This is a genomic window from Pseudomonas sp. NFPP24 (assembly GCF_900112095.1).
Taxonomy (GTDB): Bacteria; Pseudomonadota; Gammaproteobacteria; order Pseudomonadales; family Pseudomonadaceae; genus Aquipseudomonas; species Aquipseudomonas extremorientalis.
Genome location: NZ_FOKD01000003.1, coordinates 506,724 through 563,537, shown reverse-complemented (window position 1 = coordinate 563,537; position 56,814 = coordinate 506,724). Strand labels below are relative to the sequence as shown.

Genomic DNA, 56,814 nt, shown 5'->3' with positions numbered 1-56,814 from the left:
TGGCCCTGGACGCTACCGTGCACTTTGGCCAGAACTACAACAATGCGTTCTGGAACTCGACCCAGATGGTGTTCGGGGATGGGGACGGCGAGCTGTTCAACCGCTTCACGGTCGCCCTCGACGTGATTGGCCATGAGCTGGCCCACGGTGTGACCGAGGATGAGGCCAAGCTGATGTATTTCAATCAGTCCGGCGCGTTGAACGAGTCGCTGTCGGACGTGTTCGGTTCGTTGATCAAGCAATATTCGTTGAAACAAAAGGCCGAGGACGCCGATTGGCTGATCGGCAAAGGGTTGTTTACCAAGAAGATCAAAGGCACCGCGCTGCGCTCGATGAAAGCCCCCGGCACCGCGTTTGACGACAAGCTGCTGGGCAAGGACCCTCAGCCCGGGCACATGGATGATTTTGTGCAGACCTACGAGGACAATGGCGGGGTGCATATCAATTCCGGTATTCCCAACCATGCGTTTTACCAGGTGGCGACGAAAATCGGCGGGTTTGCCTGGGAACGTGCCGGGCGCATCTGGTACGACGCGTTGCGTGATGCGCGGTTGCGGCCGAACTCAGGGTTTTTGCGCTTTGCACGCATTACCTACGATGTTGCCGGTCGCCTCTACGGCGCGAACAAGGATGAGCAGAAGGCGGTCAAGGAGGGCTGGAAGGCGGTCGGTATTTCAGTCTGACGTGAGGAGCAACCATGCAAATTTCGCTGAAGGAAAACGGCGGGCCTGCTTTTTTTCCGGGCCTGGCCAAGCCGCGTACGGTTGAGCTGGACAGCCTGCCCGAGCAGGACCAGCAGGAGTTGCGGCAGTTGGTCGAGGCGTGCGACTTCTTTCAACTGCCGCAAAGCAGTGAACCCGCGCCCGGTAACCCGGGCCAGGTGCATTACACCCTGACGGTGAAGGAGGACCAGCGCGAACACACGGTCTGTGTGCTCGCGCCAGTGAAGTCGCAGGCGCTGGAGGGGTTGGTGCAGTGTGTGCGGCGGCATATTCGTGCATAAACAATTTCAGGCCACCGCATGCCTGTGGTGAGCCACAGGTCAGGCGCTGCTCTGATTTATGTGCGATCCAGCCACACGGTCTGCGCGTTGCAGAACTCGCGGACACCGAAGTGCGACAACTCGCGGCCGAACCCGCTTTTCTTGATCCCGCCAAACGCCACCCGAGGGTCGGAGACGCTGAAGGCATTGACGAAGATGCCGCCGGTTTCCAGCTGATTGGCGATGTCCCGCGCCTTCGCCGGGTCGCTGGTGAAGATGCTCGCGGTAAGGCCGAACTCGCTGTCATTCGCCAGGGCCACGGCGTGGTCGGCGTCGCGGGCGGTGATGATCGAGGCCACGGGGCCGAACAGTTCCTGTTTGAACGAGGTCATCTGGTCGGTGACGTTGGCCAGTACGGTCGGCGCATAGTAATTGCCGGCGCCGGGTATTTTATGGCCGCCCAGCAGCAGGGTGGCACCTTCTTCCAGAGTCGCCTGGACCTGGCCATGCAGCTCGTCGCGCAGGTCGAAGCGGGCCATCGGGCCGATGTAGGTGGCGGCTGAAGTCGGGTCGCCCATCACCAGGGCGCGGCTGGCTTCGAGGAATCTGGCGGTGAAGGCTTGCACCACACCTTTTTCGATGATCAGGCGCTTGGCGGCGGCGCAGACCTGGCCGCTGTTCTGGAAGCGGCCGATCAGGGCGGCTTGTACGGCGGCATCGAGGTCGGCGTCGTTGAGCACGATGAACGGGTCGGAGCCGCCCAGTTCCAGCACGCATTTTTTCAATGCGGCACCGGCCTGGGAGCCGATGGCGATACCGGCGCGCACGCTGCCGGTGAGGGTGACGGCGGCGATGCGTGGGTCGGCGATGGCTTGGGAGACGCCGTCGTTGGTCACGTTGACCACTTCAAACAGGCCTTTGGCAAAACCGGCGGTGTGGAACGCCTGCTGGATGAGGTAAGCGCTGCCCATCACGTTGGGTGCGTGTTTGAGCACGTAGGTGTTGCCGGCCAGCATGGTCGGCACGGCGCCGCGCAGCACTTGCCACACCGGGAAGTTCCACGGCATCACCGCGAAGATCGGACCCAGTGGGCGGTATTCGATCTGGGCGCTGCCGTTGTCCACCTGCGTCGGTTCCGGGGCGAGCATGGTCGGGCCGTGGGCGGCATACCACTCGCTGAGCTGCGCGCATTTTTCGATTTCGGCACGGGCCTGGGCGATGGGTTTGCCCATTTCCAGGGTGATCATCTGCGCCATATCTTCGGCTTGTTCGCGCAGGGCGCTGGCCAGGCTCAGCAGCAACTCGGCGCGCTGGCTGACCGGCTGGCGGCGCCAGGTGCGGAAGGCGAGGGTGGCGCGCTCGAGGGCGGCGTCCAGTTGCTGCGCGGTTTCATACGGGTAGCTGCCGACCGTTTCGCCGTTGGCCGGGTTGATCGAGAGGGCGTGGGTAGTCGCGTTCATGGCACCGTCCTGCTGAATGATGAGGTTGGGTTCAGCCTACGGGGGTATATATTTTCTGGAAACTGAATAATATTAAGCAATACATTCACGATTGGAGAATGACTTGGACCTGGTGCAGCTGGAAATCTTCAAGGCCGTTGCCGAGCAAGGCAGCATCAGCGCCGCCGCGCAGTTGATTCACCGCGTGCCGTCGAACCTGACCACGCGCATCAAGCAACTGGAGCAAGACCTGGGCGTGGAATTGTTTATCCGCGAGAAAAGCCGCTTGCGTCTATCGCCGGCGGGCTGGAATTTCCTCGGTTATGCGCGGCGCATCCTCGACCTGGTGCAGGAGGCCCGTGCGACAGTGGCGGGGGAGGAGCCCCAGGGTGCGTTTGCCCTCGGTTCGCTGGAGAGCACGGCGGCGGTGCGTATCCCGGCGTTGCTCGCGGCGTACAACCAGAAACACACCAAGGTCGAGCTGGACCTGAGCACCGGGCCGTCGGGCACGATGATCGAAGGCGTGTTGTCGGGGCGGTTGGCGGCGGCGTTTGTCGACGGGCCGGTGCTGCATGCCACCTTGGAAGGCGTGGCGGTATTCGAGGAAGAGATGGTAGTGATCGCGCCGCTGCAACACGCGCCGATCACCCGGGGGCAGGATGTGAATGGCGAGAACATCTACACCTTCCGCTCCAACTGCTCGTATCGGCACCACTTTGAGCGCTGGTTTTCACAGGATGGCGCGGTGCCGGGCAAGATCTTCGAGATTGAGTCGTACCACGGCATGCTCGCCTGCGTCAGTGCCGGCGCCGGGCTGGCGCTGATGCCGCGCAGCATGCTGGAGAGCATGCCGGGGTCGGCGGCGGTGAGCGTGTGGCCGCTGACGGATAACTTCCGGATTTTGAATACCTGGCTGATCTGGCGGCGCGGGACGGTGTCGCAGAGCCTCAACAGCTTTGTAAAGCTGTTGGAGGAACGCGATCTGGTTGCTTCCTAGATTGTGATGGGTATCAGCCGCCGAATTGCAGGGTGCCCATGGCCAGTTTTGCCATGACTGCAGTTGCGCCCAACTGCACCAGCCACAGTGCCAGGCCGCCAAGGAATACACCGAGCGCCACTTGCAGTACCAGGCTCTTCTGGCGCTTTGCTTGCGGTGCACGCGGGGGGAAGTGGTCCAGCTCGTCGCGGTCGGCACGCAGGTCCAGGTCGTCGTTTCTCATAAGGTACTCACAGCAAAGGGGCGGTCGAGGTTCAGTCTAGGGGCTGGAGACGAAAAAGGGGAAGCCATCGGCTTCCCCTTCTGGTGCAACGGCTACAGGTTTACAGCACCTGAACGATTGCCTTTGTGACTGTATCAATGTTCGACTGGTTCAACGCCGCCACACAGATACGCCCGGTATCCAGTGCGTAGATGCCGAATTCGCTGCGCAGGCGGGTAACTTGCTCAACGGTCAGGCCGGAGTAGGAGAACATCCCGCGCTGGCGGCCGACGAAGCTGAAGTCGTGCTCCGGAGCAGCCTTGGCCAGGGTGGCGACCATCTGCTCACGCATGCCACGGATGCGCAGGCGCATTTCAGCCAGTTCGGTTTCCCACTGGGCGCGCAGCTCAGGGCTGTTCAGCACCGCTGCCACGATGGCCGCACCGTGGGTTGGCGGGTTGGAGTAGTTGGTGCGGATCACACGCTTGACCTGGGACAGGATGCGCGCGCTTTCTTCCTTGGACTCGCCGACGACGGACAGTGCGCCCACGCGTTCGCCGTACAGGGAGAACGACTTGGAGAACGAGCTGGACACAAAGAAGGTCAGGCCCGATTCAGCGAACAGGCGCACAGCGGCGGCGTCTTCGTGGATGCCGTCGCCAAAGCCCTGGTAGGCCATGTCGAGGAACGGCACCAGGTTCTTGGCCTTGACCACGTCCAGCACGTTCTGCCAGTCGGCCGGGCTCAGGTCGACGCCGGTCGGGTTGTGGCAGCAGGCGTGCAGCACCACGATGGATTGCGGCGGCAGGGCGTTGAGGTCTTCGAGCAGGCCGGCGCGGTTCACGTCATGGGTGGCGGCGTCGTAGTAGCGGTAGTTCTGCACCGGGAAGCCGGCGGTTTCGAACAGCGCGCGGTGGTTTTCCCAGCTCGGGTCGCTGATGGCGACGACGGCGTTGGGCAGCAGTTGCTTGAGGAAGTCAGCCCCCAGCTTCAGCGCGCCAGTGCCGCCGACCGCTTGTACGGTGGTGACGCGGCCAGCGCTGAGCAGTGGCGATTCAGCGCCGAACAGCAGGGTTTGCACAGCCTTATCGTAGGCTGCGATGCCATCGATCGGCAGGTAGCCACGGGCGGCGTGTTGCGCCACGCGAATGGCTTCCGCTTCGGCAACGGCACGCAAGAGTGGAATCTTCCCCTCCTCGTTGCAGTAAACGCCCACGCCAAGGTTGACCTTGGTGGTTCGTGTATCGGCGTTGAATGCTTCGTTGAGGCCCAGGATAGGGTCGCGTGGTGCCATTTCGACAGCGGAGAACAGGCTCATTTTTGCGGCAGCTCTATGGGGGGTAGGAGGGACGTGTCGCGCTCCAGCCGAATGCACTAGAGCGGTGCACAAACGGGGAGCTAGTATAGAGGCCATCACCGCCGAGGGCGACAGCCGAAATGGCTTTTCGGCCAAGTTTTTCGGTTTATTTGCTGACCGTTAGTCTTATTGCAACATTGATCCGGCACGGCACGTAGGACGATGGTCTTGAAACCCGTCACATTCGGCACCACTTCTACAGCTATCATGGTTTTTTCCTGCAACCTGCGATGATCATTCGCGGGTTGCCGAGCTATTTCGTCCCTGGCGGTTTCGAGTCTGGGGTGACTTCACGAGGTACGTTATGTCGGATTTCCAACTCGTCACCCGTTTTGAACCCGCCGGCGATCAGCCGGAAGCCATTCGCCAGATGGTCGAAGGCATCGAGGCCGGCCTGGCTCACCAGACGCTGCTCGGGGTGACCGGTTCGGGCAAGACCTTCAGCATCGCCAACGTGATCGCGCAGATCAATCGTCCTACCCTGGTGCTGGCGCCAAACAAGACCCTGGCCGCGCAGCTCTATGGTGAGTTCAAGGCGTTCTTCCCGAACAACGCGGTGGAGTACTTCGTTTCCTACTACGACTACTACCAGCCCGAAGCCTACGTGCCGTCCTCCGATACCTTTATCGAGAAGGATGCGTCGATCAACGACCACATCGAGCAGATGCGATTGTCGGCGACCAAGGCGCTGCTGGAGCGCAAGGACGCGATCATCGTCACCACGGTGTCGTGCATCTACGGCTTGGGCAGCCCGGAAACCTATTTGAAGATGGTGCTGCACGTCGACCGCGGCGACAAACTCGACCAGCGCGAACTGTTGCGTCGCCTGGCCAGCCTGCAATACACGCGCAACGACATGGACTTTGCCCGCGCCACCTTCCGGGTGCGCGGCGATGTGATCGACATCTACCCGGCCGAATCCGACCTGGAAGCGATCCGCATCGAGCTGTTCGACGATGAGGTCGAGAGCCTGTCGGCCTTCGACCCGTTGACCGGCGAGGTGATCCGCAAGCTGCCGCGCTTCACGTTCTATCCGAAAAGCCACTACGTGACCCCGCGTGAAACCCTGATGGGCGCTATCGAAGGCATCAAGACCGAGTTGGCCGAGCGCCTGGAGTACCTGCGTTCCAACAACAAGCTGGTGGAAGCCCAGCGCCTGGAACAGCGCACCCGTTTCGACCTGGAGATGATCCTGGAGCTGGGCTACTGCAACGGCATCGAAAACTACTCGCGCTACCTGTCGGGGCGCGAGTCCGGGGCGCCGCCGCCGACGCTCTACGATTACCTGCCGCCGGATGCATTGCTGGTGATCGACGAATCCCACGTCAGCGTGCCGCAGGTCGGCGCGATGTATAAGGGCGACCGGTCGCGTAAGGAAACCTTGGTGGAATACGGTTTCCGCCTGCCGTCGGCGCTGGATAACCGGCCGATGCGCTTTGATGAGTGGGAAGCCATCAGCCCGCAGACTATTTTTGTGTCCGCCACGCCGGGCAACTATGAGGCCGAGCATGCCGGCCGTGTGATCGAGCAATTGGTGCGGCCGACCGGCCTGGTCGATCCGGAAATCGAAATCCGCCCGGCGTTGACCCAGGTCGACGACTTGCTGTCGGAAATCACCAAGCGCGTGGCCCTGGATGAGCGGGTGCTGGTCACCACGCTGACCAAGCGCATGTCCGAAGACTTGACCGACTACCTGGCCGACCACGGCGTGCGCGTGCGCTACCTGCACTCGGACATCGACACCGTGGAACGCGTGGAAATCATCCGCGACCTGCGCCTGGGCACCTTCGATGTGCTGGTGGGGATCAACCTGCTGCGCGAAGGCCTGGACATGCCGGAAGTGTCGCTGGTGGCGATCCTCGATGCGGACAAGGAGGGCTTCCTGCGTTCGGAGCGCTCGCTGATCCAGACCATCGGCCGTGCCGCGCGTAACCTCAATGGCCGGGCGATCCTGTACGCGGACCGCATCACCGGTTCCATGGAGCGGGCGATTGGCGAGACCCAGCGCCGTCGCGACAAGCAGATCGCGTTCAACCTGGAAAATGGCATCACGCCCAAGGGCGTGTTCAAGGACGTCGCCGACATCATGGAAGGCGCCACCGTGCCAGGCTCGCGCAGCAAGAAGCGCAAGGGCATGGCCAAGGCTGCCGAGGAGAGCGCCAAGTACGAGAACGAACTGCGCTCGCCGAGTGAGATCACCAAGCGGATTCGGCAACTGGAAGAGAAGATGTACCAGCTGGCGCGTGACCTGGAGTTCGAGGCGGCGGCGCAGACGCGGGATGAGATTGGCAAGTTGCGCGAGCGCTTGCTGGCCGTCTGATTGGTGGTGGTTTCATCGGGGGCAAGCCCCCTCCCACATTTGACGGTGTTCACATATCGACTGTGGGAGGGGGCTTGCCCCGATAGCCGCGCCTCGGTTTTCCAGAAATCCCCCAGGCTGTTACCATTCGCCCCTTGTTTCAATTTTCAGTTTTATCGCCCATTCGAGACCTGCCATGACCACCGTCCGCACGCGCATCGCGCCATCGCCTACTGGGGATCCCCACGTCGGCACTGCTTACATCGCCTTGTTCAACTACTGCTTTGCCAAGCAGCACGGCGGTGAATTCATCCTGCGGATCGAAGACACCGACCAACTGCGCTCCACCCGTGAGTCGGAACAGCAGATTTTCGATGCCTTGCGCTGGCTGGGCATTACCTGGGCGGAAGGTCCGGACGTTGGCGGACCGCATGGCCCGTATCGCCAGAGCGAGCGTAGCGATATCTACAAGCAGTACACCCAGCAACTGGTCGACATGGGCCATGCGTTCCCGTGCTTCTGCACCGCAGAAGAACTGGACCAGATGCGCGCCGAGCAACAGGCCCGCGGCGAAACCCCGCGCTACGATGGCCGCGCGCTGCTGCTGTCGAAAGAAGAAGTGGCCCGTCGCCTGGCCGCTGGCGAGCCTCACGTGATCCGCATGAAGGTGCCGAGCGAAGGCGTGTGCGTGGTGCCGGACATGCTGCGCGGTGACGTCGAGATCCCGTGGGACCGCATGGACATGCAGGTGCTGATGAAGACCGACGGCCTGCCGACGTACTTCCTGGCCAACGTGGTCGATGACCACCTGATGGGCATCACCCACGTATTGCGCGGCGAAGAATGGCTGCCGTCGGCGCCGAAGCTGATCCTGCTGTACGAGTACTTCGGGTGGGAACAACCGCAGCTGTGCTACATGCCGCTGTTGCGTAATCCGGACAAGAGCAAGCTGTCCAAGCGCAAGAACCCGACCTCGGTGACCTTCTACGAGCGCATGGGTTTCATGCCGGAAGCGATGCTCAACTACCTGGGCCGCATGGGCTGGTCGATGCCGGACGAGCGCGAGAAGTTCTCGCTGCAGGAAATGGTCGATAATTTCGACCTGTCCCGCGTGTCACTGGGCGGGCCGATCTTCGACATCGAGAAGCTGTCGTGGCTCAACGGCCAGTGGCTGCGTGATCTGCAGGTGGAAGAGTTCGCCAGCCGTGTGCAGCAGTGGGCGTTGAACCCCGAGTACATGATGAAGATCGCGCCGCTGGTGCAGGGCAGGGTGGAGACGTTCAGCCAGGTCGCACCGTTGGCCAGCTTCTTCTTTGCCGGGGGCGTGAACCCGGATGCCAAGCTGTTTGAATCCAAGAAACTCTCGGGCGACCAGGTTCGCCAACTGATGCAGTTGATCCTGTGGAAGCTCGAAAGCCTGCGCCAGTGGGAGAAGGATGCGATCACCGCGACGATCCAGGCGGTGGTGGAATCCCTGGAATTGAAATTGCGTGATGCCATGCCGCTGATGTTTGCCGCGATCACCGGGCAGGCCAGTTCGGTGTCGGTGCTTGATGCGATGGAAATCCTCGGCCCGGACCTGACCCGCTTCCGTCTGCGCCAAGCCCTTGATTTGCTTGGTGGTGTATCGAAGAAAGAAAACAAAGAGTGGGAAAAGTTGCTGGGCGCTATCGCTTAAGCACGCGGTTGAAACGGCGAAACCCCGGTTTTCCGGGGTTTCGCTGGTAAGTGATTGTTATCCCGGCAAAAAATTTTGGAAATTGTTGAAAATAAATTTGACACGTTTCCAAACCGCCATTAAGATTCGCCCCGTCCTCACCGATGAGGGGCTATAGCTCAGCTGGGAGAGCGCTTGCATGGCATGCAAGAGGTCAACGGTTCGATCCCGTTTAGCTCCACCAATTTACAGGTTCAAGGTCTGGCCACACCGTCCTTGAATCGATCAGTTCTCAGCGCTGATCAGATGTACAGAAGGTTTTGTCCCCTTCGTCTAGTGGCCTAGGACACCGCCCTTTCACGGCGGTAACAGGGGTTCGAGTCCCCTAGGGGACGCCAGTTTCACCAAGCAGTTCGAAAGATCTGCTGCGTCGCGAGACGAAAAATCCGGGGCTATAGCTCAGCTGGGAGAGCGCTTGCATGGCATGCAAGAGGTCAACGGTTCGATCCCGTTTAGCTCCACCAATTTACAGTTCCAAGGTTCCGGCCACACCGTCCTTGGATCGATCAGTCTCAGCCTGATCAGTGTACAGAAGGTTTGTGTCCCCTTCGTCTAGTGGCCTAGGACACCGCCCTTTCACGGCGGTAACAGGGGTTCGAGTCCCCTAGGGGACGCCACGATTACCCGCTCTGCGGGATTTTTAAGGGTCATTCAATTATTGAATGGCCCTTTTGTTTGTCTGCCGTTTGGCCAATTCTTTTTCCTTTCCTACTTTTCTTCTGACCAGCGGTCATGCCCGTCGCTTGCCAAATATTATTATGGTAATAATATTCAACCCATGAACATCGGAGGCGATGATGAGCGATAAAAAAGCGCAAACCCGCGAACGCATTTTGCAGGCCGCCAGCGCCGCGCTGATCCAGCGTGGCCCGGCTGAACCGAGTGTGGGCGAAGTGATGGGCGCGGCGGGGCTGACCGTCGGTGGTTTCTACGCGCACTTCGAAAGCAAGGACGCGCTGATGCTGGAGGCCTTCACCCAGTTGCTGGCCAAGCGTCGAGCGTCGATTGATGACATGGACTCGCAGCTGACCGGAGAGGAGCGCAGAAGCCTGGTGGCGGCGTTCTACCTGTCGCGCAAGCACCGCGACTCCACTGCCCAGGCTTGCCCGATTCCCGCCACGGTCGGCGAGATGAGCCGCCTGCCGGATGAGTTCCGCCAGGCGTTGAACGAGCACTGTGAGCTGATGGCTGCGCAGTTGGCTGCCAGCCCCGAGGACACCGACAAAGCCCTGGCTGACATGGCGCTGATGATCGGTGGCCTGGCCCTGGCCCGCGCCTTGGGGCCGGGTGAGTTGTCTGACCGTGTGCTGCGCGCCGCCAAGTCGGCCGTGCGCTAGAAGAGGGCTGCATGATGGGCACGCTTACCTGGGTTCGTCGCTTCAACAGCACGCTGGGCCACCTGGTGCCGCAAACGGTGGCCAACCGCATGCGTCGTGCCTTCATGACGCCCCGCGAGCTGCCGCCGCGTGACTGGGAACTGCCGCTGCTGGCGCAATCGGAGCGCATCACCCTGCGTTTCGGCTTGTCCGCGTTGCGCTGGGGCCAGGGGCCGGCGGTGTTGCTGATGCACGGTTGGGAAGGGCGTCCTACCCAATTTGCCAGCTTGATCAGCGCATTGGTCGACAACGGTTATTCCGTGATTGCCCTTGATGGCCCCGCCCATGGCCGTTCGCCGGGTCGTGAAGCCCATGTGCTGCTGTTTGCCCGCGCCATGCTTGAAGCTGCCGCCGAGTTGCCACCGCTGCACGCCGTGATCGGCCATTCCATGGGCGGCGCCAGTGCGATGCTGGCGGTGCAGTTGGGGCTGCGCACCGAGGCATTGGTGAGTATCGCCGCGCCGTCGCGTTTTCTGGATGTGCTGCGCGGCTTTACCAGGATGGTCGGTTTGCCGGCGCGGGCGCGTTCGGCGTTTATCCAGGAGGTCGAGTTGACTTTCGGAATGCCGCTCAAACACCTGGACGTGGCGCATTACCAGATGAATATTCCCGGCCTGATCGTGCACGCCGAAGACGACACCTTCGTTCCGGTCAAAGCCTCGCAAGCCATCCACGAAGCCTGGTTCGACAGCCGCTTGCTACGCCTGGAGCAGGGCGGTCACCAGAAAGTCCTGGCCGATCCGCGTGTGATCGACGCTGTACTGGCGTTGCTGGCCGGCCGTTGTCTACAGGAGCGGCAAAGCGCCTGATACACTCTCCCCGCCGACATTAATCGACTGGGAGCAAGGCATGGGCTGGGATTTGGCAACGCCGTTCATCATCGATCTGCAGGTCGCGCCTGAAGACATCGACGGCCTGGGGCACGCCAATAACGCGGTGTACGTGTCCTGGCTGGAGCGCTGCGCCTGGCGCCACTCCCAGCGCCTGGGCCTGGACCTGACCGAATATCGTCGCCTGGACCGCGCGATGGCCGTGGTGCGTCATGAGATCGACTACCTGGCCGCCGGTTATGAAGGCGACGAGCTGCAACTGGCCACCTGGATCGTCGACTGGGACCAGCGCCTGAAGATGACCCGGCGCTTCCAACTGGTCCGCCCCCGTGACGGCGCGACCCTGCTACGTGCGCAAACCACCTTCGTCTGCATTGAACTGTCCACCGGCAAGCCCAAGCGCATGCCGGCCGAATTCCTCGACGGTTATGGCCCCGCCCTGACAGGGGGTTAACGGTTGCTGTGGGAAACCCAGTAAACTGCGCCACGATTTTTGTTGAGTGTTTTCCATGCAAATTGCTTTGGCGCCCATGGAGGGGTTGGTCGACAACATCCTGCGGGACGTGCTGACCCGTGTCGGTGGTATCGACTGGTGCGTGACCGAGTTCATCCGCGTCAACGACCGCCTGCTCACCCCGGCGTATTTCCACAAACTCGCCCCGGAATTGCTGCAGGGTGCCCACACCGCTGCCGGTGTGCCGCTGCGCGTGCAATTGCTCGGCTCTGATCCGGTGTGCCTGGCGGAAAACGCTGCGCTGGCGTGTGAGCTCGGTTCGCAGGTCATCGACCTCAACTTCGGCTGCCCGGCCAAGACCGTCAACAAGTCCCGTGGCGGTGCGGTGCTGCTCAAGGAGCCGGAGTTGCTCAACCAGATCGTCGAGCACGTGCGCCGTGCTGTGCCGGCGCACATCCCGGTGACTGCCAAGATGCGCCTGGGTTTCGACAGCCCGGACGGCGCCCTGGTGTGCGCTACGGCCCTGGCCGAAGGCGGCGCGGCGCATATCGTGGTGCATGCGCGTACCAAGACCGACGGCTACAAGCCACCGGCGCACTGGGAGTGGATCCCGCGTGTGCAGGATGTGGTCAAGGTGCCGGTGTTCGCCAATGGCGATATCTGGAGTGTCGAAGACTGGAGGCGTTGCCGTGAAATCACCGGTGCCGAAGACATCATGCTGGGTCGGGGCCTGGTGGCGCGCCCGGACCTGGCGCGGCAGATCGCTGCGGCGCGGGCGGGTGAGGAGGTGGTCGAAATGACCTGGGCGCAGATGCAGCCCCTGCTCCAGGACTTCTGGACCCAGTCGGTGGCGCAACTGACCGAGCGACAGGCGCCAGGTCGATTGAAGCAGTGGCTGGCGATGCTCACGCGCAACTATCCGGAAGCGGTGGAGCTGTTTACGGCGCTGCGTCGGGAAACCGAGCTGGCCCAAGTGAGCCGTTTGCTCGGTATGGTGCCGGTAGACAGTCAATGAGTGACGGCGCTGAAAAATAGCGTTGATATTTAATAAGTTTTCAAACGCATCGATAAATGGGCGCCCTTGGCGCCCTTTTTTTTGGCGGTGTTTAAGTGAAAGTTCCGGATTTTCAGGGGGGCAGCATTAATGTTTATCGAGGGTGATAGCGTGTTCTGAATGTATGCAGTTATTTGATTGATACCTTAATTTTTCAGGAAAAATACAGTTTTATTGACTTTTGATACGCGCTTGTGCGCAATTAACATACGTGTGAAATCTTGCTGGAGTAAATGGTTTCATTATTTTAGATTTGGGCTTGGTTGTTACCTTGTTTGTCCATGAAATACTCGCTGGCGCAGTGGATTTAGAGCGGTTTCTTGAATAGCCATAGGCTGAAATCTGATTTTTAATTTTGTTTGCCTTTTGTGAGGTCGGATTGTTGGAACTTGATTGCGTTTCGGTCCACGAAAATAGGGACTGCGAGATGATGATTGTTTCCAGTTTTACATTAATTGCTGTCCGGATTTTCAAATGCTTCGAGGCAGCACATAACTAATCATGAGGTTACAAGATGTCCAATGTATCGCTTGGCACTCCTAAGGTTTTTGTTCCGGAACTCCAGTCGGTGAGCCAAAGTTCGACCGGTGCTGTGAAAGATGTTGAACGCGCTAGCACGCTTGCTACGGATAGCGGTATTAAAGGGGCTGCACGAGACGTTAATCAGACTGCAACGGGGGCGAAGGAGATTTCCGTTAACTCTGATGCGCTGGAAAAATTATTTGAGATGTTTGATCTGGTCTTCAAAGCCATGCGCAGCCTGTTGTCCGGCAGGGGATTCAATTCTCACGCCGCGACAGTAGTACCGCATGCAGCCAAGGCGGAGAGTGGTATTGAAGTGTCTGTGGAGGGCGGGGTGAATTCCAAAGGGGAGCCGTTACCTTTTGCCAAGAACAGTGAACGTGTCTCCGCCGGTATTAAGAATGTGAGTACCAATGCAGATGGCTCCACGGATGTGAAGACTGCTGGCGGCAATAATAACTCGACAGTCACTGCGGGTAAGGGCGCTAAAGTCAATGTTGGTGCTGATGGCTCCGTGCAAGTGAAGACTGCTGGTGATAATACATTGAAAACGGTCATCGCGACTAAGGACAGTAAGGTAAATGCTGATGCGGATGCCTCCACGCAAGTGAAGACTGCTGGTGATAATACATCGAGAACGGTCATTGCGACTAAGGACAGCAAAGTAAATGTTGATGCGGATGCCTCCACGCAAGTGAAGACTGCTGGTGATCATACATCGAGATCGGTCATCGCGGCTAAGGACCGTAACGTAAATGCTTACGCGGATGCCTCCACGCAAGTAAAGGCTACGGGTAATAGTAATAAAACGGTAACAGTCGCTGTGGGTGAGGACGCTCAAGTAAATCCTGATGGCAACACCGGCGCAGAAGTCAACGCGGCAGGCGATACTAAATCGACCAGCGTGACTACCGGCAATAAGGGTAACGTTAATGCCGGCGCGCAGATGAAAATCACTGGTTTTAGTAATAGTTCGTCGGCGGAGACTGTCGGAAAGAGCGTTCAGGGCAAAGTTGGCAGTGAAGCGCAGGTGAGTACGTCGGGTAGTGATGCCCAAGTGCAGGTCATGCCAGATGGCAGTACGCAAGTGAGCGTTACACCTCAGGACGGCAAACAGTTCAGGGTGCGTGTGGAGGCCGGTGTCAACGTGCGGATCAGTTCGGAGGGGTGGGGGGAGAACCAGCCAGTATCAATCCGTGACATCACCCCGAAGCAGTCGACGCGTGTGACGGTGGATTCGCAGCCGGAGGCGGAAGTAAAGACCATTTCTCAGTCGACGGCAGAGACGAGAGTGGGTACTGAACCCAAGGTGAATAGCGAGTCGAAGGGGGAGCAAAAGGCTGAGGTAGCGGTCGGTGCAGAGCCGAAGGTCCAGACGCCGCCCCCCCCAGAGCACAAGGTCGAGGTGAAGGTCGAGGCTGAACCGAAGGTACAGGTGCCGCCTGCCCCAGAGCATAAGGTCGAGGTAAAGGTCGAAACTGAGCCGAAGGTTCAGGTGCCGCTCACTCCAGAGCCACAAACTTCGGACAAGGTTGATGCAGAGCCAACTGTAGAAGTGAAAAACCCCACCGCCCCTCGCAGGGTCATGAATCCTCGATTGGAAGGGATAAGGGCCTGAGGTGCAGACGAGTCTTGATGTCCCCCGGCTCGTCTTAAACGCTTGATGAGGGATCCAGCCTCCCCGATCACAGGTGCGATTGGGGAGGGCTGGTTGGGGGCAGCGTTTTTTCACTCATTCAATTTGGTTTCGGAGGGTTTATGACCTTTGCTGTCTTTGCTCCTCCTGTCGGCTGGGGGAATTCACCGGACTACAGGCACGTTACCCACGCTACGGAGCAGGCGGTTGCCAAACCGACCGCAAAGGGCGTCGGCTTTGAGGCTTCTCGGCGTCATTTTGGCGAGAACTTTGATACCAGCACCCTTGCGGCGGTCATCAAGGTGATGATGGCAACCTTTGGGCCAAGACCTGAAGACATGTTTGCCCGGTTCACACCGGCTGCCGGGGGGTATGCCTTCACCATGAAGGATGAGTTCAAGGGAAAGATTTCCCACCACGAACTCGAACAGACAAGGCGCGCCTCCCGTTTCACCGGCGCAGACAGCGACGCAGTCGACAGCGCCAACGTCGCGCTCGCCGCCTATGTTAAACGCAAGCAGGTGATGGGCGGCTATCCCCGCTTTGAGGAGGCTCTGGCTGACACTCTGCAGGGTGAGACGACGCTGCGAGGGCTGCAGGGCATGGGTGTGTACGGGCTGTCGCAATATGTTCCGGCACATCAGATGGTGGGTGATGGGGGGGCGGGTGTACTCGAGACGCATAGCCGAGGCAGTGCGTTTGTTCTCGATGGCGTCAGGCACGACTACAACGATAGACGCCGTGTTGACCGCGGGTACGGCTACCGTTTGTTCAACGACAAAACCCAACCCGATACGGCTTCGCCGAATGGCAGTAACACGGTTGTTTCACAGATGCCGGTGGGCATGAAACCCAAGAATATATGGAGCGGCTTTTATCAAGGTGCCGCAGGTAATTGTGTCACGGTGTCGGCGATCAAAGTCGCGATGATGAGGTTTGGTCAGAATCCCGCGGGCATTTACAAAAGTATCAGCGCTGTACCCGGTGGTTTTGAGGTGATCATGCGTGATGGCTACAAGGTGTTTCTGAGCCATGAAGAGCGGCGCAAGGCCGAGCATGGGTCAAAACTGGAAGGTTCTGACCAGGCGCTCAAGGATGATGCCAATTTCTTGTATGCCGTCAGCGCCAAGCGTGCGCAAATGGAGAACAACGACATGCGTGCTGGCCGCAGTTTCGAGGACGCCATGCACTCGTTGAACGATGGAGAAGCGCCAGGCCAGGCGTTGCGCAGGTTGGGGTTGTCTGCCTACGTGCGGCAGAGCACTGCGCAAGAGTTGGCCAAAGGCGCCATTGGCACGCTCGCTGACAATACCCATTCGGTGGTGGCAGTCAGCGGATCGGTGGATAACCACGGCCAAAAGCTCGGCTTGACCTCATCGGGGTGGTCCGATAGAGCAATGTGGGCATTGAAGCTGGTGTGAGGGGCTACTTCAACAGTTGCCGGAATCCCTCGATCGGCAAGGGTCGGCTATGCAAATAACCCTGGAACAAATGGCAGCCCAGTTTTTGCAGGAATGCCAGTTGCTCCGGGGTTTCCACGCCTTCGGCGATCACTTCCAGGTTCAGGCTGCGGGCCATTGCCACAATCGCACGGATGATTTCAGCGTCGTTGGGGTCATGGGTCGCGTCGCGCACAAAGGACTGGTCGATCTTCAGCGCATCCACCGGCAGCCGCTTGAGGTAAGTGAGCGATGAATAGCCGGTGCCGAAGTCGTCCATGGCAAAACTCACGCCGAGTTTTTTCAGGCGGCGCATTTTGCTGATGGTGTCGTCCAGGTTCTGGATCACGATGCCTTCGGTGATCTCCAGTTTCAAAAGGCTGAACGGCAACTGATGTTGCTTGAGGCTGCGCTCCACCCGCTCCACGAAGTCGTTCTGGCGAAACTGCCGGGGGCTGATATTCACGCACAGGCTGAAATTCAGTGGGTCTACCAAGCCTTCGTGGATCAGTTGTTGAAAGGCCGCGCAGGCCTCATCCAGGATCCAGGTGCCCACTTCAAGGATCAGGCCGCTGTCTTCCAGCACCTTGATGAATTCGGAAGGTGACTGAGCGCCCAACTGCGGGTGTTGCCAGCGTACCAGGGCCTCGGCGCCGACGATCTTGTTGCCCCGCGCGTCCACCTGGGGTTGGTAATGCACGCTGAACTCGCCACGTGATAAGGCCAGGCGCAAGTCTGTCTCCATGCGCAGGCGTTCGCTGGCGGTTTTTTGCATACTGTTGTGGAACATCTGCGTGGTGTTGCGCCCTGAATCCTTGGCGCGATACAGGGCGATGTCGGCACGCTTGAGCAAGTCCGCTGGCGTGGAGCCGTGATCGGGAATCAATGCCACGCCAATGCTTGGCGTGACCTGCAGGCGATGACCGTCCAGGAACATCGGCTCCGAGAGCAACTCACGCAGGGTGTCGGCCAACTCCTGCACCTGGCCACTGACTTCCATGCGCGAGCCTTCCAGGCCGCTGAGCAGCACCACGAACTCATCTCCCCCCAGGCGCGCCACGGTGTCTTCCATGCGCACGCTGGCTTCCAGGCGCGCGGTGACAATCTTCAACACGGTGTCGCCCACCGGGTGGCCGAGGGAATCATTGATGTGCTTGAAGTGGTCGAGGTCGAGGAACAGCAGTGCGCCGCGCAAATTGTGGCGCTTGAGCAAGGCGATCTGCTGGCTCAGGCGGTCCATCAACAGGGCGCGGTTGGGCAGGTTGGTCAGCGGGTCGTGATAGGCCAGGTGGCGGATCTGCGCCTGGGCGTTTTTCAGCAGGCTCACATCGCGGGCGGTCAGCAACAGGCACGGGGTTTCATTCAGCGTGATGGGCTCCACCGAGACTTCCACCGCCAGCAACTCGCCGCGCTTGTTGTGCCAGAGCATTTCCAGGTGATGAATGCGGCCCTTGATCTGCAACTCGGCCAGCAGCGCGGCGCGCTGGTTTTCATCGGCCCAGATGCCGATCTGATACAGCGTCAGGCCAATGGCTTCCTCGGCGCGGTAGCCGGTCAGGCGGCAGAAGCCGTCGTTGACCTCCACATATCGACCGGTGTCGCGCTCAGTGATGGAAATGGCGTCTGGGCTGGAATGGAAGGCCTTGGCGAACTTCTCTTCGCTGGCCTTGAGCGCCGCTTCCGAGCGCTGCTGCTGGGTGATATCGCGCAGCGTGGTGACGATGCACGACTGGTCGCCCACCTTGATCAGGCGGCTGGATATCACGCAGGTCAGGCTTTGGCCGCTCTTGTGATGCACCACGATCGCCACATTGTTCAATGCCTGCTCGCGGATCACCCGCTCGATACGCTGCAGGCGCTTGCTCGACTCGTCCCACAGGCCGATCTCTTCGGCGCTTTTGTCGATGACCTCGGCGGCCGTCCAGCCGAAGGTCTGGGTAAACGCGGGGTTGATCTCGATAAACGCGCCGCCCTCCAGGCAGGTGACGCAGATCGGGTCCGGGCTGGCCTGGAACAGGCTGGCAAATTTTTCTTCGGAAGCGGTCAGGCGTTGTTCGCGTTCCACCTGGTCGGTGATATCCAGCAGAGTGCCGGCCATACGCAGGGGCGCGCCGTGCTCATCGCGGTACAGGCGGGCGCGGCTTTCGAGGTAGCGTGAGCTGCCGTCTTCCATGGGCACGCGATACGTCAGCTGATAGTTGCCGGCCGGGCCTTCGCGCAGGGTGCGATAAGCGTTGCGCATGCTCTCGCGCTCGTCATTGGGCATTCCGTCAAAGAAGGCGTCGAAGAACTCATGGAACGGCTCCGGCGGCAGGCCGTGCAATTGGGCGGCGCGGGCCGAGCCGTAGAGCATGCCGGTGGGGATGTGCCAGTCCCAGGTGCCCAGTTGCGCCGAGTCCAGGGCCAGGTCGAGGCGTTCCTGGCTGTCCTTGAGGGCCTGCTCGGCTAATTTGCGTTCGGTGGTGTCCAGAAACGTGCTGATCAGATAGGCCTCGCCCTCCAGCTCGACCCTTTGTGCGCTGAGGGTGCCGTCGTGGATCTGGCCGTTGCTGGCGCAGAACTGCACCTCCATGGTGATGGTCAGGCCCTTGCGCTGGGTGGCCTTGACCAGTTGTGCACGCTGTTCGGGATGACGCCACAGGCCCAGGTCCAGGGTGGTGCGGCCGATGGCATCGGCGACCGGCCAGCCGAAGAGCATTTCGAAGTACTGGTTGGCCTCGCTGATCAACCCGTCGGACTGGCGGGTCAGCAGAACCATGTTCGGGCACAGGTGAAACAGCGTGGCGAAGCGCTTTTCGGAGTGGCTGAGGGCGCTTTCCCGCTCGCGTTGGTGGGTGATTTCGCGGATCACGCCGATCATGCGTCGGCGTCCGGACTTGTCCGGTAACAGGCTGCCGTTGATTTCCAGCCAGTGGAAGCTGCCGTCAGGCCATTGGATACGGTGGTGCATGGCCTGCTCGAACGGCTCGCCCGCCAGCACCGCATGAAAGGCCCGTACCACCCTGGCGCGATCCGCCGGTGCCAGCAGGTCCAGATAGTCCAGGTCCTTGGGCAGTGGCTGGCGCGGGTCAAAGCCGAACAGCGCCTGGGTGCCCCGCGACCAGCTTATCCTGCCGGTGTCGATTTCCCAGCACCAGGCGCCCAGCCGGGCAGCATTGAGCGCGGCCAGCAGTTGCGGGGCACTGTCCCAGCTTTGTTCCGCCTCTTGGGGGTCCAGGGCGTAAATGCGGGGCAGGGGTGGCACGGAGTCGACGGGGTTGCGCATTATCAAAGGGCCTTGGCTCGATGGGCGTATGGCGCGGTACAGTTCAGACCTTGAGGCCGCACGGTTTCATGCCGGTATCCCTGGCAGATCGACCTGTGCATCCAATAGGCTCATGAAGGCCCGCGCAGCATTCGACAGCGTCCTTTCGGTGTGCACGATATAGCCTAGCTGGCGACTGAGCTGTATGCCCGGCAAAGCGATACTTGCCACCTGATCATCGAGCATGGTGCGCGGCAAGACGCTCCAGGCCAGGCCGATCGACACCATCATCTTGATCGTTTCCAGGTAGTTGGTGCTCATCGCGATATTCGGCGTGAGGCCCTGGGCCTCGAACAACCGGCTGACGATATGGTGGGTGAAGGTGTTGCCGCCGGGGAACACCGCCGGGTGGCCGGCAATATCGGCCAGGTTGACGTGGCCGTTGCTGATCAGGCTGTGCTCTGGCGCCACCACGAAATCCAGTGGGTCGTCCCACACCGGGGTGGCGCGCACCAGGTTGTGGGGATCGGGCGCCAGGGTGATCACCGCCACTTCGGCGCGGCCGTGGAGGATTTCTTCGTAGGCCACTTCCGAATCGAGGAACTGAATATCCAGCGCCACATTCGGGTATGCCCGGGTGAAGGCGCGCAGCACCGGCGGCAGGCGATGCAGGCCGATATGGTGGCTGGTGGCCAGGGTCAGGCGCCCGCTGACTTCGCCGGTGAGGTTGGTGAGTGCGCGGCGCGTGTCGTCCAGCACGTTGAGGATCTGATAGGCGCGTGGCAGCAAGGCCCGTCCGGCCTCCGTCAGGCCGACTTCACGGCCCAGGCGATCGAACAGGCGCACCTTCAATTGTTGCTCCAGGCCGGCAATGCGCTTGCTGATGGCCGGCTGGGTCAGGTGCAGGCGCTCACCGGCACCGGAGAAGCTGCCGGTCTCGGCGATGGCGATAAAGGCATTGAGGTTGGCCAAGTCCATGGTGTATTCCAGTTGGTAATCCAAAGCATAAAAAATATGAATTTGAGTTATTTAATGTAGCGCCATACCATCAGCCTCACAAGCCAAAGGGTTATTGAAAAGCCCGGCATAGAGAAACACCGCTGATGAGGACCGACTGATGGCCGGCAAAACGCTTTACGACAAGCTTTGGGATTCCCATGAAGTGAAACGGCGCGACGATGGTTCGTCGCTGATCTATATCGACCGGCACATCATCCATGAAGTGACCTCGCCCCAAGCGTTCGAAGGCCTGCGGCTGGCCGGGCGCAAGCCTTGGCGCGTCGACTCCATCATCGCCACCCCGGACCACAACGTGCCGACCACCCCTGAGCGCAAGGGCGGCATCGAAGCCATTGCCGACCAGGTGTCGCGTTTGCAGGTGCAGACCCTCGATGACTACTGCGACGAATATGGCATCACTGAATTCAAGATGAATGACGTGCGTCAAGGCATCGTGCACGTGATCGGCCCGGAGCAGGGCGCCACCTTGCCGGGCATGACCGTGGTGTGCGGCGACTCCCATACGTCCACCCACGGTGCGTTCGGCGCCTTGGCCCACGGCATCGGCACCTCCGAGGTGGAACATGTGTTCGCCACCCAGTGCCTGGTCGCCAAAAAGATGAAGAACATGTTGGTTAAAGTCGAAGGCCAGTTGCCGTTCGGCGTGACCGCCAAGGACATCGTGCTCGCCGTGATCGGCAAGATCGGCACCGCCGGCGGTAACGGCCATGCCATCGAGTTCGCCGGCAGCGCGATTCGCGACCTGTCCATCGAAGGCCGCATGACCATCTGCAACATGTCCATCGAAGCCGGTGCCCGCGTGGGCATGGTGGCGGCGGACGAAAAGACCGTTGAATACGTCAAGGGCCGTCCATTTGCCCCACAAGGCAAAGATTGGGACGCCGCTGTGCAAGCCTGGAAAGACCTGGTCTCCGATGCCGATGCGGTGTTTGACACTGTGGTCGAGCTGGACGCTGCCCAGATCAAGCCGCAAGTCAGCTGGGGTACCTCGCCGGAGATGGTCCTGGCCGTCGACCAGAACGTGCCGGACCCCGCGCAGGAAACCGACCTGGTCAAGCGCGGCTCCATTGAGCGCGCCTTGAAGTACATGGGCTTGAAGGCTAACCAGGCGATTACCGACATTCAGTTGGATCGCGTGTTCATCGGTTCCTGCACCAACTCGCGGATCGAAGACCTGCGTGCCGCGGCGGTGATCGCCAAGGGCCGCAAAGTGGCTTCGACTATCAAGCAAGCCATCGTGGTGCCGGGCTCGGGCCTGGTCAAGGCGCAGGCTGAAGCCGAAGGCCTGGACAAGATTTTCCTCGAAGCCGGTTTTGAATGGCGTGAGCCGGGCTGCTCCATGTGCCTGGCGATGAACCCGGACCGCCTGGAGTCGGGTGAGCACTGCGCGTCCACCTCCAACCGTAACTTCGAAGGGCGTCAGGGCGCCGGTGGGCGTACCCACCTGGTCAGCCCGGCCATGGCCGCCGCCGCTGCCGTCAACGGTCGTTTCATCGACGTTCGCGAATTGATCTGAGGAATACCCGATGCGTGCTTTTACCCAACACACCGGCCTTGTCGCCCCTTTGGATCGCGCCAACGTCGACACCGACCAGATCATTCCCAAGCAGTTCTTGAAGTCGATCAAGCGCACCGGCTTCGGCCCGAACCTGTTCGACGAGTGGCGCTACCTGGATGTGGGCTACGCCTACCAGGACAACTCCAAGCGCCCGCTGAACAAGGACTTCGTGCTCAATGCCGAGCGTTACCAGGGCGCCAGCGTCTTGCTGGCCCGGGAAAACTTCGGCTGCGGTTCCAGCCGTGAACACGCGCCATGGGCCCTGGAAGAGTATGGCTTTCGCAGCATCATCGCGCCGAGCTATGCCGACATCTTCTTCAACAACAGCTTCAAGAACGGCCTGCTGCCGATCATCTTGAGCGATGCCGAAGTGGACGAGCTGTTCAAGCAGGTCGAGGCCGAAGAGGGCTACCAACTGACCGTCGACCTGGCCGCGCAGACTGTGACCCGTCCAGACGGCAAGGTGTATCACTTTGAAGTGGATGCGTTCCGTAAGCACTGCCTGATCAACGGCCTGGACGATATCGGCCTGACCTTGCAGGACGGCGATGCGATTGCCGCGTTTGAAGCCAGGCACCGGGCGAGCCAGCCTTGGTTGTTTCGCGATGCCTGATTGGCGGTAACCGTGCGGGCCCCATCGCGGGCAAGCCCGACTCCCACATTGGAATGCATTCCGACTGTGGGAGCTGGCTTGCCTGCGATAGCGCCAGTACCAACACCCCAAAACCCAAGGAAACCACCATGACCACCACCGCCCACACCCAAGTCGTGCAAAAACAATTCGGCGAGCAAGCCCGCGCCTACCTGAGCAGTGCCGTGCACGCCCAGGGCACCGAATTCGCGCTGCTCCAGGCCGAACTGGCCGGGCAGGGCAGTGCGCGACTGCTGGACCTGGGCTGCGGTGCCGGTCATGTCAGCTTTCACGTCGCGCCGCTGGTCAAGGAAGTGGTCGCCTACGACCTGTCCCAGCAGATGCTCGACGTGGTTGCCGCCGCTGCGACGGACCGTGGCCTGGACAATATCCGCACCGTGAACGGCGCCGCTGAGCGCCTGCCGTTCGCCGATGGCGAGTTCGACTTCGTGTTCAGCCGTTATTCGGCCCACCACTGGAGCGACCTCGGCCTGGCCCTGCGTGAAGTGCGCCGGGTGCTCAAGCCGGGTGGCGTGGCGGCCTTCGTCGATGTCTTGTCACCGGGCAGCCCGCTGTTGGACACTTACCTGCAAACCGTCGAAGTGCTGCGCGACACCAGCCACGTGCGCGATTACTCTGCCGCCGAGTGGATGCAGCAGCTCAGCGAATCCGGTCTGCATGTACGAACCAGCAGTCGCCAGCGCCTGCGCCTGGAATACACCTCGTGGGTCGAGCGCATGCGCACGCCGCAGGTGCTGCGCGCGGCGATCCTCGAGCTGCAAAAGTCGATGGGTCAGGAAGTGCGCGATTATTACGAAATTCAGGCCGACGGCACCTTCAGCACCGACGTGCTGGTGGTCTTTGCCGAACGCTGATTGATTTTTCCCGACCTGCCCACGGGCGGGTCGCTTGATGAAATGAGGAACGCATGAGCAAGCAGATTCTGATTCTCCCTGGCGACGGTATTGGTCCGGAAATCATGGCCGAAGCGGTCAAGGTGCTGGAACTCGCCAACAGCAAGTACAGCCTGGGTTTCGAGCTGAGCCACGACGTGATCGGCGGCGCGGCCATCGACAAGCATGGTGTACCGCTGGCCGATGAGACCCTGGAGCGTGCGCGTGCGGCCGACGCCGTACTGCTCGGCGCCGTGGGCGGCCCGAAATGGGACAAGATCGAACGTGACATCCGCCCTGAGCGCGGCCTGCTGAAAATCCGTGCCCAACTGGGCCTGTTCGGCAACCTGCGCCCGGCGATCCTCTACCCGCAACTGGCCGACGCCTCGAGCCTCAAGCCGGAAGTGGTCGCGGGCCTGGATATCCTGATCGTGCGCGAGCTGACCGGCGGTATCTACTTCGGCTCGCCACGCGGCGTGCGCGAGTTGGAAAATGGCGAGCGCCAGGCCTACGACACCCTGCCGTACAGCGAGAGTGAAATCCGCCGTATCGCCCGTGTCGGCTTCGACATGGCCCGCGTGCGTGGCAAGAAGGTCTGCTCGGTGGACAAGGCCAACGTACTGGCCTCCAGCCAACTGTGGCGCGAAATCGTCGAAGAAGTGGCCAAGGACTACCCGGACGTCGAACTGAGCCACATGTACGTCGACAACGCCGCCATGCAACTGGTGCGTGCGCCGAAGCAGTTCGACGTGATCGTCACCGACAACCTGTTCGGCGACATCCTGTCCGACCAGGCGTCGATGCTCACCGGTTCCATCGGCATGCTGCCGTCGGCGTCCCTGGACACCAACAACAAGGGCATGTACGAGCCTTGCCACGGTTCGGCGCCAGACATCGCGGGCCAGGGCATTGCCAACCCGCTGGCGACCATTTTGTCGGTGTCGATGATGCTGCGTTACAGCTTCAACCTGAGCGACGCGGCGGATGCCATCGAGAAGGCCGTGAGCCTGGTGCTGGATCAGGGGTTGCGCACCGGCGACATCTGGTCGCAGGGTTGCACCAAGGTCGGTACGCAAGAAATGGGCGACGCAGTAGTCGCCGCGCTGCGGAATCTGTAATCTCTCGGGCCCGCTTGCAGTTGTTGCTGCAAGGCGGCCCACTTTTTAACAAGGTGTAGTTGCGATGAAACGTGTAGGTCTGATCGGTTGGCGCGGTATGGTCGGTTCCGTGCTCATGCAGCGGATGCTGGAAGAGCAGGATTTCGATCTTATCGAGCCGGTGTTTTTCACCACTTCGAATGTGGGTGGCCAGGGGCCGTCCGTGGGCAAGGATATTGCTCCGCTCAAGGACGCCTACAACATTGAAGAGCTGAAAACCCTCGACGTGATTCTGACCTGTCAGGGTGGCGACTACACCAGCGAAGTCTTCCCCAAGCTGCGCGAAGCCGGCTGGCAGGGTTACTGGATTGACGCCGCCTCGAGCCTGCGCATGCAGGACGACGCGGTGATCATCCTCGACCCGGTGAACCGCAAGGTCATTGACCAGCAGCTGGATGCCGGCACCAAGAACTACGTCGGCGGCAACTGCACCGTCAGCCTGATGCTGATGGGCCTGGGCGGCTTGTTCGAAGCTGGCCTGGTCGAGTGGATGAGTGCCATGACCTATCAGGCGGCCTCTGGGGCCGGCGCGCAGAACATGCGTGAGCTGATCAAGCAGATGGGTGCGACCCACGCCGCAGTCGCCGATCAACTGGCCGACCCGGCCAGCGCGATCCTCGACATCGACCGCCGCGTGGCCGAAGCGATGCGCAGCGATGCCTACCCGACCGAAAACTTCGGCGTGCCGTTGGCCGGTAGCCTGATCCCATGGATCGACAAGGAACTGCCGAACGGCCAGAGCCGCGAAGAGTGGAAGGCCCAGGCCGAGACCAACAAGATCCTCGGCCGCTTCAAGAGCCCGATCCCGGTGGACGGCATCTGCGTGCGCATCGGCGCGATGCGCTGCCACAGCCAGGCGCTGACCATCAAGCTGAACAAAGACGTGCCGATCACCGATATCGAAGCGTTGATCAGCCAGCACAACCCGTGGGTCAAGCTGGTGCCGAACAACCGTGATATCAGCATGCAGGAGCTGAGCCCGACCAAGGTCACCGGCACCCTGAATGTACCGGTGGGTCGTCTGCGTAAACTGAACATGGGCAGCCAGTTCCTCGGTGCGTTCACCGTGGGCGACCAGTTGCTGTGGGGCGCGGCCGAGCCGCTGCGCCGCATGTTGCGGATCTTGCTGGAGCGTTGATCGCGTGAGGCAATGATGAAAACCCGCGTTCTGGTGACAGGCGCGGGTTTTTTGTTGTTTGGTCGGGCCTCATCGGGGGCAAGCCCCCTCCCACATTTTGACCTGCGAACCCGTTCGAGTGTGGGAGGGGGCTTGCCCCCGATAAGGCCATCAGCCCTACCACAAATGCCAGCTTAATTGCCTCACCCCCCACCACCCGGTAAAGTGCCGCTCCCCCCGCAATGCCCGAGGCAGCCCCCATGACCCAGACCTTTGAAATCGCCGTGATCGGCGCCACCGGCACCGTCGGCGAAACCCTGGTGCAGATCCTGGAAGAGTTGGATTTTCCGGTGGGCACTCTGTATTTGCTGGCGGGCAACAACTCGGCCGGCGCCTCCGTGCCCTTTCGTGGCAAGAATGTGCGGGTCAAGGAAGTCGACGAATTTGACTTCAGCAAGGCGCAGTTGGCGTTCTTTGCGGCGGGGCCGGCGGTCACCCTGAGTTTTGCGCCGCGTGCCACGGCGGCTGGGTGCTCGGTGATCGACTTGTCCGGCGCCTTGCCGGCCACGCAGGCTCCGCACGTGGTGCCGGAGGCCAATGCCCACGTGCTGGAGGGGCTGAAGAAGCCGTTCCAGCTCGGCAGCCCCAGCCCGTCAGCGACCAACCTGGCGGTGGTGCTGGCGCCTTTGCGGGGCTTGCTGGATATCCAGCGGGTGAGCGTCACCGCCAGCCTGGCGATGTCGGCCCAGGGGCGTGAAGCTGTCAGCGAACTGGCCCGGCAAACCGCCGAGCTGCTGAATATGCGCCCGCTGGAGCCGAAGTTCTTTGATCGACAGGTCGCCTTCAACCTGTTGGCTCAGGTTGGCACGCCAGACGCCCAGGGGCATACGGTCCTGGAAAAACGCCTGGTCCACGAATTGCGTGCAGTGCTGGAATTACCTTTGCTAAAGATTTCCGCAACCTGCGTTCAAGCCCCGGTGTTTTTTGGCGATAGCCTGACAGTGTCCTTGCAACTGGGGGCGGCGGTTGATCTGGCGGCGGTGAGCCGCGCACTTGACGCTGCGCCGGGCATCGAGCTTGTGGATGAAGGGGATTTTCCTACAGCCGTCGGCGATGCAGTGGGCCAGGATGTGGTCTACGTCGGTCGCGTCCGGGCAGGTGTGGATGACCCGGCGGAACTAAATCTGTGGCTGACGTCAGATAACGTACGCAAAGGCTCCGCACTGAATGCCGTGCAGCTGGCGCAGTTGTTGATAAAAGGCCTTGCGTAAAAGATACTTGGCGGCAATTTGTAGATTGATTCTAGCCAAGCGCTATGCTTGGTCCCAGGCAGGAAAAGTTGCGCGTCGGTGACCTATCGGCTCGCCATGCCTTATGGCAGCGGTTACCAACCTTCTCGCAGGCCGGGGAGTGTTCAAACAAAGGATGAGGCTATGGTTCAAGTTCGCAAACTGGTGTTAGCAATAGCGGCCGCCTCGGCGCTGTCCTCCGGTATGGCGCAGGCGCTGCAGCTGGGGGAGATGACCCTCAAGTCGAAGTTGAACCAGCCGTTGGCGGTGGAAATCGAATTGCTCGATGTCGGTGGCCTCACGGCCTCCGAGATCACGCCAAGCCTGGCTTCGTCCCAGGCATTTGTGGACGCGGGCGTTGATCGCCAGGCTTTTCTCGATGACCTGACGTTTACCCCGGTGGTCAATCCAAACGGCCGCAGCGTGGTGCGCGTCACCTCCAGCAAGCCGTTGCCTGATTCCTACGTGCGTTTCCTGTTGCAGGTGCAATGGCCTAATGGCCGTTTGATGCGTGACTACAGCGTGTTGCTCGACCCGGCCAAGTTCGAGCAGCCGGCACCCACCGCTGCCGCGCCTGCGCCGCGTCTGGCTGCGCCGACCAACGCCGCGCCCGCCTCGAGCAAACCGGCACAGCACACCACCACCTCCCGCGACACCCTGTGGGAAATCGCCGCGAAGCACCGTAATGGCGGCTCCGTGCAGCAGACCATGCTGGCGATCCAGGCGCTGAACCCGGATGCGTTCATCGACGGCAATATCAACCGGCTGAAAACCGGCCAGGTCCTGCGTCTGCCGGATGCCGTACAAAGCACTGCACTGCCGCAACCCCAGGCAATTGCTGAGGTGAGCGCGCAAAATGCCGCCTGGCGCCAGGGCCGACGCGCCGCCACCAACCCGGCAGCGGGCAAGCAGCAACTGGACGCCACCAAGCGCACCCAGGCCGGTAACGCGCCCGCAAGTACCAACACCAAAGACAACCTGAGCCTGGTGTCGGCCGAGGCCGCCAAGAAGGGCGCCAAGGGCAAGGCGGGCGACAGCGCGGCACTCAGCGACAAGCTGGCGATGACCCAGGAGCAACTGGACACCACCCGTCGCGACAACGAAGAGCTGAAAAGCCGCGCGGCAGACCTGCAAAGCCAGTTGGACAAGCTGCAAAAACTGATTCAACTGAAAAATGATCAGCTCGCCCGCTTGCAGGCTGAAAAGGGTGTTCCGGCTGCTCCGGCGACTGCCGCGATGCCCGCGCAGTTGGCAGGCGAGCCATCCGCCGCGCCTGCCAAGCCCGAGGCTGTCACCCCTGCACCCGTCGCGCCAGCGCCTGAGCCGGTCAAGGCGGACGCGGCACCGGCCAGCGCCGACGGCAAATTCAATGAACTGCTGACCAACCCGATTGTTCTCGGTGTGATCGGTGGTGCGGCGGGCTTGCTGGTGCTGCTGCTCCTGCTGTTATGGGCGCGCCATCGCAATGCGCGCCGCGAAGAGGAAAAACACCTGCGCATGGCGCGGGCCCTGGCTGAAGAGCCGGAGTTCACCTCTAACCTTCATGACGACCTGCCGCCGAGCAGCTTCGAAGGCCTGGAGACGCCGCCGCCCAGCGTAAAGCTGGCCGCCGCACCGGCCCCGGCTCCGGTGGTTGAACCGGCGGCTGTTGTGCCGACTGTTGCTTCCGTACTTGCGCCGCTGGCGGTTGCCGTGGCTCCGGTGAATTCAAACGATGCGCTGGCCCAGGCCCAGTCTCATATCGATCGTGGTCACCTGAACCAGGCCGCCGACGTGCTGGAGCAAGCGATCAAGCATGAGCCCAAGCGCAGCGACCTGCGCTTGAAACTGATGGAAGTCTACGGCCTGCAAAACGACAAGGACGGTTTCGTGACCCAGGAGCGTCAACTGGTGGCCAATGGTGAAAACCACGCCCAGGTCGAGCAGCTCAAGAGTCGCTTCCCGGCCATGGCCGTGTTGGCGGCGGGTGTCAGTGCCGCCGTGGCGGCTGCTGCCCTGGATGCTCAATACGTCAAGGATTTGCTCGAAGACAAACCGGCGCCTGCGCAGCCGGAGGCCTTTGACACTGATTTCGATCTCAGCCTGGACGATCTTGAAGAAGCTTCCCCGGCTCAGATCAAGGACGATCAGCAGACCTTCGAGTCGCTGTTGCAGCAGCAGACCGAAGCCAAGGCCGCTACGGACGACTTGTCGGACTTCGATCTCGACCTGCAACTGGATGCCCCGGCTTCGGCACAATCCGACGACGACTTCCTCTCGGGCCTGGAAGAGCAGATGAAGGACGTGCCGGCCGTCGAGCCGCCGACCCTCACGCCTGCGGCGTTGGACGACTTCGACTTGCCGGAAGACTTCGACCTGTCCTTGGCCGATGAGCCGGAAGCGGCCGCCAAGCCCGATGCTTTCACGTCGGAACTGGATGATGTCAACGCCGAGCTGGATCGCCTGTCCCAGAGCCTGGAACATCCGTCCATCGAGCCGTCCTTTACCGCAGAAGACGCGGCGTTGGGCGATGATGAGCCGGAATTCGACTTCCTCTCCGGCACGGATGAGGTGGCTACCAAGCTCGACCTGGCCCAGGCCTATATCGACATGGGCGATGCGGACGGCGCGCGGGATATCCTTTCCGAAGTGTTGACCGAAGGCGATGAGGTTCAACGCGGCGAGGCCAAGGAAATGCTCGGTCGGTTGGCTTGACAGCCCGTTGTTCAAACAGCGGCGGCCTTCGGGTCGCCGTTTTGCTTTTGTGGGCTCCCCTGCAAACCGGCATAATGGCCGCCTTCGCGCAACTCATCAGGCTCTCAGTTCTTGGCAAATATAGATAACCCGACCGCCGAAATGGCGGCCGCAGGCTTTTACCGCATCGCCTTGGGCGTGGAATACAAGGGCTCGCGCTATCGCGGCTGGCAGCGTCAGGCGTCCGGCGTGCTGACGGTGCAGGAGACCCTGGAGAACGCCCTGTCGAAAGTCGCCGATTCACCGGTATCGCTGATGTGCGCCGGGCGTACCGACGCCGGTGTGCATGCGTGTGGCCAGGTGGTGCACTTTGACACTCAGGCCGAGCGGTCAATGAAGGCCTGGGTGATGGGCGCAAATATCAATTTGCCCCATGACGTCAGCGTCAGTTGGGCCAAGGTCATGCCGGCGCATTTTCATGCGCGTTTCAAGGCCATCGCCCGGCGCTATCGCTATGTGATCTACAACGACCAGATCCGCCCGGCGCACCTTAACGAAGAAATTACCTGGAACCACCGCCCGCTGGACGCCGAGCGCATGGCCGAGGCCGCGCAGCACCTGGTGGGTGTGCATGATTTCAGCGCCTTCCGTGCCGGCCAGTGCCAGGCCAAGTCGCCGATCAAGGAGGTCCACCACCTGCGGGTGACTCGTCATGGCAAGATGATCGTGCTGGATATCCGTGCCGGGGCCTTCCTGCATCACATGGTGCGCAACATCGCCGGGGTGCTGATGACCATCGGCACTGGCGAGCGTCCGGTAGAGTGGGCCAGGGAAGTGCTGGAAAGCCGCGTTCGTCGCACGGGAGGGGTCACGGCACACCCGTTCGGCCTGTACCTGGTGGATGTGGAGTACCGAGACGAGTTCGAGTTGCCGGAGCGTTTCATCGGACCACACTTCCTCACAGGTTTCAGCGAACTTGGCGGCTGACGCCCGGAAAAGCTTTTGTTACCATCCGGGGCTTTCTCGGTCCAACCCTGGAGGTTTCCACGACATGTCAGCCGTTCGCAGCAAGATTTGCGGGATTACCCGCATAGAAGACGCGCTGGCGGCGGTCGAGGCAGGGGCGGATGCCATCGGTTTCGTGTTTTATGCCAAGAGCCCACGGGCGGTGAACGTGCTGCAGGCGCGAGCGATCATCGCCGCATTGCCGCCGTTCGTGACCACCGTGGGTCTGTTCGTCAATGCCAGTCGCTGCGAGCTCAACGAAACCCTGGATGCCGTACCCTTGGACATGTTGCAGTTCCATGGCGACGAAACGCCTGAGGAATGTGAAAGTTACCAGCGGCCGTATATCAAGGCGTTGCGCGTCAAGGCCGGGGATGATATTGCGGCGGCGTGTTCCGCCTACGGCAGTGCCCGCGGGATTTTGCTGGACACCTATGTCGAAGGCGTACCCGGCGGTACTGGCGAAGCGTTCGACTGGTCGCTGATTCCCGCAGGCTTGAGCAAGCCGATCATCCTGGCCGGCGGGCTCAACCCTGCAAATGTCGGGGCGGCAATCGAACAAGTGCGGCCGTATGCCGTGGATGTCAGCGGTGGGGTGGAGCAGGGCAAGGGCATCAAGGATCACAGCAAGATTCGCGCATTCATGCAGGCTGTGCGCAACAGCAGGGGTGCAATGTGACGGCTGGCAGTCTGCCGCCGTCCATAACTACCACTGTGTAAAACAGCCCGGCGCCGCCTGTGGTGGCCCGGAAACGAAGTGGCAACCCTGCGCTGGCAGGTTGTCTGGAAGGCTGAGGATACAGGCAGGAAAAGGCCGGTCGAACGTCTGACCCCGTCCAGCCTGTGTCATCGCCATATATGAATTTAGCTCAAGGGCATACGCGGGGCTGTGTTCAAGCCACCGGTACTGGAGAAAGAAAGCATGAGCAACTGGTTAGTAGACAAACTGATCCCTTCGATCATGCGTTCCGAGGTGAAGAAAAGCTCGGTTCCTGAAGGTCTGTGGCACAAGTGCCCGTCCTGCGACGCGGTGCTGTACCGCCCGGAGCTGGAAAAGACCCTGGACGTTTGCCCCAAGTGCAACCACCACATGCGTATCGGCGCCCGCGCCCGCATCGACATCTTCCTCGACGCCGAAGGCCGTAACGAGTTGGGCGCCGACCTGGAGCCGGTTGACCGTCTGAAGTTCCGTGATGGCAAGAAGTACAAGGACCGCCTGACCGCTGCGCAAAAGCAGACCGGTGAGAAAGACGCCCTGATTTCCGTCAGCGGCAAGCTGCTGGGCATGCCGGTCGTGGTGTCGGCATTCGAGTTCTCCTTCATGGGTGGCTCCATGGGCGCCATCGTCGGTGAGCGCTTTGTCCGCGCCGCCAACTATGCCCTGGAAAACCGTTGCCCGATGATCTGCTTCGCGGCCTCCGGTGGTGCGCGCATGCAGGAAGCCCTGATCTCCCTGATGCAAATGGCCAAGACTTCTGCGGTCCTGGCACGCCTGCGTGAAGAAGGCATCCCGTTCATCTCCGTGCTGACCGACCCGGTCTACGGCGGCGTTTCCGCCAGCCTGGCGATGCTGGGTGACGTGATCGTCGGCGAGCCCAAGGCGCTGATCGGCTTTGCCGGCCCGCGCGTGATCGAGCAGACCGTGCGTGAAAAACTGCCGGAAGGTTTCCAGCGCAGCGAGTTTCTGCTGGAGCACGGTGCGATCGACCTGATCATCCCGCGCGGTGAGCTGCGTCCACGCCTGGGCAACCTGCTGGCGCAAATGATGGGCCTGCCGACTCCGGTGTACGTCGCGCCTAAAGTCGAGCCGATCGTCGTGCCGCCGGTGCCTGCAAACCTATGACCCAACGTACCCTGGGCGAGTGGCTCGCCTACCTTGAGCAGTTGCATCCGTCCGCCATCGACATGGGCCTGGAGCGCTCGCAACAGGTAGCGGCCCGCCTCGGGTTGGGCCGCCCGGCGCCGCGAGTGATCACGGTGACCGGCACCAACGGCAAAGGCTCTACCTGTGCCTTTGTCGCGGCGCTGCTGCAGGCCCAGGGGCTGAAAGTCGGCGTCTACAATTCCCCGCACCTGCTGCGTTATAACGAGCGGGTGCAGCTCAACGGTGTCGAAGCCACGGATGAGCAACTCTGCGAAGCCTTCGCCGCACTCGATGCGGGCCGGGGCGAGATCTCCCTGACTTACTTCGAGATGGGCACCCTGGCGGCGTTCTGGCTGTTCGAGCGTGCGCAACTGGATGTGGTCGTGCTGGAAGTCGGCTTGGGTGGGCGCCTGGATACGGTCAACGTGGTGGATGCCGATTTGGCGTTGATCACCAGTATTGGCGTGGACCACGCCGACTATCTTGGCAATACCCGTGAGTCCGTGGCCTATGAAAAGGCCGGAATCTTCCGCCAGGGCAAGCCGGCGTTATGTGGTGATATCGACCCTCCGCACACCTTGCTGGACAAGGTGCGTGAGCTGGATTGCCCATTATTCCTGCGTGGCCGCGAATTCAATCTCGAGATCGGCGCCTTTGACTGGCAGTGGCGTGGGCGTGATGCCCGTGGCCAGGTTGTCGAGCTGAGCGGCCTGCCGCTGCTGAATCTACCGATGGAAAACGCCGCGCTCGCGCTGCAAGCCTATCTGCTGCTGGATCTGCCGTGGAATGCCGAACAGATCGCGGCCACCTTGCTGGCGACTCGCGTGGTAGGGCGTCTGGACCGACGTGAATTCGAATGGCAGGGCAAGCGCCTGAACCTGCTGCTGGACGTGGGGCATAACCCCCATGCGGCCGAGTACCTGGCGCAGCGTCTGTCACGTACGCCGCCGGTCGGTCGTCGCTTGGCTGTGTTCGGTCTGCTGGCCGACAAGGACCTGGAAGGGGTGGTCGCGCCCTTGCTGGGCAGTGTCCAGGCCTGGGCCGTCGCGCCGCTGGATACACCGCGCAGCCGCCCGGCCACCGAGCTGGAAGCGGCCTTGCAGAACCTTGCTGCGCCGGTGACGTCGTATGCAAGCGTGACCGATGCCCTTGAAGCACAGTGCGCCATTGCCACGCCCGACGATGAGATTCTGTTGTTCGGGTCATTTTATTGTGTTGCCGAGGCGCTTGAGTGGTTAGCCCGGCGCTCCACGGAGGAAGCTGCACATGGCATTACTGGATAGCGCATACAAGCAGCGAATGGTCGGTGCCCTGGTGCTGGTGGCATTGGCGGTGATCTTCCTGCCAATGCTGTTTTCTCGCCAGGATGAAGAGCGTCAGGTCGTTGTCGAGGCGCCGGCCGCGCCCCAGGCGCCCACGGTGCCTCAGGTGCAGGTTGAGCCAGTGGTGGTTCCAGAGCCTCAGGCCTTGCCGGAGGAGGAACCGGTGCCGACTGATGCTCAGGTAGCCGCGCAGCAAGCGCCGTCGATGCCGGTGCAGCCGAGCGTGCCGGTGGTCAAGCCGGCGCCCGCGCCGACCGTAGCGGCCAAGCCTGCTGCGCCGGCACCTGCGCCCAAGCCGGTAGCGCCGCAGCCCGCCGCGCCGGGCAAGCCGGATGTCGGCCAGAGCCGCATCGATCCGAATGGCTTGCCGATCAGTTGGTCGATCCAGGTGGCCAGCCTGGGCAGCCGCGAGGGCGCCGACGCGTTGCAAAAGAAGCTGCGTAGCCAAGGCTACAACGCCTATATCCGTAGTGCCGATGGCAAGAACCGGGTGTTTATCGGGCCGCTGATCGAGCGTGCCGAGGCAGACCGCCTGCGGGATTTGCTGGATCGCCAGCAGAACCTCAAGGGTTTCGTGACCCGGTTCCAGCCTGAGCGGGGTTGAAAGCGGATTTGCTCGTCCCAAACTACTGATTTGCAAGGCAGCCACAATCACAGCTTACCGATAGCCCGACGCTCTGCTAAAATGCGCCGCCTCATCTGTCCGTAGGCTCCAACGTGCCATTTACCTGGGTTGATTGGGCGATTGTTGCAATCGTCGCCATCTCCGCTTTGATCAGTCTAAGCCGCGGCTTCGTCAAAGAAGCACTGTCGTTGCTGACCTGGATCATCGCAGGAGTCGTAGCCTGGATGTTCGGTGGTTCATTGTCGGTCTACCTGGCCGGATACATCGAGACACCTTCGGCTCGCGTCATCGCGGGCTGCGCCATCATGTTCATCGCCACGCTGCTGGTGGGGGCAATGGTCAATTATCTTATTGGCGAGTTGATACGTGTCACCGGCCTCTCCGGGACCGATCGATTTCTCGGCATGGCCTTCGGCGCCGCGCGTGGCGCGTTGCTGGTGGTCGTGGCGGTCGGGCTCTTGAGCCTGGGGCCGGTACAGCAGGATTCGTGGTGGCAGGAGTCGGTACTCGTGCCAAAATTTCTATTGGTTGCAGACTGGTCCAAGAACCTCATTCTGGGGTGGAGCAGTCAGTGGCTGGCCAGCGGAATCAGCGTACCCGCTGATCTTCCGTTCAAGGAACACCTCTTGCCGGCCAAAACGCCTCAGTAAGTTGTGTTCAGTCAAGATTCATTAAGTAGGGGTTGCGTCGCATGTGTGGCATCGTCGGTATCGTCGGTAAGTCGAACGTCAATCAGGCGCTGTATGACGCGCTAACCGTCCTCCAGCACCGCGGCCAGGACGCTGCCGGTATTGTGACCAGCCACGACGGCCGGTTATTCCTGCGCAAGGACAATGGTCTGGTACGTGACGTGTTCCATCAGCGTCACATGCAGCGTCTGGTCGGGCATATGGGCATTGGCCATGTGCGTTATCCGACTGCCGGTAGCTCGACGTCGGCCGAAGCTCAACCTTTCTACGTCAACTCGCCTTACGGCATCACCCTGGCGCACAACGGCAACCTGACCAACGTTGAACAACTGGCCAAGGAGATCTACGAATCTGACCTGCGCCACGTCAACACCAGTTCCGACTCGGAAGTGCTGCTCAACGTGTTCGCCCACGAGCTGGCCCAGCGTGGCAAGCTGCAGCCGACCGAAGAAGACGTATTCGCCGCCGTTACTGACGTGCATAACCGTTGCGTCGGTGGTTACGCGGTAGTGGCCATGGTCACCGGCTATGGCATCGTCGGTTTCCGTGACCCGCACGGCATCCGCCCGATCGTGTTCGGCCAGCGTCACACCGACGAAGGCGTCGAGTACATGATCGCTTCCGAAAGTGTGTCCCTGGACGTGCTGGGCTTCACCCTGATTCGCGATCTTGCGCCGGGCGAAGCGGTGTACATCACTGAAGACGGCAAGCTGCACACCCGTCAGTGCGCCGTGGCGCCGAAGCTCACCCCGTGCATCTTCGAACACGTCTACCTGGCGCGTCCGGATTCGATCATCGACGGCGTTTCGGTCTACAAGGCGCGTCTGCGCATGGGCGAGAAGCTGGCCGAGAAGATCCTGCGCGAGCGCCCGGAGCACGACATCGACGTAGTGATCCCGATCCCGGACACCAGCCGCACCGCCGCGCTGGAACTGGCCAATCACCTGGGCGTCAAGTTTCGCGAAGGCTTCGTGAAGAACCGCTACATCGGCCGCACCTTCATCATGCCGGGCCAGGCAGCGCGCAAGAAGTCGGTACGCCAGAAGCTCAATGCCATCGAGCTGGAATTCCGCGGCAAGAACGTGATGCTGGTGGATGACTCCATCGTGCGCGGCACCACCTGCAAGCAGATCATCCAGATGGCCCGCGAAGCCGGTGCGAAGAACGTGTACTTCTGTTCCGCAGCGCCTGCCGTGCGTTACCCGAACGTGTACGGCATCGACATGCCGAGCGCCCACGAGCTGATCGCACACAACCGTTCGACACAGGACGTGGCCGACCTGATCGGCGCCGACTGGTTGATCTACCAGGACCTGCCAGACCTGATCGAAGCGGTCGGTGGTGGCAAGATCAAGATCGAGCAGTTCGACTGCGCGGTGTTCGACGGCAAGTACGTGACAGGCGACGTTGATGAGGCCTACCTGAACAAGATCGAGCAGGCGCGCAACGACTCGTCGAAGATCAAGACCCAGGCGGTCAGCGCGATCATCGACCTGTACAACAACTGAGTGACAACCGGCCCTGAGGGGCCGGTTTTGTATCTTAAATAAAGAATTGAGTAAGGAGTGGCAGCATGAGTCAGGAATGGGATGCCGGTCGGTTGGACAGCGACCTCGATGGCGTAGCTTTCGATACCCTGGCTGTGCGCGCCGGCCAGCACCGCACCCCGGAAGGTGAGCACGGTGATCCGATGTTCTTCACCTCCAGCTACGTGTTCCGTACTGCGGCCGATGCCGCTGCGCGCTTTGCCGGCGAAGTGCCGGGCAACGTGTATTCGCGTTACACCAACCCGACCGTGCGTGCGTTCGAAGAGCGTATCGCGGCGCTGGAAGGCGCTGAGCAGGCGGTTGCAACGGCGACCGGCATGGCCGCCATCCTGGCGGTGGTGATGAGCCTGTGCAGCGCTGGTGACCATGTGCTGGTGTCGCGCAGCGTGTTCGGGTCGACCATCAGCCTGTTCGAAAAGTATTTCAAGCGTTTCGGCATCGAAGTCGATTACGTGCCCCTGGCGGATCTGTCCGGCTGGGATGGGGCGATCAAGGCCAACACCAAGCTGCTGTTCGTCGAGTCGCCGTCCAACCCTCTGGCCGAACTGGTGGATATCGCTGCGTTGTCCGAAGTGGCGCACGCCAAGGGCGCAATGCTGGTGGTGGACAACTGCTTCTGCACTCCGGCGTTGCAACAGCCGTTGAAGCTGGGCGCGGATATCGTTGTGCACTCGGCCACCAAGTTCATCGATGGCCAGGGCCGTTGCATGGGTGGTGTGGTGGCGGGTCGCAGCGAACAGATGAAGGAAGTCGTCGGCTTCCTGCGCACCGCTGGCCCGACCTTGAGCCCGTTCAACGCCTGGATCTTCCTCAAAGGCCTGGAAACCCTGAGCCTGCGCATGAAGGCCCATTGCGCCAACGCCCAGGCCCTGGCCGAATGGCTGGAGCAACAGGACGGCATCGAGAAGGTGCACTACGCCGGCCTCAAGAGCCACCCGCAACACGAATTGGCTCAGCGTCAGCAGCGCGGTTTCGGTGCTGTGGTGAGTTTCGAAGTGAAGGGCGGCAAAGAGGGCGCCTGGCGCTTTATCGATGCGACACGCCTGATCTCCATCACCGCCAACCTGGGTGACAGCAAAACCACCATTACCCACCCGAGCACCACGTCTCACGGCCGCCTGGCGCCGCAGGAGCGTGAGGCGGCCGGTATTCGTGACAGTCTGATCCGCATTGCGGTAGGCCTGGAAGACGTGACGGACTTGCAGGCTGATCTGGCTCGCGGGTTGGCGGCCTTGTGATCGAGTGGTCCATGGAAGTCGCAGCCGCCAGTAACGGGCGTGTCGCGCTGGTGACGGGCGCGGCGCGAGGCATTGGCCTCGGGATTGCCGCGTGGCTGATCAGTGAGGGTTGGCAGGTGGTGTTGACCGACCTGGACCGCGAGCGCGGTTCCAAGGTGTCCAAGGTGTTGGGCGAGAATGCCTGGTTTATCAGCATGGACGTGGCCGACGAGAAGCAAGTCGCCCAGGGGGTCGCCGAGGTGTTGGGGCAGTTCGGGCGCCTGGACGCGTTGGTCTGCAACGCGGCGGTGGCCGACCCGCGCAACATCACGCTGGAAAGCCTGGACCTGGCGTACTGGAATCGGGTGCTGGCGGTGAACCTCAGTGGGCCGATGTTGCTGGCCAAGCACTGTGCGCCGTATCTGCGTGCCCATGGCGGCGCTATCGTCAACCTGGCGTCGACGCGGGCTCGCCAATCGGAGCCTGACACCGAGGCCTATGCCGCGAGCAAGGGCGGCTTGCTGGCCCTGACACACGCCCTGGCGATGAGCCTGGGGCCGGAAGTGCGGGTCAACGCGGTCAGCCCCGGCTGGATCGATGCGCGGGATCCGGCGGCCCGGCGTGCCGAGCCCTTGAGTGACGCCGATCACGCCCAGCATCCTGCGGGCAGGGTAGGCACCGTGGAAGACGTGGCGGCAATGGTGGCGTGGCTGCTGTCGCGCCAGGCGGGGTTTGTTACCGGGCAAGAGTTTGTCGTGGATGGCGGCATGAGCAAGAAGATGATTTACAGCGAGTAGGGTGGATAGCTGTCTTGAAGCAATTTTGTCTTTTTCAGAAAAACTTCAAGCGGGCTATTGACTTAGGTCCGCTACCTGCGTAAATTTCGCGGCCTCAACGAAGCAAAGGGTGATTAGCTCAGCCGGGAGAGCATCTGCCTTACAAGCAGAGGGTCGGCGGTTCGATCCCGTCATCACCCACCACTTCTTGAGAGTTTTGCTTCAGGGCAAGACGCAACGTTAAAGGTTGCACCGACGCGCAGCGGTAGTTCAGTCGGTTAGAATACCGGCCTGTCACGCCGGGGGTCGCGGGTTCGAGTCCCGTCCGCTGCGCCATATTTTCCAGGTTCGATGTGTCGGACTTGAGATTGAACAGCCAAGGCTGATCGATCAGATGTTTAAAGACGGTTGAAGCCTTATGTTCAGCCGGTCAAGCGATACGCAGCGGTAGTTCAGTCGGTTAGAATACCGGCCTGTCACGCCGGGGGTCGCGGGTTCGAGTCCCGTCCGCTGCGCCATATCTGTCTCAAGGCCCACTGAACGCCTTGAAGCACAAAGCGAGCCTCTGGCTACTTTGATCCGATAGCAAAGACCCTGGTCGAAAGACCGGGGTTTTTTGTGTCTGTGATTTGATAAGTGCGACCTGTAGGAGCCTGCAAACGGGCTCCTACAGGTTCGAGTCAGAATCCCAATTTGTCGCGTAGCCCGTAGTACCAGGCACCCATTGCCGCAAATGGTGTGCGCAACAGTTGCCCACCCGGGAACGGGTAGTGCGGCAGGTCGGCAAACGCGTCAAAACGCTCTGCCTGGCCTCGCAGTGCCTCTGCCAGTACCTTGCCCGCCAGGTGCGTATACGTCACGCCATGGCCGCTGCAGCCCTGTGAGTAGTAGATGTTGTCGCCCAGGCGACCCACCTGCGGCAAACGCGACAGGGTCAGCAGGAAATTGCCGGTCCAGGCGTAGTCTATCTTCACGTCCTTGAGTTGCGGGAAGGCCTTGAGCATCTTCGGGCGGATGATCGCTTCGATATTCGCCGGGTCGCGCGCGCCATACACCACGCCGCCGCCGAAGATCAGACGCTTGTCGCGCGTGAGGCGGTAGTAGTCGAGCAGGTAGTTGCAGTCTTCGACGCAGTAATCCTGCGGCAGCAACGTTCTCGCCAGCTCATCGCCCAAGGGGGCGGTGGTGATCACTTGTGTGCCGCACGGCATGGACTTGGCGGCCAACTCCGGCACCAGGTTGCCCAGGTAGGCATTCCCCGCGACGATGATGAACTTGGCCCTGACCTTGCCCTCGGCGGTATGCGCCACCGGGTTGGCGCCGCGCTCGATACGCACGGCAGCGGATTGCTCGTAGATCGTGCCGCCCAGGGACTCCACGGCGGCCGCTTCGCCGAGTGCCAGGTTGAGTGGGTGGATGTGCCCCGCGCTCATGTCCAGCAGGCCGCCGACGTAGTTGTCACAGGCCACTACTTCGCGAATACGGCGTTCGTCCAGCAGCTCCAGTTGGGTGTGGCCGTAGCGCTCCCATAGACGCTTCTGTGACTCCAGATGGCCCATGTGCTTACTGTTGAGCGCGGCGAAAACACCACCATCCTTCAGGTCGCACTGAATCTGATGCTTGGCCACCCGCTCGCGAATGATCTTGCCGCCTTCAAACGCCATCTGCCCCAGCAGTTGCGCCTGCCTGGGGCCGACACTGCGCTCGATTACATCAATATCACGGCTGTAGCTGTTGACGATCTGCCCGCCATTGCGGCCCGAGGCGCCAAACCCCACCTTGGCGGCTTCCAGCACCGTCACGCGAAAACCGCTCTCCAGCAGGAACAGGGCGCTGGAGAGGCCGGTGTAGCCGGCGCCGATCACGCACACATCGGTTTCGACGTCGCCTTGCAGGACTGGACGAGGTGGAGCTGCATTCGCGGAAGCGGCGTAATACGACTGGGGGTAGGGGGTGTTCGCCATCCTGGAACCTCTGTTTTATATTTTTTACGAGTGCGCCGATCCTACCTGAGTTGAAAATTGCCTGCCAGCCACCCGAAATCCGCAGGTGTACCCCACGCAAATAAAAAATTCGCATATTCATAGGGTTAGCTGCAAAAAAGATGTTGACACCCCTCCGGAATTCCGTAGAATGCCGCCTCACAGCAGGCACGTAGCTCAGTTGGTTAGAGCACCACCTTGACATGGTGGGGGTCGTTGGTTCGAGTCCAATCGCGCCTACCAAACAAAATCCGCTCTGCTGGGCGGTCTAGAAGGGCTCACCGAAAGGTGGGCCCTTTTTTGTTGGTGTGATTTGCAAGGTTTTTTGCAAAACCCTCCAGATGCTTCCGGGTCATGGCCGGCGGGTAAGAGGGGGGCGTCATCGGTTTACTCGCTCAGGCCTCAGAAACAAGCGGCGCTGAGATGCGTGAGTCCCTGCGGGGCTATCCACTCTCGCTACATGCACGATGTTCAACCACCCACAAAATTTATTGGTTCGCAGCAACAATTTTTCTTGTTGGACACCTCCCGCCCCCAGGCAGCAAAGTTGCGGCCACTGACGCTCGACCTTCTGGGTCAACAATAAAAAACCGAGCCGACTGCACGCCACTTCCTGCTGTGAACCCTTTGTTCACATCCTGCTGTAATGGCGCCGCAGCGCGCACTTAAGGACCTCACCGCCATGCAAACTGTTGTGAACTTATGGCCGTTGATCGGCGTACTGGTGATCGTGGTTGGCTTTGTATTGCGTATCAACCCTCTGTTGGTGGTCACCGCCGCCGCTATCGCCACCGGGCTTGCCGCCCATTTCCCCCTGGAAAAAATCCTCGCCACCATGGGCGATGGCTTCCTTCAGACCCGTGCCCTGCAATTGATTCTGTTGCTGCCCCTGGCGGTCATTGGACTGCTGGAGCGGCATGGGCTGCGCCTGCATGCGCAGAATTGGATTGCACGGTTCGAGCGCGCCACGGTCGGGCGCTTGTTGATCATCTATCTGTTTGTGCGTGAATCCACGGCCGCCATGGGCTTGACCAGCCTGGGCGGGCATCCGCAGATGGTGCGTCCGCTGCTGGCGCCGATGGCTGAAGGTGCAGCGGAAAAACGCTACGGCAAACTTCCCGAAAAACTGCGTCATAAAGTGCTGGCGATGTGCGCGGCAACTGACAATGTCGGCCTGTTTTTTGGTGAGGATATCTTTGTCGCCTTCGGTGCAATCGCCTTGATGCACACCTTCCTGCTGGGCTCGGGGATTGATGTGGAGCCGCTGCATATTGCGGTATGGGGGATTCCTACGGCGATCTGCGCCTTCATCATTCACGCGATCCGCCTGCATCGCTTTGACCGAAGGCTCACCCGAGAGATGACGCCGGCCGCTGCACCCGTGGAGGCCGCACAATGATTATTTCCATTCAATACCTGTATTGGCTGGCCGGGGTTCTGCTGCTGATCACGGCGGGCATGATCCTGATGGATCGCACCCATCCCAAACGCTGGACCAGTGCATTGTTTTGGCTGTTGTTCGCCATTCCATTCCTGATCGGTGAGCGTCTGCCGTCGGTGGCTATCGGGGTAGGCATAGTGGTCATGGCCTTGATAGCCGGCATGGGCGGCGTCGGCCGTGGCAAGCATGCGGAGCTGCACGACAAGGCATCCCGTGCCAGTGCTGGTCGCCTGGGGCACAAGCTGTTCATCCCGGCGTTGGCGATCCCGCTGACCACGGTGATCGGATCGGTGTTGCTCAAACACACCGAGATCGGCGGAGTGCCGTTGCTGGACCCGAAAAACACGACCTTCGTTTCCCTCGGTATCGGCTGCCTGATCGCCCTTGGCCTGGCGTGCTGGTTGACCCGTGATACGCCGGTGCAGGCCTTGCGTGAATCCCGTCGCCTGACTGAAGCGCTTGGCTGGGCCATGGTGCTGCCGCAGATGCTGGCAATGCTGGGCTTACTGTTCAACGAAGCCGGGGTTGGTACGGCTGTCGCGCACGTCACCACTACCTATATCAACCTTGATTTCAAGTTGGTGGCGGTGATCGTCTATGTGCTGGGCATGGCGTTGTTTACGGTGATCATGGGGAATGGCTTTGCAGCTTTTCCTGTAATGACCGGCGGTGTCGGCGTGCCGGTGTTGGTGGGTATCTATGGCGGTAACCCCGCGGTGATGGCGGCGATCGGTATGTTCTCCGGCTACTGCGGTACCCTGATGACCCCGATGGCAGCCAACTTCAATATCGTTCCGGCGGCGTTGCTCGAGCTGCCGGACAAGAATGCGGTAATCAAGGCCCAGCTTCCGACCGCGTTGATGATGCTGGTGGTCAATATTGTGCTGCTTTATCTGTTGATGTGAGGCCGTGATGCAAATTGTACTGCTGACGGGTTTCGAGCCCTTTGATCAAGACCGGGTGAACCCCTCCTGGGAAGCCGTGCGCCAACTGGACGGCGTGCGACTGGGAAGCGATGTGCAGATTGTTGCGCGATTGCTGCCTTGCGCATTTGCCACGGCGGGCGCGTGCGTGACCGGGCTGATCGACGAGTTGCACCCTGCGATGGTGATTGCGACTGGCCTGGGGCCTGGGCGTAGCGATATCTCAGTCGAACGGGTGGCGATCAATATCAATGATGCACGCATCCCCGATAACCTCGGGGAGCAGCCTATCGATACGGCTGTCGTAGCCGGCGGCCCGGCGGCCTACTTCACGACCTTGCCGATCAAGGCGATGGTCAAGGCTGTGCGCGACGCGGGAGTCGCGGCCTCGGTATCGCAGACGGCTGGGACATTTGTGTGTAACCAGGTGTTTTATCTGTTGCAGCATGCGCTCGCAGGTTCTGGGGTACGCAGTGGGTTTATCCACGTACCTTTTCTGCCAGAGCAGGTGGCAGATTCACAGCGGCCCTCAATGGCGTTGGATACGTTGGTTGCGGGGCTGCAGACAGCTGTGCTGGCGGCGTGGCAAACACCGGTAGATGCAGAGGAAGCGGGCGGGCAGGTCAGCTGATCGGCCCGACGCTCCTCAAATCGCAAACAGTCGGGTAAGCCCGAAGGTGATAGCGCAAGCCAGGCCTGTCATGGCGAATGCGGTTGCCACGTACCATTTGATAAGGTTCAGTTCAGTAGTTGCCAGGTCTGCCTTGGAAGCGAAGTGCTTGTCCATGGCATCTGCCTTGCTCGAAACGGTGATCAGCTTCTCATTCATTTCAGCCAGCCCCTTTTCCAGTAAACCTAATCGCATTTCCATTTCAGGATCTCCATAATTTTACCGCTGCCGGCTCTCCCTTGAGCCCCTTGGGAAGCGAGACTAGTCTGGCTTGCGACCAGTGTTAAGAGACAAACCTTTGCAAAATAACACCGGGCGTTTGCGCTCAATCTTCCCGTCTAGGAAAGAACAACTCAAAACACGTCACACCTGCCTCACTGCTTACGCTGTACCGCCCGTTATGCAGTTGCATGATGGTTGCCACAATCGATAATCCCAACCCGTTGGACTGTGCAGAACGTTCCCGTGACTCATCCACCCGGTAAAACCGTTCGAACAGCCGCGGCAGATGCTCGGCGGCGATGGTCTCGCCTTGATTGCTGACCCTCAGGTGAATGCCATCGGCGCTTGGCACGGCGCGGATCTCCAGCTCGGTACCTGGCGCACCATATTTGATGGCGTTGGCGCACAGGTTCGCCAGGGCCCTGCGCAGCAGCATTGGCTCCGCCCAGATCACGCCTTCACCTTCGGCGTGAATGCTGATATCCACATCACCCGCCAAGCCCTCAAAGTACTCGGCGATGCGTTCCACCTCGTCCCAGGCACTGAGTTCCTGGCGTTGCCGCAAAGCACTGGCCGGGTCGGTGCGCGCGAGGAACAGCATGTTATCGAGCATCCGCGCCAGGCGTTCAAGCTCTTCCACATTGGACGCCAACAACTGCTGATAACTTTCAATGCTGCGGTGCTGTTGCAGGGCGACCTGGGTTTCTCCCAGCAAATTGTTGATGGGTGTGCGCAGCTCGTGGGCCATGTCGGTGGACACCTGACCCAGTTGGACAAAGCCCTTGGCCAGCCGCTCAAGCATGGTATTGAATGAATCAATCATCGGTAGCAGTTCCTTAGGCGCGCCGTGGCTGTCGAGGCGTTCGGCGAGGTTGCCGACGCCAATGCCTTGAGCGTGCCGGGCCAGGCGTCGCATCGGTAACAGCCCGCGATGAACCAGCAGGTAGCCGACCAGGGCCAGGATGATCGCGGCAATGCTCGCCAGGATATAAACGCTCAGGCGATAGCTGGCGAGTACGCTGGTGCGCTCGGTCATCAGGCGCCCCGTGGTGACTTGCAGGCTGCCCAGGTCGCCGGAGTCGATGGACGCGGCGACGGTGGCGAAGGGTACGCCGTTGATGCTGGGAAAATGGTGTACGTCGGCGAGCGTCAGTTCGTGGTTCTTGGGGACCGGGGGTATGGAAGGCAGGTCGATATTGCCGGGATTGACCGTCAGCAATGGCTTCTGTCCTGGCGCGGCGATGCTCAGTACCGATTCGCGGTTGCCGAGCATGTTCTGGAACAACTCCGGCTTGGTCTTGATCAGGTCCAGGGTGTTGCTGTCATTGAGCAGGTTGCGCAACTGATCGATGCGGTAGATCAAGGCCGCGTCGTCACGCATGATCAATTCCCGCTCCAGTTCGCGATACAGCGCCACACCGAGGGTCGCCAGCAGGGCGAAGGCGAGCAGGGCGAAGATCAACGCCAGACGCAGGGTCAGGGAGTAATGACGGCGTGTGTTCATGGCTGGGTATCGAAACGGTAGCCGATGCCACGCACGCTGTGGATCAGCTTGAGCTGGAACGGGTCGTCGATTTTCAGGCGCAGGCGCCGTACGGCCACGTCGACCACGTTGGTGTCGCTGTCGAAATTCATGTCCCACACCCGCGAGGCGATCAGCGAGCGGGACAGCACCTGGTCCTGATGAGTGGCGAACAGGTGCAGCAAGGCGAACTCTTTGTTGGTCAGGGTGATGCGGGTGCCGGCGCGGGTGACACGGCGTTTGAGCACGTCGATTTGCAGGTCGGCGATCTGCAGCTGTTCCTCCTCGCGGCTTGGGCCACGACGGGTCAGGGTTCGCAAACGTGCCACCAGTTCGGCGAAGGAAAAAGGCTTGATCAGGTAATCATCTGCACCCAGCTCCAGGCCCTTGATGCGGTCGGCAATGTCGTCGCGAGCCGTCAGGAAAAGTACCGGCGTATCCGCTTCCTTTCGCAGGCGGCGCAGCACCTCCCAGCCGTCCATTTTCGGCATCATCACATCCAGCACGATCACGTCGAACGCTGTTTCCAGGGCCTGGTGCAAACCGTCCACGCCGTCACGGGCGAGGCTGACGGAGTAACCCAGTTCCTGCAGGCCGTTGAGCAGGTAATTGCCGGCCTTGGGTTCGTCTTCGACTACAAGAATGTTCATGGAAAGTGCCCTGTCTCAATGCGTGGCGCAAGTGTAGCCCGATCAATTGTCGCTGGCGCAACCGATGCCCTGGACCTGGTAGTCCAACACATGTTCGCGACCCTGGCTGTCCAGGTAGTCGAGGCGCGCCGGGACGATGCCGCATTGGCCGTAGGTGTCGGTGCTCGACAGCACTTTGGCCACATCCAGGTGCACGAAGAAGCCGGTTTTGTCATGGATCACAGGTTCTGCGGCAAGCACGGAACCGGTAGCGAGCAGAGCGGTAAAACCGAGGACAAACAGTTTCATGGTGGTATCTCTCTTAAAGGGTTAGCTGCCAGATCGTGACAGTGAGTTCACGGTAACCAGGCACCCCGAACAGCCAACCAACAGGATGATGACAAGTTTGTAATGCACGGCTCAGGGCTGGCGGCCAGAGGCCTCGAGGATCAGGTCGGTGATTTCCTTGGCGTGGGACACCAGCGACAGGTGGCTCGAAGGCAGCTCGATGGTGGTGGCGTTCATGCGCTTGGCGAGGAAGCGCTCCAAGTCCGGCTTGATGGTCTGGTCATTCGCCGACACTGCATACCAGGAAGGCTTGGTGTGCCAGGCGGCGTTGACGGTGCGACCGCTGAACAGGGTCTTGGCGATGGGCTGCTGCACGGCGTACAGCTCCATGGCCTTGGCATGCGGCACATCGCCGGCAAAGTACTTGAGGAAGGCCTCCTGGCTCAGGGTGAGGTAGCCGTCGTGGTCTTCAACGCCGGCCCGCACCGGCATGCTTGGATACTTTGCCGAGAGCGCGACAAAGTCCTCATTGGCGTCAGGCGCGCGGGCGGCCACGTACACCAGGGCGCTGACCTTCGGGTTGGCCCCGGCGTCGACTCCACTGTATGAAGTGAGGGTGCTGGTAAGACTTACCGCTCCATTACAAACCTGTAATGCAATCGACCTCGGTAGCGTTTACAAGCACCGAGGTGATCCGTAGATTGCATCGGGCCTATCATTTTTCCGCCCATGAGGAATTCGCTCAGTGTCTATCCGAGCTTCAGCCGTGTTCAATCGCCGTTACCGTGCCTTTTTGTTTGATATGGATGGGACCTTGCTCAACTCCATTGCCGCTGCCGAGCGGGTGTGGAGCATCTGGGCTGAACGTCATGGGCTGGATGTGGCGGCTTTTTTGACGACTATTCACGGCGCCCGCGCGATCGACACCATCACACGCCAGGCATTGCCGGGCGTCGATCCCGAGGTTGAAGCGCAGTGGATCACCGAGGCTGAAATCAATGATGTCGAAGGTGTTGTGGCGATTTCCGGCGCCGTGGCGTTTCTGAACCGCCTGCCGGGTGATCAATGGGCGTTGGTCACTTCTGCCCCCAGGGAGTTGGCGTTGCGCCGACTGCAAGCAGCGGGCATTGCGCCGCCGGCGGTATTGGTGACGGCTGAAGACGTGGCCGTCGGCAAGCCGAATCCGGCTTGTTACGTTTTGGGGGCGCAACGCCTGGGTGTGCCGGTGCAGGAATGCCTGGTGTTTGAAGATGCGCCGGTGGGTATTCGTGCGGGAGAGGCCGCAGGCGCGGATGTGATGGTCGTGACGTCGACGCATCACACGCCTATGGCCACTGACCACCCTTCGATAGACGGGTACCAGCAGTTGGACGTACAGCGTGACGCAGATGGCTTGTTGTACTTGAAGAGTCGGACGGGCTGATACGAAAAGGCCAAACTCGCGCTGTGACGCTGTTGATAGGGGGGCTGCTAGCGATGAGCGCGATGTCACTGACGCGTTTGCCGGCACAACCTGCGTTGTACGGACTTCTGGATGGGTTTGAGACAAAACAGGAACAAGTACCCGCAAAGCAGCAGCGCCAAGTCCAGCCCCGAATGAGGAGCGGCGGAGCCGGAGCCTTCGATTGCATACTTCAAACCATAGGCCAGCCCTGCGAAGACCCATCCTATCGATAAGGCGATCATCCAAGACGTGTAGGCAAATGGCGGTGGGGGCCTGGGCCGCATCGACATGCTCCTGAATGCACGCGGATAGCTGAGTGTCAGTCAGAAGATTCGGCTGAGAATGAAACAACAAGTTCCGGGCGTGAAGACAGTTTCATCTTTCCATGAAGATGAACGTATTGGTGGCGTCAGTCACGCAGCAATGACAAGAGCGGTGTGAAGAGGTTTTCGCCAGCCATTACAGTGCACGAAAGGGCTGGCTACTGAGGGCGCTTCAAGGCGTCTGGTTTTTGTCCGGGGCAGTCAAACCGGCCTGGATGCGCTGGTAGATCTCCTCGCGATGCACGGCAACATCCTTGGGTGCGTTGATGCCGATTCTTACTTGCTGGCCGCTGACGCCCAGGATGGTGACCGTGATGTCATCACCGATGTTTATGCTTTCACCAACTTTGCGGGTGAGTATCAGCATGGACTTCTCCTTGATTACTTTTAAGGACACATGTTTCAGACAGGGCAGGTGTCGGATGTGTGTAGCTTACTGCTAAGCGCTTCCCTGTGACTGCCTCTTTTTAGGACGCATAGAGGCGACATTAATTCCCATGGCGGCATCATACAGGTCTGCGATACATGATTCGCATTGTTTAAGCCAATGTTTATGACGGCCAGAATAGACAGTGAATGATAAAGTCGCCTCTTTATCTTTAAAGGAGCAGGGCAGTGCGTAAAGTAGCGATGGCAATGGCGGTGTTGGCATTGGCCGGTTGCGGTGAGGACAAACGCGTGGAGGCCCCCAGGAGCAAGCCTGTCGTGACCGAAAACCAGCCTCGAACCGGCGCGATTGCTGCCCAGGAATGGGACGTGTGGGTCGGGCCGCCGGACCACAAGCTACAGGCCATCACCGACCTTACGGCCTGGTTGCTGGAGCATGGTTTCAACTTTTACATCGTGAAGGTTGACGGCAAGGACGAAGTCCTGCTGGGGCCGTTCGCGACCAAGGCTGAAGCGCAGGCCAAGCAGGCACTGCTCAACGAGAAAATGGCGCGCGCCAAGAAAACCGATACCGAATCGCAGGTTATCGAGCACAAGGCGGCACAGTAACGCGCCGGGTGGGCGGGAGTTTCGCCCATTTTCAACTACAGGCTTTCAGATTCACCGGGCCGACAAACTCATTGCCGCGCCCCATCACACACGCCACTGTCTGGTTACGCTGGCGCTCCCATGCCTGCACCGGGTAGGTCTTGTTCCAGGCTTCGTACAACTGGCGATCCTGTTTCGACAGTCGCAAGCCGTACTGTTTGCTCATATAAAAATAGGTGCGGGCGATCATTCCCCGGATGGAAGGGCGCGGCATGACCTTCTTGGCCTTGAAATCCACTTGAGTCAGGCAAGACCCATACTGCCCGCTTTGTACCGGCAGCCAGCCAAAACTGAAGTTATTACGGTCACCGTTGACCTCACCGATGCTGGGTACCAGGTTGTGCAGGTCCGCTTCGGCACGCTTGAACACGTCATCATGGCGCGTGCAGTTCTTACGTCCACCGTCCTGCCAGCATTGGCGCTGATGCCCGATCTGCCAGGCGGGAACAATGTGCTCCCATTCGATGCGTGCGGCACGATTGGCGTTTTTGCGGGGGATGTAGCCACAGGCTTTCAAGTCCACGCGATTGCCCGTGTACTTGCAGCCGCAATAGAACTCGGTGGATTGTGGCGCGTAGAGCTTCCAGGCGATTTTCTTGGCTTCACTGAACGTGCGTGGCGCCTGGGCGTGGGCGGTGACAGCAAAAAACAGGCAGCACACCGCGATAAAACGGACACTCATTGAATCAATCTTCCTTCGGTACAACCCAGAAAATCTGTACGCCACCGTCGTCACGATAGGCGAGGGTGACGTTGTCGTTCTCTGCTATTTCCTCCAGCAACCGCGCCCATTCATCCTCGGGCTCGTCCGGCAAACGGAAGATCAACGCCGCCTTGGCTTTCTGGGCGTTGGTTGAATTGATGATCTTTTGCACGCGAATAGCCAGGCGTTCGTAGGCATCAGGTGCGGTTGGCACTGCGGAAGAGGACTTTGCCACGGAGTATTCCTTAATAAGCTGTACGCACATACAGTATTTAACTGTAGGCGATTTCGCAACTACTTAAAATTCAAGAAGTTCGTCTTACAGCAATTCAGGCAATTGGGTGTAGGGCGGGGCGGGATGGTGCAGGAGCGAGCATGCTCGCTCCTGCAGGGGACAGTCAGGAATCAATATTCCCAGAACATGCGCTGCAGCTCTTTGCTGTCTTGGGTCTTGGTCAAGGCGACCATGGCCAGGATGCGGGCTTTCTGCGGGTTCAGGTCGAGTGCAGCCACCCAGTCGTATTTGTCGTCAGGCTGTTCGGCGTTGCGCAGAACCATGCCACCGGCATTCACGTGGGAAGAGCGAATGATCTGTACACCCTGTTTGCGCAGTTCCACCAGGGCAGGTACGACTTTGGAGGACACGGAGCCGTTGCCAGTGCCGGCGTGGATGATGGCTTTGGCGCCTGCTTGAGCCAGGGCCTTGTAGGCAGTGTCGCTCACGTTGCCGTAGCCATAGGCGATCTCGACGTCCGGCAGGCTCTTGATGTTCTTGATATCGAATTCCGAATCCATTGTGTGACGCTTGGCCGGCAAGCGGAACCAGTAGGATTTGCCTTCAACCACCATGCCCAGTGGGCCCCATGGGCTCTTGAACGCTTCGGTCTTGATATTGATCATCTTGCTGACGTCGCGACCCGACTGGATCTCGTCGTTCATGGTGACCAGCACGCCTTTGCCGCGTGCATCCTTGCTGCCGGCCACGGCCACAGCGTTGTACAGGTTGAGCATGCCGTCCGCCGACATGGCGGTGCCTGGTCGCATGGAGCCGACCACCACGATTGGCTTGTCGGTTTTCTCCACCAGGTTCAGGAAGTAGGCGGTTTCTTCCAGGGTGTCGGTACCGTGGGTGATCACGATGCCGTCCACATCCTTGCTGTCGGCCAGTTCGGCGACGCGGCGACCCAGTTGCAGCAGGTTGTCATTGTTGATGCTTTCGGACGCAATTTGCATCACTTGCTCGCCACGCACATTGGCGATCTGGCTAAGCTCAGGAACACCAGCGATCAATTGCTCGATACCGACTTTCGCTGCCTGGTAGGTGGCGCTGTTGGCTGCGCTGGCGCCGGCGCCGGCAATGGTACCGCCGGTGGCGAGGATCACCACGTTGGACAGTTTGGTCTTGGTTTCAACTTCCTTTGCCTGGGCGGCAACGGGGAACAACAGCAGGAGGGCTAACGCGCCCGGAACAAAAGTCTTCAGTGCAGATTTCATTATTTTTCTCTCTGGTTTTTGATGAGTGCTGTAGCAGGTTCACCTAGAACACCCGTGCGGTTCTGAATGCCACGAGGTGATGAGGTAGAGCAGGATCTGTACCAGGCTCAGCGTGAACGCTAAAACAATTTAAATTATTGATTTATAACAGTTAATATTGATTTTTCGGGCTTATTTATCATGTGGGTGTCCGGCTTTCCGAACATCGGACCGCATTGCGTTCGGTTGTCCGAAAAGTTGACCGCCAGGCTTTTGAGGATGCATGAATGATGCGTTCCAGCCTGTCGTTTCAGAGAACGATTGGAAGTGTGTGATGTTTAGCTGCATCTATGCCCAAGCGTGAGGGAGGGCCTGGATGAAAGGGTGTTTTCAACCGTTGACAAATCTCGACAAGGTTCTCATAGTTTGAACAACGCAAACGTTTGCGAGATGTTTCACGAAGCACTCATTGAGTATCGTGATAGCTCGTATCAGTCCCCCGGGTGGGAAGGCTGCCGAAGGGGTCTTCGGTGCAAGCGTTGCTCACAATAATCATAAGATCGGAGTGAAACCATGAAGCTGCCATTCGCTGGACGTCTTCTTGCTGTCGCTGTGCTTGCCGCCGCATCCGCTGCCCTGCCTCTCTCCTCTGCATTTGCCGATGACGCCGCCAAACCCAAGGTCGGCCTGGTCATGAAATCCCTCGCCAATGAATTCTTCGTCACCATGCAGGACGGTGCCAAGACGTATCAGAAAGAGCACGCCGCCGATTTCGACATGATCACCAACGGGATCAAGAACGAAACCGACACCAGCGCGCAGATCGATATCGTCAACCAGATGATCCTCGCCAAGGTCAACGCCATCGTGATCGCGCCTGCTGATTCGAAGGCACTGGTCACCGTGCTGAAGAAGGCCTCCGATGCCGGTATCAAGGTCGTCAACATCGATAACCGCCTCGACCCGGATGTGCTTAAAAGCAAGAACCTCGATATCCCATTCGTAGGCCCGGACAACCGTAAAGGCTCGAAACTGGTGGGTGACTACCTGGCCAAGCAACTGGCCTCGGGTGACAAGGTCGGCATTATCGAAGGTGTGCCGACCACCACCAACGCCCAGCAACGTACTGCAGGCTACAAGGATGCGATGGACGCTGCCGGCATGAAGATTGTGTCCACTCAATCCGGCAACTGGGAAATCGACCAGGGCCAGAAAGTGGCGTCCGCCATGCTGAGCGAATACCCGGACCTCAAGGCCCTGCTGGCCGGTAACGACAACATGGCCCTGGGCGCGGTCTCCGCCGTGCGTGCGGCAGGCAAAGCCGGCAAGGTGCTGGTCGTAGGCTATGACAACATCGAAGCCATCAAGCCGATGCTGCAGGACGGTCGTGTGCTGGCGACCGCCGACCAGGCCGCTGCCAAGCAAGCCGTGTTCGGTATCCAGAATGCGCTCAAGCTGGTCAAGGGTGAGAAAGTCGATGCCAAGGACGGCGTGATCGAGACCCCGGTCGAACTCGTCCTCAAGAAGTAATTCCGGCAATACCCCAACAGCGCCCGCTCGTCCTGGGCGGGCGCCTGGAGATTTTCCTATGTCATCTTCCGCCCCGAACGCTGTCCTCTCGGTCAGCGGTATCGGCAAGACCTATGCCCAACCGGTTCTGTCCGACATCACCCTGACGCTCAATCGTGGGGAAGTGCTGGCGCTGACCGGTGAAAACGGCGCAGGCAAAAGTACCTTGTCGAAGATCATCGGCGGGCTGGTCACGCCGACCACCGGGCAGATGCAGTTCAACGGCCAGGATTATCGCCCTGGCAGCCGCACCCAGGCTGAAGAGCTGGGCGTGCGCATGGTCATGCAGGAACTCAACCTGCTGCCGACGCTGACCGTTGCCGAAAACCTGTTCCTGGATAACCTGCCCAGCCACTGCGGCTGGATCAGCCGCAAGCAACTGCGCAAGGCGGCGGTCGAGGCCATGGCCCAGGTCGGGCTGGACGCTATCGACCCTGACACTCTGGTTGGCAGCCTGGGCATTGGTCATCAGCAAATGGTCGAAATCGCACGCAACCTGATCGGCGATTGTCACGTACTGATCCTTGACGAACCCACGGCCATGCTCACGGCCCGTGAAGTCGAGATGCTGTTCGAACAGATCACCCGTCTGCAGGCCAGGGGCGTGGCGATCATCTATATTTCGCACCGGCTGGAAGAACTTGCCCGTGTTGCCCAGCGCATTGCGGTACTGCGCGACGGCAAGCTGGTCTGTGTCGAGCCGATGGCCAATTACAACAGCGAGCAACTGGTCACCTTGATGGTGGGGCGCGAGCTGGGCGAGCACATCGACCTGGGCCCGCGAACCATCGGGGGGCCGGCGCTGACCGTAAAAGGCCTGACCCGCTCGGACAAGGTCCGCGACGTGTCCTTTGAAGTGCGTGCGGGCGAGATCTATGGCATCTCCGGCCTGATCGGTGCCGGCCGTACTGAATTGTTGCGCCTGATCTTCGGCGCCGACCTGGCCGACAGCGGCACCGTGGCGCTCGGTTCGCCGGCCCAGGTGGTGAGCATCCGCTCGCCCGTGGACGCGGTAGGCCACGGCATTGCCCTGATCACCGAAGACCGCAAGGGTGAAGGGCTGCTGCTGACCCAGTCCATCAGCGCCAACATCGCCCTGGGCAATATGCCGGAAATCTCTGGCGGTGGGGTGGTCAACAGCCGCGACGAAACCGCCTTGGCCAAGCGTCAGATTGACGCCATGCGCATCCGCAGTTCCAGTCCGGCGCAGTTGGTCTCCGAACTGTCCGGCGGTAACCAGCAGAAGGTGGTGATTGGCCGCTGGCTGGAGCGCGACTGCTCGGTGATGCTGTTCGACGAGCCAACCCGCGGCATCGACGTGGGTGCCAAGTTCGATATTTATGCCTTGCTGGGCGAGTTGACCCGCCAGGGCAAAGCGCTGGTGGTGGTGTCCAGCGACCTGCGTGAGCTCATGCTGATCTGCGATCGCATCGGTGTATTGTCCGCCGGGCGCTTGATCGAGACGTTCGAGCGCGACAGCTGGACCCAGGATGAATTGCTCGCCGCCGCCTTCGCCGGCTATCAGAAACGTGATGCGCTGCTCAACGACGCAGTGCTTAGGGATACCCCATGAAAACCACAACCTCCCCTGGCAAGACCGGCGGCAACTTCTATGGCCTGGGTACCTACCTGGGTCTTGCGGGTGCCTTGCTGGCGATGATTGCGCTGTTCTCGGTGCTCAGCGATCACTTCCTGTCCTATGACACCTTCAGTACCCTGGCCAACCAGATTCCGGACCTCATGGTGCTGGCGGTGGGCATGACTTTCATCCTGATCATCGGCGGGATCGACCTGTCGGTGGGCTCGGTGCTGGCACTGGCTGCATCGGCCGTCAGCGTGGCGATCCTCGGCTGGGGCTGGAGCGTGTTGCCGGCTGCCGTACTGGGCATGGGCTGTGCGGCCTTGGCCGGCACCATCACCGGCTCGATCACCGTGGCCTGGCGCATTCCGTCGTTTATCGTCTCCCTCGGCGTGCTGGAAATGGCCCGGGGCGTCGCCTACCAGATGACCGGCTCGCGCACCGCCTACATCGGGGATTCATTTGCCTGGCTGTCCAACCCGATTGCCTTTGGTATCTCGCCGTCGTTCATCATCGCGTTGCTGGTGATCATCGTCGCGCAGCTGGTGTTGACCCGTACTGTGTTTGGTCGTTACCTGATCGGTATCGGCACCAACGAAGAGGCCGTGCGCCTGGCGGGGATCAATCCAAAGCCCTACAAGATCCTGGTGTTCAGCCTCATGGGCCTGCTGGCCGGCGTGGCGGCGCTGTTCCAGATTTCGCGCCTGGAAGCGGCGGACCCGAACGCCGGCTCCGGCCTGGAGCTGCAAGTGATTGCGGCTGTGGTGATCGGCGGCACCAGCCTGATGGGCGGGCGCGGCTCGGTAATCAGTACTTTCTTTGGTGTGTTGATTATTTCGGTACTGGCGGCTGGCCTGGCGCAGATCGGTGCCACGGAACCGACCAAGCGCATCATCACCGGTGCAGTGATCGTGATTGCCGTGGTACTCGATACCTACCGCAGCCGGCGCGCCAGTCGGCGGGGTTGAACCATGGCAACCATCAAGGATGTGGCAGCGCTTGCGGGTATTTCCTACACCACGGTGTCCCATGTGGTGAACAAGACCCGCCCGGTCAGTGAGCCGGTGCGTATCAAGGTTGAAGCGGCGATCAAGCAGCTCGACTACGTGCCCAGTGCCGTCGCGCGCTCACTTAAGGCCAAGACCACGGCCACCATCGGTTTGCTGGTGCCCAACAGCCTCAACCCGTATTTTGCAGAACTGGCTCGCGGCATCGAGGATTACTGCGAGCGTAACGGCTACTGCGTCATCCTGTGCAACTCCGACGACAACGCTGAAAAGCAGCGCAACTATTTGCGCGTGTTGCTGGAAAAGCGCATCGACGGCTTGATCGTCACATCGGTGGGCGGCGATGACAGTGGCCTCGCCGCCGGCTTGAGCGCAGTGCGCACGCCCATGGTGATCGTCGACCGGGCGCTGGATGGCATTGATATGGACCTGGTGCGCATCGATCACGAGGAGGGCGCCTACCTGGCGACCCGGCACCTGCTCGAATTGGGCCATCGCGACATTGCTTGCATTGGCGGCCCTGCCCATACCCGTGTCGCGCAAATGCGTTTGGCGGGTTTTTACCGTGCGCTGCGCGAGGCCGGTGCCGAAGTGGCCGCCAACCGCACCCAGGAAAGCGATTTCACCAGCACGGGCGGTTATGCCGCCGCTGTGCAATTGCTGGCGCAAAACCCGCCCAGTGCGATTTTTGCCAGCAACGATATGATAGGTTTCGGCGTATTGCGTGCAGCGGCAGAGCGCAATATTCGCGTACCCGGCGAGCTGTCGGTGATCGGTTTCGATGACATTCAAATGAGCCGTTACGTCTACCCGGCGCTGACCACGGTCGGGCAGTCGATCGTGCAACTGGGCGAGACGGCCGCCGAGCTTTTACTGCGAAGAATTGCAACACCCCAAATGCCATTCGATCAACGCATCGTGACGCCGAGCATCGTGTTGCGTGAGTCGACGGCACCTGTCTCCGGTACGTTCGCCCAATACCGCTGAACCGAATTGATGAGTACTGATGTATGCCAGCAAAAGTAGTGGTAGTAGGCAGCTTGAACATGGACCTGGTCACCCGTGCCAGCCGG

At 60.6% G+C, this 56,814-nt stretch carries 51 protein-coding genes, 8 tRNA genes and 1 pseudogene (2 of these 60 running past the window's edge); 45 read left to right on the top strand and 15 right to left on the bottom strand.

Annotation, left to right across the window (positions count from 1 at the left end; all coding sequences use genetic code 11):
• Together BM026_RS09500 and BM026_RS09495 are read left to right on the top strand one after the other, a co-directional pair.
• On the top strand, positions 1–683 hold the 3' portion of the coding sequence (locus BM026_RS09500; RefSeq protein WP_071490120.1) for a M4 family metallopeptidase. It extends 379 nt beyond the left edge of the window; 683 of the gene's 1,062 nt are visible here — the last part of the coding sequence; its start codon lies off the left edge, out of view; it ends in the stop codon at positions 681–683.
• A 14-nt stretch (positions 684–697) separates the two neighbouring features.
• Complete coding sequence (locus BM026_RS09495) at positions 698–1,003, top strand: protealysin inhibitor emfourin (protein ID WP_071490119.1); 306 nt, start codon at positions 698–700, stop codon at positions 1,001–1,003.
• Positions 1,004–1,059: 56 nt separating this feature from the next.
• Here the strand turns inward: BM026_RS09495 and BM026_RS09490 are convergent, their stop codons facing one another.
• A complete protein-coding gene (locus BM026_RS09490) occupies positions 1,060–2,442 on the bottom strand; it encodes an aldehyde dehydrogenase family protein (protein ID WP_093513102.1) in 1,383 nt (460 codons plus the stop codon).
• Positions 2,443–2,545: 103 nt separating this feature from the next.
• On the opposite strand from BM026_RS09490, the gene BM026_RS09485 reads away from it, so the two are divergent.
• Entirely contained in the window at positions 2,546–3,418 is an 873-nt protein-coding gene (locus BM026_RS09485; protein WP_092250317.1) for a putrescine utilization regulator PtrR, read from the top strand.
• A 13-nt stretch (positions 3,419–3,431) separates the two neighbouring features.
• Here BM026_RS09485 and BM026_RS09480 read toward each other — a convergent pair whose 3' ends face one another.
• Both BM026_RS09480 and BM026_RS09475 read right to left on the bottom strand, forming a co-directional pair.
• A complete protein-coding gene (locus BM026_RS09480) occupies positions 3,432–3,641 on the bottom strand; it encodes a hypothetical protein (protein WP_093124704.1) in 210 nt (69 codons plus the stop codon).
• Positions 3,642–3,741: 100 nt separating this feature from the next.
• Positions 3,742–4,938, bottom strand: coding sequence for an amino acid aminotransferase (locus BM026_RS09475; protein ID WP_093528248.1), 1,197 nt, complete (start codon positions 4,936–4,938; stop codon positions 3,742–3,744).
• Between the two features lie 343 nt (positions 4,939–5,281).
• On the opposite strand from BM026_RS09475, the gene uvrB reads away from it, so the two are divergent.
• The 12 genes from uvrB (at position 5,282) to BM026_RS09415 (ending at position 16,286) form a co-directional block, all read left to right on the top strand.
• Positions 5,282–7,297 (top strand): excinuclease ABC subunit UvrB, encoded by a 2,016-nt coding sequence (gene uvrB, locus BM026_RS09470; protein ID WP_071490114.1) that lies wholly within the window; start codon positions 5,282–5,284, stop codon positions 7,295–7,297.
• 175 nt (positions 7,298–7,472) lie between these two features.
• Positions 7,473–8,954: a glutamate--tRNA ligase gene (gltX, locus tag BM026_RS09465; protein WP_093528245.1), complete on the top strand. Its 1,482-nt coding sequence runs from the start codon at positions 7,473–7,475 to the stop codon at positions 8,952–8,954.
• A gap of 147 nt (positions 8,955–9,101) precedes the next feature.
• Positions 9,102–9,177 (top strand) — tRNA-Ala (locus BM026_RS09460).
• A gap of 78 nt (positions 9,178–9,255) precedes the next feature.
• Positions 9,256–9,331 (top strand) — tRNA-Glu (locus BM026_RS09455).
• A gap of 50 nt (positions 9,332–9,381) precedes the next feature.
• Positions 9,382–9,457, top strand: a tRNA-Ala gene (locus BM026_RS09450).
• Between the two features lie 77 nt (positions 9,458–9,534).
• Positions 9,535–9,610, top strand: a tRNA-Glu gene (locus BM026_RS09445).
• Positions 9,611–9,790: 180 nt separating this feature from the next.
• Positions 9,791–10,330, top strand: a complete 540-nt coding sequence (locus BM026_RS09440; protein WP_058426896.1) for a TetR/AcrR family transcriptional regulator — start codon at positions 9,791–9,793, stop codon at positions 10,328–10,330.
• A gap of 14 nt (positions 10,331–10,344) precedes the next feature.
• Entirely contained in the window at positions 10,345–11,178 is an 834-nt protein-coding gene (locus tag BM026_RS09435; protein WP_092250500.1) for an alpha/beta hydrolase, read from the top strand.
• Between the two features lie 40 nt (positions 11,179–11,218).
• A complete protein-coding gene (locus BM026_RS09430; protein WP_033901813.1) occupies positions 11,219–11,653 on the top strand; it encodes an acyl-CoA thioesterase in 435 nt (144 codons plus the stop codon).
• A 55-nt stretch (positions 11,654–11,708) separates the two neighbouring features.
• Positions 11,709–12,668 (top strand): tRNA dihydrouridine synthase, encoded by a 960-nt coding sequence (locus BM026_RS09425; RefSeq protein WP_093528242.1) that lies wholly within the window; start codon positions 11,709–11,711, stop codon positions 12,666–12,668.
• A gap of 553 nt (positions 12,669–13,221) precedes the next feature.
• Positions 13,222–14,847, top strand: coding sequence for a hypothetical protein (locus BM026_RS09420; protein WP_093528239.1), 1,626 nt, complete (start codon positions 13,222–13,224; stop codon positions 14,845–14,847).
• Positions 14,848–14,987: 140 nt separating this feature from the next.
• Positions 14,988–16,286 (top strand): hypothetical protein, encoded by a 1,299-nt coding sequence (locus BM026_RS09415; RefSeq protein ID WP_093528236.1) that lies wholly within the window; start codon positions 14,988–14,990, stop codon positions 16,284–16,286.
• A 4-nt stretch (positions 16,287–16,290) separates the two neighbouring features.
• On the opposite strand, the gene BM026_RS09410 is transcribed toward BM026_RS09415, so the two are convergent.
• The gene (locus tag BM026_RS09410; protein ID WP_092250332.1) at positions 16,291–19,569 is read right to left on the bottom strand and encodes an EAL domain-containing protein; all 3,279 of its coding nucleotides are present in this window, start codon (positions 19,567–19,569) and stop codon (positions 16,291–16,293) included.
• 66 nt (positions 19,570–19,635) lie between these two features.
• Complete coding sequence (locus BM026_RS09405; protein ID WP_071492224.1) at positions 19,636–20,526, bottom strand: LysR family transcriptional regulator; 891 nt, start codon at positions 20,524–20,526, stop codon at positions 19,636–19,638.
• A gap of 139 nt (positions 20,527–20,665) precedes the next feature.
• On the opposite strand from BM026_RS09405, the gene leuC reads away from it, so the two are divergent.
• From leuC to BM026_RS09310, 19 genes are all read left to right on the top strand, one after another.
• Positions 20,666–22,084 carry a 3-isopropylmalate dehydratase large subunit gene (leuC, locus tag BM026_RS09400; protein WP_093124685.1) on the top strand — a complete coding sequence of 473 codons (1,419 nt, stop codon included), beginning with the start codon at positions 20,666–20,668 and terminating at the stop codon, positions 22,082–22,084.
• Between the two features lie 10 nt (positions 22,085–22,094).
• A complete protein-coding gene (gene leuD / locus BM026_RS09395; protein ID WP_058426887.1) occupies positions 22,095–22,739 on the top strand; it encodes a 3-isopropylmalate dehydratase small subunit in 645 nt (214 codons plus the stop codon).
• Between the two features lie 128 nt (positions 22,740–22,867).
• Entirely contained in the window at positions 22,868–23,632 is a 765-nt protein-coding gene (locus BM026_RS09390) for a class I SAM-dependent methyltransferase (protein WP_093513094.1), read from the top strand.
• 53 nt (positions 23,633–23,685) lie between these two features.
• Positions 23,686–24,768, top strand: a complete 1,083-nt coding sequence (gene leuB, locus BM026_RS09385; protein ID WP_092250341.1) for a 3-isopropylmalate dehydrogenase — start codon at positions 23,686–23,688, stop codon at positions 24,766–24,768.
• Between the two features lie 64 nt (positions 24,769–24,832).
• Complete coding sequence (gene asd, locus BM026_RS09380; protein WP_092250344.1) at positions 24,833–25,945, top strand: aspartate-semialdehyde dehydrogenase; 1,113 nt, start codon at positions 24,833–24,835, stop codon at positions 25,943–25,945.
• Between the two features lie 239 nt (positions 25,946–26,184).
• On the top strand, positions 26,185–27,195 hold the full coding sequence (locus BM026_RS09375; RefSeq protein WP_093528233.1) for an aspartate-semialdehyde dehydrogenase: 1,011 nt from the start codon (positions 26,185–26,187) through the stop codon (positions 27,193–27,195).
• Positions 27,196–27,357: 162 nt separating this feature from the next.
• Positions 27,358–29,907 carry a FimV/HubP family polar landmark protein gene (locus BM026_RS09370; RefSeq protein WP_093528230.1) on the top strand — a complete coding sequence of 850 codons (2,550 nt, stop codon included), beginning with the start codon at positions 27,358–27,360 and terminating at the stop codon, positions 29,905–29,907.
• Between the two features lie 141 nt (positions 29,908–30,048).
• Entirely contained in the window at positions 30,049–30,873 is an 825-nt protein-coding gene (gene truA / locus BM026_RS09365) for a tRNA pseudouridine(38-40) synthase TruA (RefSeq protein ID WP_071492219.1), read from the top strand.
• A gap of 64 nt (positions 30,874–30,937) precedes the next feature.
• Complete coding sequence (locus tag BM026_RS09360; protein ID WP_093528227.1) at positions 30,938–31,570, top strand: phosphoribosylanthranilate isomerase; 633 nt, start codon at positions 30,938–30,940, stop codon at positions 31,568–31,570.
• A 243-nt stretch (positions 31,571–31,813) separates the two neighbouring features.
• A complete protein-coding gene (gene accD, locus BM026_RS09355) occupies positions 31,814–32,734 on the top strand; it encodes an acetyl-CoA carboxylase, carboxyltransferase subunit beta (protein WP_025856447.1) in 921 nt (306 codons plus the stop codon).
• Positions 32,731–34,038 carry a bifunctional tetrahydrofolate synthase/dihydrofolate synthase gene (gene folC, locus BM026_RS09350; RefSeq protein WP_093528225.1) on the top strand — a complete coding sequence of 436 codons (1,308 nt, stop codon included), beginning with the start codon at positions 32,731–32,733 and terminating at the stop codon, positions 34,036–34,038. The genes accD and folC overlap by 4 nt, the downstream gene beginning before the upstream one ends.
• On the top strand, positions 34,022–34,681 hold the full coding sequence (locus BM026_RS09345; protein ID WP_092250359.1) for an SPOR domain-containing protein: 660 nt from the start codon (positions 34,022–34,024) through the stop codon (positions 34,679–34,681). The genes folC and BM026_RS09345 overlap by 17 nt, the downstream gene beginning before the upstream one ends.
• A 113-nt stretch (positions 34,682–34,794) precedes the next feature.
• Positions 34,795–35,352, top strand: coding sequence for a CvpA family protein (locus BM026_RS09340; RefSeq protein ID WP_003192538.1), 558 nt, complete (start codon positions 34,795–34,797; stop codon positions 35,350–35,352).
• Between the two features lie 41 nt (positions 35,353–35,393).
• Positions 35,394–36,899 (top strand): amidophosphoribosyltransferase, encoded by a 1,506-nt coding sequence (gene purF, locus BM026_RS09335; protein ID WP_058426877.1) that lies wholly within the window; start codon positions 35,394–35,396, stop codon positions 36,897–36,899.
• Positions 36,900–36,964: 65 nt separating this feature from the next.
• On the top strand, positions 36,965–38,176 hold the full coding sequence (locus BM026_RS09330; protein WP_071492215.1) for an O-succinylhomoserine sulfhydrylase: 1,212 nt from the start codon (positions 36,965–36,967) through the stop codon (positions 38,174–38,176).
• Positions 38,177–38,187: 11 nt separating this feature from the next.
• Positions 38,188–38,952, top strand: coding sequence for an SDR family oxidoreductase (locus BM026_RS09325; protein ID WP_093124664.1), 765 nt, complete (start codon positions 38,188–38,190; stop codon positions 38,950–38,952).
• A gap of 107 nt (positions 38,953–39,059) precedes the next feature.
• Positions 39,060–39,135: transfer RNA gene (locus BM026_RS09320), tRNA-Val, on the top strand.
• Positions 39,136–39,190: 55 nt separating this feature from the next.
• Positions 39,191–39,267, top strand: a tRNA-Asp gene (locus BM026_RS09315).
• A 105-nt stretch (positions 39,268–39,372) separates the two neighbouring features.
• A tRNA-Asp gene (locus BM026_RS09310) sits at positions 39,373–39,449 on the top strand.
• A 162-nt stretch (positions 39,450–39,611) separates the two neighbouring features.
• Here the strand turns inward: BM026_RS09310 and BM026_RS09305 are convergent.
• Positions 39,612–40,895, bottom strand: coding sequence for an NAD(P)/FAD-dependent oxidoreductase (locus BM026_RS09305; RefSeq protein WP_093513084.1), 1,284 nt, complete (start codon positions 40,893–40,895; stop codon positions 39,612–39,614).
• 184 nt (positions 40,896–41,079) lie between these two features.
• Here BM026_RS09305 and BM026_RS09300 point away from each other — a divergent pair.
• From BM026_RS09300 to pcp, 4 genes are all read left to right on the top strand, one after another.
• Positions 41,080–41,156 (top strand) — tRNA-Val (locus BM026_RS09300).
• A 439-nt stretch (positions 41,157–41,595) separates the two neighbouring features.
• Positions 41,596–42,312, top strand: coding sequence for a DUF969 domain-containing protein (locus tag BM026_RS09295; RefSeq protein WP_071492206.1), 717 nt, complete (start codon positions 41,596–41,598; stop codon positions 42,310–42,312).
• The gene (locus BM026_RS09290; protein ID WP_071492205.1) at positions 42,309–43,259 is read left to right on the top strand and encodes a DUF979 domain-containing protein; all 951 of its coding nucleotides are present in this window, start codon (positions 42,309–42,311) and stop codon (positions 43,257–43,259) included. Before BM026_RS09295 ends, BM026_RS09290 begins: the two co-directional genes overlap by 4 nt.
• 7 nt (positions 43,260–43,266) lie before the next feature.
• On the top strand, positions 43,267–43,908 hold the full coding sequence (gene pcp, locus BM026_RS09285; protein ID WP_093528222.1) for a pyroglutamyl-peptidase I: 642 nt from the start codon (positions 43,267–43,269) through the stop codon (positions 43,906–43,908).
• A gap of 15 nt (positions 43,909–43,923) precedes the next feature.
• On the opposite strand, the gene BM026_RS09280 is transcribed toward pcp, so the two are convergent.
• From BM026_RS09280 to BM026_RS09260, 5 genes and pseudogenes are all read right to left on the bottom strand, one after another.
• Complete coding sequence (locus tag BM026_RS09280; RefSeq protein ID WP_058426270.1) at positions 43,924–44,148, bottom strand: hypothetical protein; 225 nt, start codon at positions 44,146–44,148, stop codon at positions 43,924–43,926.
• Positions 44,149–44,272: 124 nt separating this feature from the next.
• Entirely contained in the window at positions 44,273–45,673 is a 1,401-nt protein-coding gene (locus tag BM026_RS09275; RefSeq protein ID WP_093528219.1) for a heavy metal sensor histidine kinase, read from the bottom strand.
• Entirely contained in the window at positions 45,670–46,341 is a 672-nt protein-coding gene (locus BM026_RS09270; RefSeq protein ID WP_071492202.1) for a heavy metal response regulator transcription factor, read from the bottom strand. Before BM026_RS09270 ends, BM026_RS09275 begins: the two co-directional genes overlap by 4 nt.
• A 42-nt stretch (positions 46,342–46,383) precedes the next feature.
• The gene (locus BM026_RS09265; protein ID WP_071492201.1) at positions 46,384–46,629 is read right to left on the bottom strand and encodes a DUF2790 domain-containing protein; all 246 of its coding nucleotides are present in this window, start codon (positions 46,627–46,629) and stop codon (positions 46,384–46,386) included.
• 111 nt (positions 46,630–46,740) lie between these two features.
• Positions 46,741–47,217, bottom strand: a pseudogene (locus BM026_RS09260) (alpha/beta fold hydrolase); the annotation flags it as partial.
• Between the two features lie 136 nt (positions 47,218–47,353).
• Here BM026_RS09260 and BM026_RS09255 point away from each other — a divergent pair.
• Positions 47,354–48,031 carry an HAD family hydrolase gene (locus BM026_RS09255; protein WP_093513080.1) on the top strand — a complete coding sequence of 226 codons (678 nt, stop codon included), beginning with the start codon at positions 47,354–47,356 and terminating at the stop codon, positions 48,029–48,031.
• Between the two features lie 516 nt (positions 48,032–48,547).
• Here BM026_RS09255 and csrA read toward each other — a convergent pair.
• Entirely contained in the window at positions 48,548–48,742 is a 195-nt protein-coding gene (gene csrA, locus BM026_RS09245; protein ID WP_058426265.1) for a carbon storage regulator CsrA, read from the bottom strand.
• Positions 48,743–49,005: 263 nt separating this feature from the next.
• Between csrA and BM026_RS09240 the strand changes: the two genes are divergently transcribed.
• Entirely contained in the window at positions 49,006–49,371 is a 366-nt protein-coding gene (locus BM026_RS09240) for a penicillin-binding protein activator LpoB (RefSeq protein ID WP_092250381.1), read from the top strand.
• Positions 49,372–49,402: 31 nt separating this feature from the next.
• Here BM026_RS09240 and BM026_RS09235 read toward each other — a convergent pair whose 3' ends face one another.
• The 3 genes from BM026_RS09235 to BM026_RS09225 all read right to left on the bottom strand — a co-directional run bounded on the left by BM026_RS09235 (position 49,403) and on the right by BM026_RS09225 (position 51,607).
• Positions 49,403–50,092, bottom strand: a complete 690-nt coding sequence (locus BM026_RS09235; RefSeq protein ID WP_071492196.1) for an endonuclease — start codon at positions 50,090–50,092, stop codon at positions 49,403–49,405.
• A 4-nt stretch (positions 50,093–50,096) separates the two neighbouring features.
• On the bottom strand, positions 50,097–50,348 hold the full coding sequence (locus tag BM026_RS09230; RefSeq protein WP_083351486.1) for a DUF1654 domain-containing protein: 252 nt from the start codon (positions 50,346–50,348) through the stop codon (positions 50,097–50,099).
• Positions 50,349–50,518: 170 nt separating this feature from the next.
• The gene (locus tag BM026_RS09225) at positions 50,519–51,607 is read right to left on the bottom strand and encodes an asparaginase (protein WP_071492194.1); all 1,089 of its coding nucleotides are present in this window, start codon (positions 51,605–51,607) and stop codon (positions 50,519–50,521) included.
• 552 nt (positions 51,608–52,159) lie between these two features.
• Between BM026_RS09225 and BM026_RS09220 the strand changes: the two genes are divergently transcribed.
• The 5 genes in view from BM026_RS09220 to rbsK are tightly spaced (at most 58 nt apart) and all read left to right on the top strand, a layout consistent with a single transcriptional unit that may run on beyond the window.
• Positions 52,160–53,116, top strand: coding sequence for a sugar ABC transporter substrate-binding protein (locus BM026_RS09220; RefSeq protein ID WP_092250390.1), 957 nt, complete (start codon positions 52,160–52,162; stop codon positions 53,114–53,116).
• 58 nt (positions 53,117–53,174) lie between these two features.
• On the top strand, positions 53,175–54,728 hold the full coding sequence (locus tag BM026_RS09215; protein ID WP_071492193.1) for a sugar ABC transporter ATP-binding protein: 1,554 nt from the start codon (positions 53,175–53,177) through the stop codon (positions 54,726–54,728).
• Complete coding sequence (locus tag BM026_RS09210) at positions 54,725–55,702, top strand: ABC transporter permease (RefSeq protein ID WP_017528200.1); 978 nt, start codon at positions 54,725–54,727, stop codon at positions 55,700–55,702. Before BM026_RS09215 ends, BM026_RS09210 begins: the two co-directional genes overlap by 4 nt.
• Before the next feature lie 3 nt (positions 55,703–55,705).
• Positions 55,706–56,728: a LacI family DNA-binding transcriptional regulator gene (locus BM026_RS09205; protein WP_093528216.1), complete on the top strand. Its 1,023-nt coding sequence runs from the start codon at positions 55,706–55,708 to the stop codon at positions 56,726–56,728.
• A 23-nt stretch (positions 56,729–56,751) separates the two neighbouring features.
• Positions 56,752–56,814, top strand: partial view of a ribokinase gene (gene rbsK / locus BM026_RS09200; protein WP_093528213.1) — the beginning only. 855 nt of this gene lie beyond the right edge of the window; the window shows 63 of its 918 coding nt (coding positions 1–63); the start codon lies at positions 56,752–56,754; its stop codon lies off the right edge, out of view.

Excerpts from the sequence above, each read along its gene's own strand:
- BM026_RS09495 (WP_071490119.1), top strand. The coding sequence starts at position 698 with ATGCAAATTTCGCTGAAGGAAAACGGCGGGCCTGCTTTTTTTCCGGGC.
- BM026_RS09490 (WP_093513102.1), bottom strand. The coding sequence starts at position 2,442 with ATGAACGCGACTACCCACGCCCTCTCGATCAACCCGGCCAACGGCGAA.
- BM026_RS09480 (WP_093124704.1), bottom strand. The coding sequence starts at position 3,641 with ATGAGAAACGACGACCTGGACCTGCGTGCCGACCGCGACGAGCTGGAC.
- BM026_RS09475 (WP_093528248.1), bottom strand. The coding sequence starts at position 4,938 with ATGAGCCTGTTCTCCGCTGTCGAAATGGCACCACGCGACCCTATCCTG.
- uvrB (WP_071490114.1), top strand. The coding sequence starts at position 5,282 with ATGTCGGATTTCCAACTCGTCACCCGTTTTGAACCCGCCGGCGATCAG.
- gltX (WP_093528245.1), top strand. The coding sequence starts at position 7,473 with ATGACCACCGTCCGCACGCGCATCGCGCCATCGCCTACTGGGGATCCC.
- BM026_RS09440 (WP_058426896.1), top strand. The coding sequence starts at position 9,791 with ATGAGCGATAAAAAAGCGCAAACCCGCGAACGCATTTTGCAGGCCGCC.
- BM026_RS09435 (WP_092250500.1), top strand. The coding sequence starts at position 10,345 with ATGGGCACGCTTACCTGGGTTCGTCGCTTCAACAGCACGCTGGGCCAC.
- BM026_RS09430 (WP_033901813.1), top strand. The coding sequence starts at position 11,219 with ATGGGCTGGGATTTGGCAACGCCGTTCATCATCGATCTGCAGGTCGCG.
- BM026_RS09425 (WP_093528242.1), top strand. The coding sequence starts at position 11,709 with ATGCAAATTGCTTTGGCGCCCATGGAGGGGTTGGTCGACAACATCCTG.
- BM026_RS09420 (WP_093528239.1), top strand. The coding sequence starts at position 13,222 with ATGTCCAATGTATCGCTTGGCACTCCTAAGGTTTTTGTTCCGGAACTC.
- BM026_RS09415 (WP_093528236.1), top strand. The coding sequence starts at position 14,988 with ATGACCTTTGCTGTCTTTGCTCCTCCTGTCGGCTGGGGGAATTCACCG.
- BM026_RS09410 (WP_092250332.1), bottom strand. The coding sequence starts at position 19,569 with ATGCGCAACCCCGTCGACTCCGTGCCACCCCTGCCCCGCATTTACGCC.
- BM026_RS09405 (WP_071492224.1), bottom strand. The coding sequence starts at position 20,526 with ATGGACTTGGCCAACCTCAATGCCTTTATCGCCATCGCCGAGACCGGC.
- leuC (WP_093124685.1), top strand. The coding sequence starts at position 20,666 with ATGGCCGGCAAAACGCTTTACGACAAGCTTTGGGATTCCCATGAAGTG.
- leuD (WP_058426887.1), top strand. The coding sequence starts at position 22,095 with ATGCGTGCTTTTACCCAACACACCGGCCTTGTCGCCCCTTTGGATCGC.
- BM026_RS09390 (WP_093513094.1), top strand. The coding sequence starts at position 22,868 with ATGACCACCACCGCCCACACCCAAGTCGTGCAAAAACAATTCGGCGAG.
- leuB (WP_092250341.1), top strand. The coding sequence starts at position 23,686 with ATGAGCAAGCAGATTCTGATTCTCCCTGGCGACGGTATTGGTCCGGAA.
- asd (WP_092250344.1), top strand. The coding sequence starts at position 24,833 with ATGAAACGTGTAGGTCTGATCGGTTGGCGCGGTATGGTCGGTTCCGTG.
- BM026_RS09375 (WP_093528233.1), top strand. The coding sequence starts at position 26,185 with ATGACCCAGACCTTTGAAATCGCCGTGATCGGCGCCACCGGCACCGTC.
- BM026_RS09370 (WP_093528230.1), top strand. The coding sequence starts at position 27,358 with ATGGTTCAAGTTCGCAAACTGGTGTTAGCAATAGCGGCCGCCTCGGCG.
- truA (WP_071492219.1), top strand. The coding sequence starts at position 30,049 with ATGGCGGCCGCAGGCTTTTACCGCATCGCCTTGGGCGTGGAATACAAG.
- BM026_RS09360 (WP_093528227.1), top strand. The coding sequence starts at position 30,938 with ATGTCAGCCGTTCGCAGCAAGATTTGCGGGATTACCCGCATAGAAGAC.
- accD (WP_025856447.1), top strand. The coding sequence starts at position 31,814 with ATGAGCAACTGGTTAGTAGACAAACTGATCCCTTCGATCATGCGTTCC.
- folC (WP_093528225.1), top strand. The coding sequence starts at position 32,731 with ATGACCCAACGTACCCTGGGCGAGTGGCTCGCCTACCTTGAGCAGTTG.
- BM026_RS09345 (WP_092250359.1), top strand. The coding sequence starts at position 34,022 with ATGGCATTACTGGATAGCGCATACAAGCAGCGAATGGTCGGTGCCCTG.
- purF (WP_058426877.1), top strand. The coding sequence starts at position 35,394 with ATGTGTGGCATCGTCGGTATCGTCGGTAAGTCGAACGTCAATCAGGCG.
- BM026_RS09330 (WP_071492215.1), top strand. The coding sequence starts at position 36,965 with ATGAGTCAGGAATGGGATGCCGGTCGGTTGGACAGCGACCTCGATGGC.
- BM026_RS09325 (WP_093124664.1), top strand. The coding sequence starts at position 38,188 with ATGGAAGTCGCAGCCGCCAGTAACGGGCGTGTCGCGCTGGTGACGGGC.
- BM026_RS09305 (WP_093513084.1), bottom strand. The coding sequence starts at position 40,895 with ATGGCGAACACCCCCTACCCCCAGTCGTATTACGCCGCTTCCGCGAAT.
- BM026_RS09295 (WP_071492206.1), top strand. The coding sequence starts at position 41,596 with ATGCAAACTGTTGTGAACTTATGGCCGTTGATCGGCGTACTGGTGATC.
- BM026_RS09290 (WP_071492205.1), top strand. The coding sequence starts at position 42,309 with ATGATTATTTCCATTCAATACCTGTATTGGCTGGCCGGGGTTCTGCTG.
- pcp (WP_093528222.1), top strand. The coding sequence starts at position 43,267 with ATGCAAATTGTACTGCTGACGGGTTTCGAGCCCTTTGATCAAGACCGG.
- BM026_RS09280 (WP_058426270.1), bottom strand. The coding sequence starts at position 44,148 with ATGGAAATGCGATTAGGTTTACTGGAAAAGGGGCTGGCTGAAATGAAT.
- BM026_RS09275 (WP_093528219.1), bottom strand. The coding sequence starts at position 45,673 with ATGAACACACGCCGTCATTACTCCCTGACCCTGCGTCTGGCGTTGATC.
- BM026_RS09270 (WP_071492202.1), bottom strand. The coding sequence starts at position 46,341 with ATGAACATTCTTGTAGTCGAAGACGAACCCAAGGCCGGCAATTACCTG.
- BM026_RS09265 (WP_071492201.1), bottom strand. The coding sequence starts at position 46,629 with ATGAAACTGTTTGTCCTCGGTTTTACCGCTCTGCTCGCTACCGGTTCC.
- csrA (WP_058426265.1), bottom strand. The coding sequence starts at position 48,742 with ATGCTGATACTCACCCGCAAAGTTGGTGAAAGCATAAACATCGGTGAT.
- BM026_RS09240 (WP_092250381.1), top strand. The coding sequence starts at position 49,006 with ATGGCAATGGCGGTGTTGGCATTGGCCGGTTGCGGTGAGGACAAACGC.
- BM026_RS09235 (WP_071492196.1), bottom strand. The coding sequence starts at position 50,092 with ATGAGTGTCCGTTTTATCGCGGTGTGCTGCCTGTTTTTTGCTGTCACC.
- BM026_RS09225 (WP_071492194.1), bottom strand. The coding sequence starts at position 51,607 with ATGAAATCTGCACTGAAGACTTTTGTTCCGGGCGCGTTAGCCCTCCTG.
- BM026_RS09220 (WP_092250390.1), top strand. The coding sequence starts at position 52,160 with ATGAAGCTGCCATTCGCTGGACGTCTTCTTGCTGTCGCTGTGCTTGCC.
- BM026_RS09215 (WP_071492193.1), top strand. The coding sequence starts at position 53,175 with ATGTCATCTTCCGCCCCGAACGCTGTCCTCTCGGTCAGCGGTATCGGC.
- BM026_RS09210 (WP_017528200.1), top strand. The coding sequence starts at position 54,725 with ATGAAAACCACAACCTCCCCTGGCAAGACCGGCGGCAACTTCTATGGC.
- BM026_RS09205 (WP_093528216.1), top strand. The coding sequence starts at position 55,706 with ATGGCAACCATCAAGGATGTGGCAGCGCTTGCGGGTATTTCCTACACC.